This is a genomic window from Bacteroides muris (ex Fokt et al. 2023) (assembly GCF_024704895.1).
Taxonomy (GTDB): Bacteria; Bacteroidota; Bacteroidia; order Bacteroidales; family Bacteroidaceae; genus Bacteroides; species Bacteroides muris.
Genome location: NZ_JAMZEE010000007.1, coordinates 57672 through 115342 on the forward strand (window position 1 = coordinate 57672; position 57671 = coordinate 115342).

Annotated in this window: 46 protein-coding genes, 1 tRNA gene and 1 pseudogene (2 of these 48 cut by a window edge); 26 read left to right on the top strand and 22 right to left on the bottom strand. The window is 45.6% G+C overall.

Going from position 1 to position 57671, the window contains the following annotated elements; genetic code table 11:
- From M1B78_RS04485 to M1B78_RS04495, 3 genes are all read right to left on the bottom strand, one after another.
- A protein-coding gene (locus M1B78_RS04485) for a sensor histidine kinase (RefSeq protein WP_257940006.1) crosses the window boundary here: on the bottom strand, positions 1 to 136 show its beginning. 1178 nt of this gene lie to the left of the window's left edge; the window shows 136 of its 1314 coding nt (coding positions 1-136); its start codon is at positions 134 to 136; the stop codon falls past the left edge of the window.
- The gene (locus M1B78_RS04490) at positions 127 to 1488 is read right to left on the bottom strand and encodes a sigma-54-dependent transcriptional regulator (protein ID WP_136010452.1); all 1362 of its coding nucleotides are present in this window, start codon (positions 1486 to 1488) and stop codon (positions 127 to 129) included. Before M1B78_RS04490 ends, M1B78_RS04485 begins: the two co-directional genes overlap by 10 nt.
- 134 nt (positions 1489 to 1622) lie before the next feature.
- Positions 1623 to 3110, bottom strand: a complete 1488-nt coding sequence (locus M1B78_RS04495; protein ID WP_176469264.1) for a TolC family protein — start codon at positions 3108 to 3110, stop codon at positions 1623 to 1625.
- A gap of 288 nt (positions 3111 to 3398) precedes the next feature.
- Here M1B78_RS04495 and mce point away from each other — a divergent pair, with 288 nt between their 5' ends.
- The 7 genes from mce (at position 3399) to M1B78_RS04530 (ending at position 11493) form a co-directional block, all read left to right on the top strand.
- Positions 3399 to 3815 (top strand): methylmalonyl-CoA epimerase, encoded by a 417-nt coding sequence (gene mce / locus M1B78_RS04500; RefSeq protein ID WP_136010450.1) that lies wholly within the window; start codon positions 3399 to 3401, stop codon positions 3813 to 3815.
- Positions 3816 to 3870: 55 nt separating this feature from the next.
- A complete protein-coding gene (locus M1B78_RS04505) occupies positions 3871 to 5424 on the top strand; it encodes an acyl-CoA carboxylase subunit beta (RefSeq protein ID WP_136010449.1) in 1554 nt (517 codons plus the stop codon).
- Positions 5425 to 5462: 38 nt separating this feature from the next.
- Positions 5463 to 6392, top strand: a complete 930-nt coding sequence (locus M1B78_RS04510; RefSeq protein ID WP_176469263.1) for an OadG family transporter subunit — start codon at positions 5463 to 5465, stop codon at positions 6390 to 6392.
- Positions 6393 to 6415: 23 nt separating this feature from the next.
- Entirely contained in the window at positions 6416 to 6847 is a 432-nt protein-coding gene (locus M1B78_RS04515) for an acetyl-CoA carboxylase biotin carboxyl carrier protein (RefSeq protein WP_136010447.1), read from the top strand.
- A 1-nt stretch (position 6848) separates the two neighbouring features.
- Complete coding sequence (locus M1B78_RS04520) at positions 6849 to 8009, top strand: sodium ion-translocating decarboxylase subunit beta (protein WP_136010446.1); 1161 nt, start codon at positions 6849 to 6851, stop codon at positions 8007 to 8009.
- Positions 8010 to 8177: 168 nt separating this feature from the next.
- Positions 8178 to 9530, top strand: coding sequence for a tetratricopeptide repeat protein (locus M1B78_RS04525; protein WP_257940007.1), 1353 nt, complete (start codon positions 8178 to 8180; stop codon positions 9528 to 9530).
- A 112-nt stretch (positions 9531 to 9642) separates the two neighbouring features.
- Positions 9643 to 11493, top strand: a complete 1851-nt coding sequence (locus M1B78_RS04530) for a glycoside hydrolase family 13 protein (RefSeq protein ID WP_257940008.1) — start codon at positions 9643 to 9645, stop codon at positions 11491 to 11493.
- A gap of 340 nt (positions 11494 to 11833) precedes the next feature.
- Here M1B78_RS04530 and M1B78_RS04535 read toward each other — a convergent pair whose 3' ends face one another.
- Complete coding sequence (locus tag M1B78_RS04535) at positions 11834 to 12838, bottom strand: class II fructose-bisphosphate aldolase (protein WP_136010443.1); 1005 nt, start codon at positions 12836 to 12838, stop codon at positions 11834 to 11836.
- A gap of 280 nt (positions 12839 to 13118) precedes the next feature.
- The gene (locus M1B78_RS04540; protein WP_176469259.1) at positions 13119 to 14126 is read right to left on the bottom strand and encodes an endonuclease/exonuclease/phosphatase family protein; all 1008 of its coding nucleotides are present in this window, start codon (positions 14124 to 14126) and stop codon (positions 13119 to 13121) included.
- A gap of 190 nt (positions 14127 to 14316) precedes the next feature.
- Between M1B78_RS04540 and M1B78_RS04545 the strand changes: the two genes are divergently transcribed.
- Together M1B78_RS04545 and M1B78_RS04550 are read left to right on the top strand one after the other, a co-directional pair.
- A complete protein-coding gene (locus tag M1B78_RS04545; protein ID WP_136010441.1) occupies positions 14317 to 14568 on the top strand; it encodes a type B 50S ribosomal protein L31 in 252 nt (83 codons plus the stop codon).
- 141 nt (positions 14569 to 14709) lie between these two features.
- Positions 14710 to 14913 carry a hypothetical protein gene (locus M1B78_RS04550; protein WP_257940009.1) on the top strand — a complete coding sequence of 68 codons (204 nt, stop codon included), beginning with the start codon at positions 14710 to 14712 and terminating at the stop codon, positions 14911 to 14913.
- Positions 14914 to 15066: 153 nt separating this feature from the next.
- Here M1B78_RS04550 and gcvT read toward each other — a convergent pair whose 3' ends face one another.
- The 4 genes from gcvT to M1B78_RS04570 form a co-directional block, all read right to left on the bottom strand.
- Positions 15067 to 16155 (bottom strand): glycine cleavage system aminomethyltransferase GcvT, encoded by a 1089-nt coding sequence (gene gcvT / locus M1B78_RS04555; protein WP_136010440.1) that lies wholly within the window; start codon positions 16153 to 16155, stop codon positions 15067 to 15069.
- A gap of 31 nt (positions 16156 to 16186) precedes the next feature.
- A complete protein-coding gene (gene pepT, locus M1B78_RS04560) occupies positions 16187 to 17410 on the bottom strand; it encodes a peptidase T (protein WP_257940010.1) in 1224 nt (407 codons plus the stop codon).
- Between the two features lie 196 nt (positions 17411 to 17606).
- The gene (locus tag M1B78_RS04565) at positions 17607 to 19019 is read right to left on the bottom strand and encodes an amidophosphoribosyltransferase (RefSeq protein WP_257931801.1); all 1413 of its coding nucleotides are present in this window, start codon (positions 19017 to 19019) and stop codon (positions 17607 to 17609) included.
- A gap of 384 nt (positions 19020 to 19403) precedes the next feature.
- Positions 19404 to 21566: a glycoside hydrolase family 97 protein gene (locus tag M1B78_RS04570; RefSeq protein WP_257940011.1), complete on the bottom strand. Its 2163-nt coding sequence runs from the start codon at positions 21564 to 21566 to the stop codon at positions 19404 to 19406.
- Between the two features lie 663 nt (positions 21567 to 22229).
- On the opposite strand from M1B78_RS04570, the gene crcB reads away from it, so the two are divergent.
- The 3 genes from crcB (at position 22230) to eno (ending at position 24644) form a co-directional block, all read left to right on the top strand.
- On the top strand, positions 22230 to 22607 hold the full coding sequence (gene crcB / locus M1B78_RS04575; RefSeq protein ID WP_257940012.1) for a fluoride efflux transporter CrcB: 378 nt from the start codon (positions 22230 to 22232) through the stop codon (positions 22605 to 22607).
- A gap of 13 nt (positions 22608 to 22620) precedes the next feature.
- On the top strand, positions 22621 to 23289 hold the full coding sequence (locus M1B78_RS04580) for a pentapeptide repeat-containing protein (RefSeq protein ID WP_257940013.1): 669 nt from the start codon (positions 22621 to 22623) through the stop codon (positions 23287 to 23289).
- 65 nt (positions 23290 to 23354) lie between these two features.
- Entirely contained in the window at positions 23355 to 24644 is a 1290-nt protein-coding gene (gene eno, locus M1B78_RS04585; protein ID WP_257940014.1) for a phosphopyruvate hydratase, read from the top strand.
- Positions 24645 to 24772: 128 nt separating this feature from the next.
- On the opposite strand, the gene bglX is transcribed toward eno, so the two are convergent.
- The 7 genes from bglX to M1B78_RS04620 all read right to left on the bottom strand — a co-directional run bounded on the left by bglX (position 24773) and on the right by M1B78_RS04620 (position 39302).
- Positions 24773 to 27025 (bottom strand): beta-glucosidase BglX, encoded by a 2253-nt coding sequence (gene bglX / locus M1B78_RS04590; RefSeq protein ID WP_257940015.1) that lies wholly within the window; start codon positions 27023 to 27025, stop codon positions 24773 to 24775.
- A gap of 2 nt (positions 27026 to 27027) precedes the next feature.
- Complete coding sequence (locus M1B78_RS04595; RefSeq protein ID WP_257940016.1) at positions 27028 to 28317, bottom strand: glycoside hydrolase family 2 TIM barrel-domain containing protein; 1290 nt, start codon at positions 28315 to 28317, stop codon at positions 27028 to 27030.
- Between the two features lie 89 nt (positions 28318 to 28406).
- Positions 28407 to 29768: a family 16 glycosylhydrolase gene (locus M1B78_RS04600; protein WP_257940017.1), complete on the bottom strand. Its 1362-nt coding sequence runs from the start codon at positions 29766 to 29768 to the stop codon at positions 28407 to 28409.
- A gap of 134 nt (positions 29769 to 29902) precedes the next feature.
- Positions 29903 to 31276 (bottom strand): hypothetical protein, encoded by a 1374-nt coding sequence (locus tag M1B78_RS04605; RefSeq protein ID WP_257940018.1) that lies wholly within the window; start codon positions 31274 to 31276, stop codon positions 29903 to 29905.
- A 31-nt stretch (positions 31277 to 31307) separates the two neighbouring features.
- Positions 31308 to 32897 (bottom strand): RagB/SusD family nutrient uptake outer membrane protein, encoded by a 1590-nt coding sequence (locus M1B78_RS04610; RefSeq protein ID WP_257940019.1) that lies wholly within the window; start codon positions 32895 to 32897, stop codon positions 31308 to 31310.
- An 18-nt stretch (positions 32898 to 32915) separates the two neighbouring features.
- On the bottom strand, positions 32916 to 36119 hold the full coding sequence (locus M1B78_RS04615; protein ID WP_257940020.1) for a SusC/RagA family TonB-linked outer membrane protein: 3204 nt from the start codon (positions 36117 to 36119) through the stop codon (positions 32916 to 32918).
- Positions 36120 to 36410: 291 nt separating this feature from the next.
- Positions 36411 to 39302 carry a triple tyrosine motif-containing protein gene (locus M1B78_RS04620; RefSeq protein ID WP_257940021.1) on the bottom strand — a complete coding sequence of 964 codons (2892 nt, stop codon included), beginning with the start codon at positions 39300 to 39302 and terminating at the stop codon, positions 36411 to 36413.
- Between the two features lie 568 nt (positions 39303 to 39870).
- On the opposite strand from M1B78_RS04620, the gene M1B78_RS04625 reads away from it, so the two are divergent.
- The 7 genes and pseudogenes from M1B78_RS04625 (at position 39871) to M1B78_RS04655 (ending at position 44497) form a co-directional block, all read left to right on the top strand.
- Positions 39871 to 39944, top strand: a tRNA-Thr gene (locus tag M1B78_RS04625).
- A gap of 145 nt (positions 39945 to 40089) precedes the next feature.
- A pseudogene (locus M1B78_RS04630) lies at positions 40090 to 40634 on the top strand (DUF4199 domain-containing protein).
- Positions 40635 to 40688: 54 nt separating this feature from the next.
- Positions 40689 to 41642: a glycosyltransferase family 2 protein gene (locus M1B78_RS04635; protein WP_016273343.1), complete on the top strand. Its 954-nt coding sequence runs from the start codon at positions 40689 to 40691 to the stop codon at positions 41640 to 41642.
- A 2-nt stretch (positions 41643 to 41644) separates the two neighbouring features.
- On the top strand, positions 41645 to 42130 hold the full coding sequence (locus M1B78_RS04640; protein WP_136010426.1) for a DUF6452 family protein: 486 nt from the start codon (positions 41645 to 41647) through the stop codon (positions 42128 to 42130).
- Positions 42099 to 42866, top strand: coding sequence for a DUF6048 family protein (locus M1B78_RS04645; protein ID WP_136010425.1), 768 nt, complete (start codon positions 42099 to 42101; stop codon positions 42864 to 42866). Before M1B78_RS04640 ends, M1B78_RS04645 begins: the two co-directional genes overlap by 32 nt.
- A 6-nt stretch (positions 42867 to 42872) precedes the next feature.
- Positions 42873 to 43451 carry a manganese efflux pump MntP gene (locus M1B78_RS04650; RefSeq protein ID WP_176469239.1) on the top strand — a complete coding sequence of 193 codons (579 nt, stop codon included), beginning with the start codon at positions 42873 to 42875 and terminating at the stop codon, positions 43449 to 43451.
- Positions 43452 to 43480: 29 nt separating this feature from the next.
- Entirely contained in the window at positions 43481 to 44497 is a 1017-nt protein-coding gene (locus tag M1B78_RS04655) for an FAD:protein FMN transferase (RefSeq protein ID WP_257940022.1), read from the top strand.
- 21 nt (positions 44498 to 44518) lie between these two features.
- On the opposite strand, the gene M1B78_RS04660 is transcribed toward M1B78_RS04655, so the two are convergent.
- Together M1B78_RS04660 and M1B78_RS04665 are read right to left on the bottom strand one after the other, a co-directional pair.
- On the bottom strand, positions 44519 to 44887 hold the full coding sequence (locus M1B78_RS04660; protein WP_136010422.1) for a DMT family protein: 369 nt from the start codon (positions 44885 to 44887) through the stop codon (positions 44519 to 44521).
- A gap of 21 nt (positions 44888 to 44908) precedes the next feature.
- Positions 44909 to 45658 carry an ATP-binding protein gene (locus M1B78_RS04665; protein ID WP_176469238.1) on the bottom strand — a complete coding sequence of 250 codons (750 nt, stop codon included), beginning with the start codon at positions 45656 to 45658 and terminating at the stop codon, positions 44909 to 44911.
- A 159-nt stretch (positions 45659 to 45817) separates the two neighbouring features.
- Between M1B78_RS04665 and M1B78_RS04670 the strand changes: the two genes are divergently transcribed.
- The 4 genes from M1B78_RS04670 to M1B78_RS04685 all read left to right on the top strand — a co-directional run bounded on the left by M1B78_RS04670 (position 45818) and on the right by M1B78_RS04685 (position 49750).
- On the top strand, positions 45818 to 47248 hold the full coding sequence (locus M1B78_RS04670) for a tetratricopeptide repeat protein (protein WP_257931817.1): 1431 nt from the start codon (positions 45818 to 45820) through the stop codon (positions 47246 to 47248).
- 8 nt (positions 47249 to 47256) lie between these two features.
- Positions 47257 to 47727 (top strand): NfeD family protein, encoded by a 471-nt coding sequence (locus M1B78_RS04675; protein ID WP_257940023.1) that lies wholly within the window; start codon positions 47257 to 47259, stop codon positions 47725 to 47727.
- A 48-nt stretch (positions 47728 to 47775) separates the two neighbouring features.
- Positions 47776 to 48777 carry a flotillin-like protein FloA gene (gene floA, locus M1B78_RS04680; RefSeq protein WP_257931819.1) on the top strand — a complete coding sequence of 334 codons (1002 nt, stop codon included), beginning with the start codon at positions 47776 to 47778 and terminating at the stop codon, positions 48775 to 48777.
- Positions 48778 to 48871: 94 nt separating this feature from the next.
- Positions 48872 to 49750, top strand: coding sequence for a nucleoside phosphorylase (locus M1B78_RS04685; RefSeq protein ID WP_257940024.1), 879 nt, complete (start codon positions 48872 to 48874; stop codon positions 49748 to 49750).
- Between the two features lie 706 nt (positions 49751 to 50456).
- On the opposite strand, the gene M1B78_RS04690 is transcribed toward M1B78_RS04685, so the two are convergent.
- Both M1B78_RS04690 and M1B78_RS04695 read right to left on the bottom strand, forming a co-directional pair.
- Positions 50457 to 50693, bottom strand: a complete 237-nt coding sequence (locus M1B78_RS04690; protein ID WP_246866933.1) for a hypothetical protein — start codon at positions 50691 to 50693, stop codon at positions 50457 to 50459.
- Positions 50694 to 50968: 275 nt separating this feature from the next.
- The gene (locus M1B78_RS04695) at positions 50969 to 51202 is read right to left on the bottom strand and encodes a hypothetical protein (protein ID WP_257940025.1); all 234 of its coding nucleotides are present in this window, start codon (positions 51200 to 51202) and stop codon (positions 50969 to 50971) included.
- Positions 51203 to 51426: 224 nt separating this feature from the next.
- Between M1B78_RS04695 and mnmE the strand changes: the two genes are divergently transcribed.
- The 3 genes from mnmE to M1B78_RS04710 all read left to right on the top strand — a co-directional run bounded on the left by mnmE (position 51427) and on the right by M1B78_RS04710 (position 55062).
- Entirely contained in the window at positions 51427 to 52821 is a 1395-nt protein-coding gene (mnmE, locus tag M1B78_RS04700; protein WP_257940026.1) for a tRNA uridine-5-carboxymethylaminomethyl(34) synthesis GTPase MnmE, read from the top strand.
- A 111-nt stretch (positions 52822 to 52932) separates the two neighbouring features.
- Entirely contained in the window at positions 52933 to 53982 is a 1050-nt protein-coding gene (locus tag M1B78_RS04705; RefSeq protein ID WP_257940027.1) for a helix-turn-helix domain-containing protein, read from the top strand.
- Positions 53983 to 54051: 69 nt separating this feature from the next.
- The gene (locus tag M1B78_RS04710) at positions 54052 to 55062 is read left to right on the top strand and encodes a site-specific integrase (protein ID WP_257940028.1); all 1011 of its coding nucleotides are present in this window, start codon (positions 54052 to 54054) and stop codon (positions 55060 to 55062) included.
- A 145-nt stretch (positions 55063 to 55207) separates the two neighbouring features.
- Here M1B78_RS04710 and M1B78_RS04715 read toward each other — a convergent pair whose 3' ends face one another.
- Together M1B78_RS04715 and M1B78_RS04720 are read right to left on the bottom strand one after the other, a co-directional pair.
- Positions 55208 to 56530 carry a sigma-54-dependent transcriptional regulator gene (locus M1B78_RS04715; protein WP_257940029.1) on the bottom strand — a complete coding sequence of 441 codons (1323 nt, stop codon included), beginning with the start codon at positions 56528 to 56530 and terminating at the stop codon, positions 55208 to 55210.
- Positions 56523 to 57671, bottom strand: partial view of a hybrid sensor histidine kinase/response regulator gene (locus tag M1B78_RS04720; protein ID WP_257940030.1) — the final stretch only. Its footprint extends 1161 nt past the window's final position; 1149 of the gene's 2310 nt are visible here — the last part of the coding sequence; its start codon lies beyond the right edge, outside the window; it ends in the stop codon at positions 56523 to 56525. Before M1B78_RS04720 ends, M1B78_RS04715 begins: the two co-directional genes overlap by 8 nt.

A 57671-nucleotide genomic window follows, 5' to 3' on the forward strand; every position in this document is an offset into this window, starting at 1 on the left:
AAATAAGGATAAACCCGATGAGCCCCTCCAACACGTATAGGTACAAAGACGACCTTCCACTCAGCAGATATACCAGCATTCCGCCCAGACCAAGCAGAAAAAGGACGAGTATGAAAAAGAAAAATTTTATGCGCACGGCAACTGAATATTATATTTTTCCAGACGCCTATAAAGCGCAGCGCGGCTGATGCCCAACGACACTGCCACCTGGCTGAGATTCCCTTTATGCTGTTCCAAAGCCTGCAAAATAGTCTGCCGTTCTATTTCATCCAAGGTCATACCAGCAAAAGAAGTACCTTCGGCAGCTTTGGCCGACTCGTTGTAGCGCAGATATTGGGCATCGAAATCCATGGCATCCAGCACCGGCTTGCCGCTGACCAGAATGGTACGCTCCACCAGATTCTTCAACTCACGAATGTTGCCCGGATAAGGCAGACGGGAAAGGAAATTCAGAGCATCGGCCGAGAAATCCGTACGCGGCAAGCCGTTCACCTCTGCCTGGCGGTCGGCAAAGTGGCGTGCCAGCAAAGGAATATCTTCACGGCGCTCCCGCAGGGAAGGCAGTTTTACGGTAATCAAGTTGATACGGTAAAAAAGGTCTTCACGGAAAGTACGTTCGGACACCATCTTGCGGAGGTCTGCATTAGTGGCGGACACAACGCGTACATCGACTTTGCGGGGACGGCTGTCACCCAGTACTTCGAATGTCTGGTCTTGAAGCACGCGCAGCAATTTCACCTGGCAGGAAGGGTCGAGGTCACCAATCTCGTCGAGGAAGATGGTACCTTTATTTGCCATTTCAAAACGCCCTATACGGTCGGCGCTGGCATCGGTAAACGCTCCTTTCTTATGACCGAACATCTCGCTCTCGAACAAGCTCTGCGAGATACCGCCGAGGTTCACCTTGACAAAAGGCTGCTTCACACGTTGACTGTTGATATGAATGGCTTCGGCAATCAGTTCCTTGCCCGTTCCGCTTTCACCCGTAATCAACACCGAGGCATTGGTACGGGCTATGCGGGCTACTGTATTCAACACTTCCATCAGTCCTTTGGACTTGCCTATAATATGGTGGCGATTCAATGCGGTAGTCTGTTCTTCCGGCACCTCTTTCGGGGCGGCCGTAAGCTCAAGGGCGGTTTCGATGCGTTGCAAAAGCGCAGCATTGTTCCAAGGCTTGGTTATGAAATCGAATGCACCGGCCTGCATCCCCTGCACGGCAAGCTGGATACTTCCCCATGCCGTCATCAGAATAACGGGCACATCGGGACGAAACACCTTTACCTGCTTCAATAAGGTGAGTCCCTCTTCTCCGGTGGTGGAAAGAGTAAAGTTCATATCCATCAGAATTAATGCGGGAGCTTCGGTTCGAACCGTATCCATAGCTTCGCGAGGACCCGGAGCCGTCCTCACCTCATATCCGGCACGCTTCAGCATAAAGCTGAGGGAAGAGCGCACAGCACTATCATCGTCTATTATCAGTATCATAAAAAATTGCTGTTTGTTTCCTGCAAAAGTAAATAAAAAAGCAGAGTCATGAATAATCAGTTATAATTTATTTAATATGCCCTCTCATTTGTTTTTAATCCGTTGGCATAATTACAACTTCCCCGTCCGCCAACCTATCCTCTCACGACCTCTTCAAAATCAGCCTCCAGTTCCGTATCGCGTTCAAAATCCCAAAGGGTCAGGCTACGGAGCTGATAGAAGTAATACCAATAGTAGTACAGCTCTGAAATATGCTTTTGGCGAGCTTCGTCTTTAGAGTTCTGTGCATCGTTCAGGTCCAGTGTACTGATTTTACCTATCATAAAGGTCTCTACACTGGTCCTGTAACGCTTCTCAGCAATGACATCTGCCTCTTCGGCAATGTCCAGCTGTTGCGCCTGATTGTTGAAGTTAGCCACCAACAAAAAGATGTCCTGATTAAAGTCCATCTGTTCCTGACGGATTTTGGATAAAACCACTTCACGGTTGCTCTTTGCCACCCTAACCTTGCCACGACGTTTTCCCCAATCAAGGATAGGAATCTTGACACCCACCTGCACAATCTGGTTATCAAGCAAGTCTCGGTAGGCTGAAGAAAACTCATGGTTCTGCCCCGTATAACCCACACTGGCAAAAAGGTCGATGCTACGTAGGTTTCCACGTGCCGTTGCCACTTCATAATCAGCTTCCAGTTGGCGGCGGCGAATGTTCTGCGCAAAGGAGTTGCGTTCCAAAGCCTTGTTCAGCACACAGTCATATTCCATCTTTATATCGGGAACAGTGGCGGGCAACACCGGATTCAAGTTTTCCTGCTCGGACACGCCGAGGAAGGAACGAAGCTGGAACATCTTTGCATTCAGATTACTCTCAGCCTCAGTCACATCGGCTTTGCCTTGCAATGAGTTCAGTTTAAGCTGCAACAAATCATTTTCGGAAATCTGCCCCATCTTACGTTTGGCTATCGCCACCTCGTAAAGACGGTCGGCATTCGTCTTGTTCTGCATGGCGGTAGCAAGCGATTCTTTAGCCAACAGCAGCTGGAAGAAATAAGTGATGGTTTTCATTGTCACCTCTTCCGTGGCCGAAATGAACGCGGCTTTTGCTTCGGCATAACGTACAGGCTCTATACGGCGGCTCCACTTCAAAGTATTTACTCCAAAAACCGGCTGCGTCAACTCCAGGCTCACAGGAACCGACATAAACTGCTTCGCTCCTCCGGAGCCCAATTGTTTGAGATAATCCAACGAAGAAGTAAGCGACAACCTACCGCCCGTAAACCAAAGGTTCTGGTCTATCGAAAGCTGTCCGGACAAGCCCAGTGTATTATTGCGGACAAAACTATAGGAACCGTCAGAATCCTGATAGGTACTGTATGATTTGTTATAGTTGGGCAGCGTACCGGTGAAATTTACTTCCGGCAGCAAGTCCGCACGGAATGTACGGTATTCCCAATACGCGGTTTTCAATTCATTCAATGCCACGGCAGCATCCACAGACTGTGTACGAGCCAGCACAATGGCCTCCGACAGCGTAATATTGCGTTCATGTCCCAAAGTATCATTCTGTGCCACACTTGCCAACGGCATCAAAAAGCAAACTGCAAGTAAAATATCCTTTCTCATGTTCAATCTTTAAAATTGTCGCAAACAGAAAAGCAAAGAGTGTGCCAAGTGGCCGGGAAAGTTCCACAGAGGGACAAGTGTTCATTTTCGGACAGTGAGAATGTCCGTTAGCGGACGATATCAAAAAAAACAACCGGTCTCTGTCTAAAGTCTGAAAAAATCCTTCTAAAGTTCAATTAACCATTAATTAATTGATGAAAAATTTCTTTATTAGGGAAGAATTCTCTTTCTTTGTACTGTTTTATACCTTTATTAAAAGGATACAATACTAACATTAATTATATAGTTATGAAGATTTCACACATTGAGCATCTGGGCATTGCCGTTAAGAGCATTGAAGAAGCCCTTCCGTACTACGAAAACGTTTTAGGTTTGAAATGCTACAACATCGAAACCGTGGAAGATCAGAAAGTCAGAACCGCTTTCCTGAAAGTGGGCGATGTAAAGATCGAGTTGCTGGAACCGACTTCTCCCGAAAGTACGATTGCCAAGTTCATCGAGAAAAACAACGGTAACGGTGGTATGCATCATCTGGCATTTGCCGTTGAAGACGGAGTGGCCGGTGCTCTTGTAGAAATCGAAGAAAAAGGCATCCGCCTCATAGACAAAGCTCCCCGCAAAGGCGCAGAAGGTCTGAACATTGCATTCCTGCATCCGAAATCCACTCTTGGTGTCCTGACCGAGCTTTGCGAAAAACCGGAATAAGAACGACCGTAAATCGTCCAACCATAAATTGTATAAACATTAAAGAAATAAATTCATGAGTAATCAACTTGAAAAGATTAAAGAGCTTATAGACCGCCGTGCAGCAGCACGTCTCGGTGGTGGTGAAAAAGCAATTACAAAGCAACACGAGAAAGGTAAATACACAGCTCGCGAGCGCATAGCCATGCTTCTCGATGAAGGTAGTTTCGAAGAAATGGACATGTTCGTAGAACATAGATGTACAAACTTCGGCATGGAGAAAAAACACTACCCCGGCGACGGTGTGGTAACCGGTTGCGGTACAATAGATGGCCGTCTGGTTTATATCTTTGCACAAGACTTTACCGTTTCTGCCGGTTCACTGTCGGAAACCATGTCGCTGAAAATCTGTAAAATCATGGACCAAGCCATGAAAATGGGCGCTCCGTGTATCGGAATCAACGACTCGGGTGGCGCACGTATCCAAGAGGGTATCAATGCCTTGGCCGGTTACGCTGAAATTTTCCAACGCAACATACTTGCTTCGGGTGTCATTCCTCAGATTTCCGGTATCTTTGGTCCTTGTGCCGGTGGTGCCGTTTACTCTCCTGCCTTGACAGACTTTACATTGATGATGGAAGGTACGTCCTACATGTTCCTCACCGGTCCGAAAGTAGTAAAGACTGTAACCGGCGAAGACGTAAGCCAAGAGAACTTGGGTGGCGCGAGCGTTCACTCCACCAAATCAGGCGTTACTCATTTCACAGCACAGACTGAGGAGGAAGGTCTGGCGCTTATCCGTAAATTGTTGAGCTATATCCCCCAGAACAATCTGGAAGAAGCTCCCTATATAGATTGTACAGACCCTATCGACCGTCTGGAAGACTCCCTGAACGAGATTATTCCCGACAATCCGAACAAACCGTACGACATGTACGAGGTAATCGGTGCCATCGTGGATAATGGCGAATTCCTCGAAATCCAGAAAGACTATTCTAAGAATATCATTATCGGCTTCGCACGTTTCAACGGACAGTCCGTAGGTATCGTTGCCAACCAACCGAAATACCTGGCAGGTGTGCTCGACAGCAACGCATCCCGTAAAGGGGCACGTTTCGTTCGTTTCTGCGATGCCTTCAATATTCCTATCGTTTCCTTGGTAGATGTACCGGGATTCCTTCCGGGAACAGGCCAGGAATACAACGGTGTAATCCTGCATGGTGCCAAACTGCTGTATGCATACGGTGAAGCCACTATACCCAAGGTTACCATCACTTTGCGCAAGTCTTACGGTGGTTCTCACATCGTGATGAGTTGTAAGCAGCTCCGCGGTGACATGAACTATGCTTGGCCTACCGCCGAAATCGCCGTAATGGGCGGCGCAGGTGCCGTAGAGGTATTGTATGCCCGCGAAGCCAAAGAGCAGGAAAATCCGGCTCAATTCCTGGCAGAAAAAGAAGCCGAATACTCCAAGCTGTTTGCCAATCCTTACAATGCCGCCAAGTATGGTTACATTGACGATGTCATCGAACCGCGCAACACGCGTTTCCGCATCATCCGTGCCCTGCAACAGTTGCAAACCAAGAAATTGACCAACCCGGCCAAGAAGCATGGCAATATTCCACTCTAAATTGAGAATTGAAAATTGAAAAATAAAACTCATAACTTATGAAGAAAATACATATCGGAATATTTCTTTCATTGGCGCTGATGTTGGTTCTCTCTTCTTGCGGAGAGCAGAAATCGAACAGCAAGCTGTTGCTGAATGAAGTGCTGGTCATCAACGAAAGCAACTATCAGGATGACTACGGCATACACAGCGCATGGATTGAGATATTCAACAAATCATACGGCAGTGCCGACCTTGCAGGTTGCTACCTGAAATGCAGCAGCCAGCCGGGCGACACAGCCAGTTATTTCATTCCCAAAGGTGATATCCTGACGGTGGTTAAGCCACGTCAGCATGCGCTTTTCTGGGCAGATGGAGAACCCAGACGCGGTACATTCCATACAAACTTCAAGCTGGATGCCAAGAATGCCAACTGGATTGGACTGTATGACTCGGGCAAGAAACTGCTCGACCAAGTAACAGTGCCTGCCGGTACCTTGCAAGCCAACCAGTCATACGCCCGCGTCAGTGATGCATCGGAAGAGTGGGAAGTGAAAGGAGAAAGCAACGACAAATACGTGACTCCAAGTACCAACAACAAGACTATCGACAGCAATGCCAAGATGGAAAAGTTCGAAGAGCATGACAGCGTAGGCATAGGTATGGCTATCTCCGCCATGAGCGTTGTGTTCAGCGGCTTATTGCTTCTTTTCATCGCTTTCTATGTCGTAGGCAAACTTTCCGTGAGCCTGAGCAAGCGCAACGCCATGAAAGCTAAAGGCATCACAGACAAACAAGAAGCCAAAGAAAAGCAACTGGGACAAGCTCCGGGAGAAGTGTTCGCCGCCATCGCCATGGCTATGCACGAATTCCAAAGCGATGTACACGATGTGGAAGACACCGTGCTTACCATCACACGCGTGAAACGCAGCTATTCCCCTTGGAGCTCAAAGATTTATACATTGCGTGAAACCCCTCACAAAAAGTAAAGTCACCTTAAAAAAACAGAATAATGAAAGAATATAAATATAAGATTAACGGCAATGTATACAAGGTTGCCATTGGAGATATCGAAGACAACATCGCTCACGTAGAAGTGAACGGTACTTCTTATAAAGTAGAAATGGAAAAAGCACCGAAAGAAGCAGTGAAACCGGTAGTACGTCCGGTAGCAAAACCGACGGCAGCTCCGGCGGCTCCGGTAGCAAGACCGGCAACAGCATCTACAGGCAAGTCCGGCGTGAAGTCTCCGCTTCCCGGTGTTATCCTCGACATCAAAGTGAACGTAGGCGACAGCGTGAAGAAGGGACAGTTGGTTGTCATCTTGGAAGCTATGAAAATGGAGAATAGCATCAATGCAGACAGAGACGGTAAGATTACTGCCATCAACGTAAGCAAAGGAGACTCTGTTCTCGAAGGTACTGACCTTGTAATTATTGAATAATATGGGAGAATTTATCACATTTCTAGGAAACAACCTTGCCGATTTCTGGACATACACAGGTTTTGCCAATGCAACGGCAGGACATGTGGCCATGCTCCTGATAGGGTTGTTCTTCATATACTTGGCCGTCGCCAAGGAATTCGAGCCGATGCTGTTGATTCCTATCGGTTTCGGTATACTAATCGGTAACATACCTTTCAATATGGAGGCCGGATTGAAAGTCGGTATCTATGAAGAAGGTTCCGTACTCAATATCTTGTATCAAGGAGTAACCTCGGGATGGTATCCGCCGCTCATCTTCTTGGGTATCGGTGCCATGACGGACTTCTCTGCTTTGATTTCCAACCCCAAACTGATGCTAGTAGGTGCAGCTGCCCAGTTCGGTATATTCGGTGCTTATATGATTGCCTTGGCTTTGGGCTTCGATCCTATGCAGGCCGGTGCAATCGGCATCATTGGCGGTGCAGACGGTCCTACGGCCATCTTCCTTTCTTCCAAACTGGCTCCTAACCTGATGGGAGCCATTGCGGTGTCGGCTTATTCATATATGGCATTGGTACCGGTGATACAACCCCCCATCATGCGTTTACTGACCAACAAGCACGAACGTCTTATCCGCATGAAACCTCCCCGGGTGGTTTCTCACACGGAGAAAGTAATGTTCCCGATTATCGGTCTGTTGCTGACTACGTTCCTTGTACCGTCGGGATTGCCTTTGCTGGGCATGCTGTTCTTCGGTAACTTATTGAAGGAAAGCGGTGTGACACGCCGTTTGGCCAATACAGCCAGTGGGCCGCTGATTGACACCATCACCATCCTGCTTGGTTTGACAGTAGGTGCTTCTACACAAGCATCCGAATTCTTGACGTTGGATTCCATCCTGATTTTCTTCTTGGGTGCTTTATCGTTCGTCATTGCCACAGCATCCGGTGTCATCTTCGTGAAGATTTTCAACCTCTTCCTGAAGAAAGGCAACAAAATAAATCCGTTGATTGGCAATGCAGGGGTATCTGCCGTACCCGACTCTGCACGTATCTCTCAGGTAGTAGGTTTGGAATACGATCCTACCAATTATCTGTTGATGCATGCCATGGGTCCGAACGTTGCCGGTGTAATCGGCTCTGCCGTAGCAGCAGGTATCCTGCTGGGATTCTTATTGTAAACATCTATTCATTCCGTTATTAGGATTGAATACTAATCTTTTTAAAGCCCCTTCGTTCATCGGAGGGGCTTTCTCGTTAATCTATCTAAAATAAAATACGAATATTTCATAGACACATCATTTTTAGTAACTTGCGGTCGGTTTAACCTCCTATAAATAATATACTGTATGCGAAAGCTTTTTATCTCCTTATGCTTCAGTGCATGCTGTTCATTCCTGGCAGCACAGACCACAAATTCCATTCAGGAGGCGATGGTCAACTACGATTATGAAACAGCCCTGATGCTAATTAATCAAGAAACCCCAACCGTCCCCCTACTCTATCAAAAAGGAAAAGCGTTGAAAGGACTGGGCAATAATCTTGAGGCTCTAAGCGTATTTCAGGAAGTCGTAGTCCAGGATTCTCTCAATTGCCGGGCATACATTGAAGCTGCCGAATGCTGCAAATCACTAGCTAAATATGGTGAGGCACTGAATTACTACCAAAATGCGCTCCACATAAATCCGGACAATAAATACGTACGCATCCAGTATATCAGTCTACTGATGAACATGAAGAGATACCGTGAGTCTCTAAAGGAAAGTAACCTATTGGCAGAAAGGGACAGTTCTGCCTATGTACTACACCTGAGAGCGGAAAGCATGGGGCAAGTCTATGACAACACAAAAATCATGTATGTGACAGATGCCTATCTGGACATACAGAAAAGGTATCCCAATGATTATCTGTCTGCTGCCAAACTCGGCAACATCTATGTAGCAGGCCACCAATATGAAGACGCCATAAACATAACGGAGAAATACCGTTCCATAGACTCTACCAACGTCCTTGTGAACCGCATCAATGCCCAAGCCTATTGCCTGAACAAAGATTACCCCAAAGCAATAGAAAGATATGAACAACTATTGCAGGAAAAAGACAGTTCTTTCCAGACCTGCTTCTACGCCGGAATCAGCTACTATGCCCTCGAAGACTTCTATCCTGCACACGACTTGCTTGAAAAAGCTCTTAAAAATGACAATACGAACATCAACGTCCTCTATTACCTAGGCCGTGCCTGCTCCAAGACATCATGGAAAGAGGATGGAGTAACCTATCTAGAAACTGCCGTAAACCTTGCCATACCCAGTGACAGTGTCATGTCCCGCCTATATGTGGGGCTTGCGGATTGCTACAATATGGCATTTCAATACACCAATCAGGCAAATGCCCTTCTAACACAATATGAAAAATACGACCGGCAGAAACACAGACTGCTTTATGACGCAGCCTTTGTCTATTATTACTATCTGAAAGATGCGTCCAAAGCAGAGCGATACCTGATGGCATACCTGAAAACCCGCCCAAAAGACAGTAAGGACAAAGCCCAGGAAATGGATGCCGACGGAGTTCCCGTCATCGGAGAAAACAACCGGTACAATGCCGCCGAGAACTGGCTGAAGGACATCAGAGAAAAGCGCAAGAAAGAAGAGTTCTTCAAGGGAAAAGTCGATACTGCCAGCGTAGCCCCAATCAAATAGAAATCAGTGAAAACGTTTGCATAATATAATAAGATACAGTAACGGAGAAAGTTAATCTTTCTCCGTTATTTGTTTTAAATTAGCGCAAAAAATTAACCGTAAAGTTACTATCATGAAAAAAGTATTCTTAATCTTGGGAACACTCTTACTCTCCCTCAGTACGTATGCAGCTATGAATGTGAACAAAATCGACCCTCCGTTCTGGTACACCGGCATGCAGAACCCAGAACTTCAGCTGATGGTCTATGGAGAAGGCATCGGCAATGCATCAGTATCCGTCAATTATCCCGGCGTCTCATTGAGCAGCACCGTCAAACTGGAAAGCAATAACTACCTCCTGGTCTATCTGAAACTGGATAAAGACGTGAAGCCCGGAAAAATCAATCTTACCTTTACCGAAGGAAAAAAGAAACTCGTAAAGGAATATGAACTGAAAAAACGTAGCAAGAAAGGTTGCGAACATAAAGGTTTCGATGCCTCCGACGCACTGTACCTGCTGATGCCTGACCGCTTTGCCAATGGCAATCCGGACAACGACCAGATTGCAGGCATGGCCGAGTACAAGGTAGACCGCAATGACCCCAATGCCCGCCACGGCGGTGACCTTGCCGGCATCGAACAGCACCTCGACTATTTCTCCGACCTTGGCGTCACAGCCCTCTGGTTTACTCCGGTATTGGAGAACAACATGACTGGCGGTTCCTATCACGGCTATGCCACCACAGACTACTATAAAGTAGACCCGCGCTTCGGTACCAACGAAGAATACAAGCAACTGATTGAAAAAGCCCATGCACGCAGCATCAAAATCGTAATGGACATGATTTTCAACCACTGCGGTGTAGAGCATGTATGGATTAAGGACATGCCCTCCAAAGACTGGTTCAACAATCCCGACCACGAAAACAGCTTTGTACAGACTTCTTTCAAACTGACTCCGCATGTTGACCCTTATACTTCCCGCTACGACTTCGACCAGATGAACGACGGCTGGTTCGTGACCGCCATGCCCGACCTCAACCAGAAAAATCCTCACGTTTACCGCTATCTGGTACAGAACAGTTTCTGGTGGATTGAATTCGCCAATATCGATGGTATCCGTATGGACACTTACCCGTACGCCGACTACGATGCCATGAGCAACTGGATGAAGGAACTGAACGAAGAATATCCAAACTACAACACCGTAGGCGAAACCTGGGTTACCGAACCTGCCTATACCGCTTGGTGGCAGAAGGATTCCAAACTATCAGCTCCCAAGAACAGTAACCTCAAGACCGTCATGGACTTCAGCTTCTTCGACAAGATAAATATTGCCAAGAACGAACAGACTGAGACTTGGTTCAAAGGACTTGACCGCGTATATAATAACTTTGTATATGACTTCCTCTACCCCAACCCCGCTTCCGTACTGGCGTTCATCGAAAACCATGACACCGACCGCTTCCTGGGCGAAGGCGACAACCTGCCGATGCTGAAGCAAGCCTCTACCTTGTTGCTCACCACCCGCCGCATTCCACAACTCTACTACGGAACAGAAATCATGATGAATGGTGTGAAAAGCAAGAGCGACGGATATGTCCGCAAAGACTTCCCCGGCGGATGGGTAGATGACGCAGCAACTGCACTGACCACAACAGGACGCACCAAGATACAGAACGAATGCTACAACTTCTATAAAACCATTCTGAATTGGCGCAAAGGAAACGACGTGATTGCCAAAGGCAGCATGGTACAGTTCATGGTACAGAACGGAGTTTATGCTTACGCCCGTCTACACGAAGGCAAAACCGTATTCGTAATGCTGAACGGAACCGATGCCGAAACCACTGTTCCTTTGAAATTCTACAAAGAAATCCTGAAGGAATGCAAACAAGGAAAAGATATCCTTAGCGGAAAAACCATTGCTTTCGGTGAAGAACTGAAGATGGCTCCCAGAGAATCGTTAGTGATAGAATTATAATCAACTCTTGTGAATTCAGCAACACTACTGAATTCAGCATCTTTGCGATGTTATTTGACAACATAGCACCGCAAATCGCTGAAGATACCCCTTGGAGATGGCTTGCAGATACTTTATCTGCAAGTCATCTCCAAGTTTTCATAAAATAGGTATTATGACAAGTACCCTTTACATTCACCTGAAACGCTATAAATTAAGACTCATCTCTATTTAAACATCCATTTCTGAAATGACAAACAAACTTAACCATCTCATAGCACCAGCCTATATTAACAAATCAGCCCTTGCAACACGATGTGTCACAAGGGCTGACAATTATAATATTCAGATTATCTTTCTATTATTCAGCCAATTTATTGTCTGAACCAAGCACATTGATGATTTTGTGCTTATACAGTTTCTCCATATTGTCACGAGCCGGACCCAGATACTTACGCGGATCGAATTCAGCAGGTTTCTCAGCAAAAGTCTGACGGATAGCTGCAGTCATAGCGAGACGAGAGTCAGAGTCGATGTTAATCTTGCAAACAGCAGATTTAGCAGCTTCGCGCAACCACTCTTCGGGGATACCGATAGCAGCCTTCAAAGCGCCACCAAACTTGTTGATAGTCTCTACCTCTTCCTGAGGAACTGAAGAAGAACCGTGGAGCACGATAGGGAATCCCGGCAATTCTTTTTCTACAGCCTTCAATACGTCGAACGCCAAAGGAGGAGGAACCATACGGCCAGTAGCAGGATCAATAGTACATTGTTCCGGAGTGAACTTGTAAGCACCGTGAGAAGTACCGATAGAGATAGCCAATGAATCGCAACCAGTACGGGTAGCAAAGTCTACTACTTCTTCAGGGTTAGTATAAGTATGGTGGTCAGAAGAAACTTCGTCTTCAACGCCAGCCAATACACCCAGCTCACCTTCTACAGTTACATCGAACTGATGAGCATATTCAACCACCTTCTTAGTCAAAGCCACGTTTTCTTCGTAAGGAAGGTGTGAACCGTCAATCATCACTGAAGAGAAACCAGAGTCTATACAGCTCTTGCAAGTTTCAAATGTATCACCATGGTCAAGGTGAAGAACGATTTCAGGCTTCTCGCAACCCAATTCCTTGGCATATTCCACAGCACCCTGAGCCATGTAGCGCAGCAATGTAGCATTAGCATACTGACGGGCACCCTTAGATACTTGCAGGATAACCGGAGACTTTGTTTCTACAGCAGCCTTAATGATAGCCTGCATCTGTTCCATGTTATTGAAGTTGAATGCAGGGATTGCATATCCACCTTTGATAGCCTTTGCAAACATTTCTTTTGTGTTTACAAGACCTAAATCTTTGTAATTAACCATTTTGTTTAAATTTTATTGTTAGTGAATTAAAATTCTTCGCAAAAGTAATCATTATCCTTTAAAGTAAAGAACTTGACGGGAATAAAATATCCGGCTCATCCCATCAAATCCATTCAATTTCAAAGCTATTGGCTTCATTTAACAGATTATTGTAATCTCTATATTACAAACTCCTTGCATCAGGCGAAACCAATCATACTTTTGCCATTCATACTTCTATCAACAAAAAGCCGGAGAACATGTTTGCCCTCCAGCTTCCGTTTACACATTATTATTACAGCTATTTCTTCAGATAGATGATAGTCGGCAAATGGTCACTGTAACCGTTCAGCCAAGCCCCGCCCCCATGCGTACGCAAAGGAGCACCTTTGTATTTGCCATCCTGCTGAATCAGATAATCACGGATGAAAACTTCATTGTGGGTATAGCGTAATCCTTTCTTCGCCTTCAGCAATGGTTTTGAAATGACAATCTGGTCAAACAAGTTCCATTTGCCCCGATAAAGCAATGTCCCTACTCCCTTGTCTTCCAAAGTCACCCACCAAGGATTATAGAATTCGCCTTTCTTCACTTGCTTCGGATATTTGCGCGCTCCCAGCACCTCCATACTTTCGTCCATCGGGTCATCATTCATATCCCCCATCACGATGAGCTTCAGTTTCTTGTCGCTACGCATCAGAGAGTCCTTCAAAGCCTTTACTTGTCTGGCTGCATGCACACGCACCGGCGACTTTGCTCCACGGGAGGGCCAGTGGTTCACTATCACACAGACGCGCTCTCCCGCCAGTTGCCCGTCCACAATCAGGAAGCCGCGCGTCAAGTGCACCGTATCTCCCTCAAAAGGAGTGGAAAGCACCAACTTCGAGTGGGTAACGCTGAACTGCTTCGGGTCGTACAACAAGGCACAGTCAATGCCCCGTCTATCCGGTCCTTCATAATGCACAAACTCATAATTGGAAATGGCAGGCTGCTTTACAAGATCCTCCAGCACCCGGCTGTTCTCCACTTCCGCCACTCCGATGAATGCCGGACCCTCCGGTACCAAATCACGCGAAAGAGAGCCCAGTACTTTGGAAAGGTTCTGTAGTTTGGATTCATACTTCTTCACCGTCCACCGATAGCTGCCATCGGGCAAGAATTCATTGTCGTTCTTACCGGCATCATGAACCGTATCGAATAAGTTTTCAAGATTATAGAACGCAACGCTATACAGTTTCCGTTCCGCATTTTGTGCTCCCAGCGTTGCCACGCACAGCCAGAAAGAGCATAAGACAAGTATTTTCCTCATAAATTCACAAATTATTAAGTACTGCAAAAGTCAGAAATAAAATGCGATAAACCTACTAAATAAAAATAAATCTGATTTTATTTTGCAGAATCTCCAACTTGCACTATCTTTGCGCTCTGAAAAGAAGACCATTACACTATTTATTACCAAAATAGTAACAGAATATAAATTTTTAAAAGAAAATATCAAAATGAAAAAAGGTATTCATCCCGAAAATTACCGTCCGGTAGTATTTAAAGATATGTCAAATGGTGATGTATTCTTGTCTCGTTCCACTTGCAATACGAAAGAGACTATCGAATTCGAAGGTGAAACTTATCCGCTGGTAAAGCTGGAAATCTCCAGCACTTCTCACCCGTTCTACACTGGTAAGTCCAAGCTGGTTGACACCGCCGGTCGTGTTGATAAGTTCATAAGCCGCTACGGTAACCGTAAGAAATAATCAGTTTCAAGCAGACTGAAAAAAGGGAGTCTTTCACTGAAAGGCTCCCTTTTTTGTTTCCACCTCCCACTGCAGGACCGATAAATAGGGAATCCCCTGTCACAGAATAGAGAAAAAAACGAGATTTCCTTCAATGCAGCCATGAATTATGTCAACAAGCGCTATAAGGAAACCGCCCAGCTGATGCGTATAAACAAGCAAGCCCAAGCCGCCGGTATACTGAAGAAATACATCATCTTGCTTTCGGATTACGAAGGTCAAGGTATAGAAGGAGCAGAAAAGGAATGGACTGATAAAGAGACAGGTTGGGCAAACCGGATACTGGACAGGATAAGCAGAATATAATAGAGAATGAAACAGGCTTTATTTTTTCAGACGGAAGAGCAAAAGAAGATATTTACTTTTGTCTTTTTGTTCTTCCGTCTGAAAAATAAAGCCTATATCAGTATCTAAGAAACAGTCATAAGGTGATTTTGGGATACACCATCATCCTTCTTATTATTGTTTGCGGAACGGCGGCTTCACAACCACAGCTTTCAGCTTGCGTCCCCGCATGTCAATGCAGATTTCCGTACCAACTTTACTGTATTCGGGTCTGATATACCCCATTCCGATACCAATCTTACGCGTAGGCGACATAGTTCCGGAGGTTACCACACCGATGGCAGCACCATCCGTACCATACAGTTCGTAACCATGACGGGGGATACCACGGTCTATCATTTCAAACCCCACCAACTTACGGGTAGTGCCTTCTGCCTTCTGCTTTTCAAGCATCGGACGATTGGTGAAGTTCTTTCCCTCCACAAACTTGGTAATCCATCCTAACCCGGCTTCAATGGGCGAAGTAGTGTCGTCCAAATCGTTGCCATACAAACAGAATCCCATTTCCAAACGAAGCGTATCACGCGCCCCTAAACCAATCGGCTTAATGCCGAACTCTGCACCTGCCTCAAACACCGCATCCCAAACCTTCATGGCAGCCTCCGGATAGAAATAAAGCTCAAAACCACCCGCACCGGTATATCCGGTATTGGAGATAATGACATCTTTTTCTCCGGCAAACTCACCGTGGGTAAAAGTATAGTAAGGAAGGTCGGAAAGATTTATGGAAGTCAGCTTCTGCAAAGCCAGAATGGCCTTCGGTCCTTGCACCGCAAGCTGTGCCATGCGGTCGGAAGCATTTTCCAATTCAGCGCCTTCCGTATTATGAGACACACACCAATTCCAGTCTTTCTCAATGTTCGAAGCATTCACGACAAGCAGGTATTTTTCCGGCTCATAATGATAGACCAATAGGTCGTCTACAATGCCTCCGTTTTCGTTGGGGAAGCAAGTATACTGTACTTTTCCCGGTGTAAGGGCAGCCACATTATTGGAAGTCACTTTCTGCAGAAAGTCCAAAGCATGAGGACCTTTCACCCAGAATTCTCCCATGTGTGAGACGTCGAATACACCGACACCCTGACATACTGTAAGGTGCTCGTCAATGATGCCTGAATACTCGATAGGCATATTATATCCCGCAAACTCGTGCATCTTGGCACCCAGCGAGATGTGTTTTTCGGTAAACGGAGTGGTTTTCATGAAACTATTAGAGTTATAAGTTATGAATTATTTATTTGCTGGCGACAAGTTCGGCAATCTTGACGATGACGTTCATTGCTTTCTCCATATTCTGGATAGGCACGAACTCATAACGACCGTGGAAGTTCAATCCACCGGCAAAGATATTGGGACAAGGCAGGCCCTTGAAAGAGAGCTGGGCGCCGTCCGTACCTCCGCGAATGGCTTTTACACGAGGCTCTACACCTACTGCCTTCATAGCGGCAAAAGCAGTGTCAATGATATGCATCACCGGTTCAATCTGTTCACGCATATTGTAGTATTGGTCGCGAAGTTCCAGAGTGGCGGTATTCGGACTGTATTCTTCATTGATTTTTGCCACAAGACGTTCCATCTCCTTCTTGCGCTCTTCAAAGCGGGCGCGGTCGTGGTCACGGATTATGTAAGAGAGTGTTGTCTGCTCCACTTCACCGGTAATGCCTATCAGATGATAAAAACCTTCGTAACCTTCAGTATGCTCCGGAGCCTCATCAGCCGGAAGCATGGACATGAAACGGTTGGCAATGCGGATAGAGTTAATCATTTTATTCTTGGCATAACCCGGATGCACATTACGTCCCTTGAAGCTTATCTTGGCAGAGGCTGCATTGAAGTTCTCGAATTCAAGTTCACCCACTTCTCCACCGTCCATGGTATAGGCCCATTCGCAGCCGAACTGCTCTACATTGAACTTATGAGCCCCCAGACCGATTTCCTCATCCGGATTAAATCCGATACGGATTTTACCGTGCTTGATTTCGGGATGTTCCTTCAGATATACCACTGCCGATACAATCTCGGCAATGCCTGCTTTATCGTCGGCACCAAGCAAAGTCTTGCCGTCGGTCACAATCAAATCCTCCCCTTGGTGGCCGAGTAGTTCGGGGAACTGGGTGGGAGAAAGAACCACATTCTCTTCGGCGCAAAGAACAATGTCCTTACCGTCATAATTCTGCACGATACGCGGAGAAACATTCTTTCCGCTCATATCAGGACTTGTATCCATGTGGGCAATAAAGCCGATGACAGGCAACGGCTTGTCCGTATTGGCAGGAAGAGTGGCGAACAGATAACCATTTTCGTCCAACGAGATTTCTTCCAAACCCAAAGATTCCAATTCTTCTTTCAGATACCGGGCAAACACCATTTGTCCCGGAGTACTCGGAGTAACCCCAGTCTCTTCACTGGACTGAGTATCGAAGCTTACGTACTTTAAAAAACGTTCTACTAAAGTCATGATGAATAATGATTAGTGATTAATGGTCAGTGATTAATGGTCAGTGATTAGTAATTGGCGAAAAGCATTATCCGAATGGCATTAATCATTAATCACTAATCATTAATTACTATTTTGTGCTGTAAAGATAAAAAAAGGAGCGAGAACTGCCAAGCAATTCACGCCCCTTTTTTATGCCTTAAGGACAAATTGTCAATCAAAAATGGCTGCTACCGTCAAAACAGTGCGTACAAATCTTACACTTAGGCAGTCCGATAGCTTCAACCAAGGTTTCCAACGTATTGAACTTCAATGATGAAAGTCCGAAACGTTCGCGAATAACGTCCACCATCTTTTCGTATTCGGGCGAACCGGTAGTGGCATATTTATCGAGATTCTTATTCTCATCGCCCTCCAGCTCCTTGATGACACGACGGGTAATCAGCTCCATATCGCTTTTGGAAGCCGTGAATCCCACAAACGGACAGCTATATATCAATGGAGGACAAGCAATCCGAATATGCACCTCCTTGGCACCATACTCATACAACACCTTCACATTGTCGTGCAACTGGGTACCCCGGACAATAGAGTCATCACAAAACAGCAGGCGCTTTCCCTCAAGCATGGCACGATTGGGAATCAGCTTCATCTTTGCCACCAGCGAACGCAACTCCTGCTTGCTGGGAGTAAAGCTACGAGGCCAGGTCGGAGTATATTTGGAAATGGCACGATGATAAGGAACTCCTTTACCTTCAGCATACCCAAGTGCCATACCTACACCCGAATCGGGAATGCCGCAGGCACAATCTACCTCTGACTTATCTGTCTGCGCCATCTTGAAACCGGAGGCAAAACGCACTTCCTCTACATTCTTACCTTCGTAGCAGGAAGTGGGGAAACCGTAATAGACCCATAGGAAGGAGCAAATCTGCATTCCTTCATCAGGCTTGCGCATCTGTTCCACACCATCAGCACGCATCCGTACAATCTCCCCAGGACCCAAATAGCGGTCTATCTCGTAACCAAGATTCGGAAAGCTGCTCGACTCACTTGTGGCAGCATACGCACCATCTTTCTTGCCAATCACAATCGGGGTACGTCCCCAGCGGTCGCGGGCAGCAATAATGCCGTCTTCCGTCAATAACAGCATGGAACAGGAACCTTTAATATGCTTATATACATTTTCAATTCCTTCGACAAATGTCTTTCCTTGTATAATAAGAAGGGCGATAAGTTCCGTCTGATTGGTTTTGCCCGAACTGAGTTCGGCAAAGTGCATGTTCTGAGCCAACAGTTCGGTTTCCAGTTCTTGCAGGTTCACGATTTTGGCTACCGTTACAATGGCAAAGCGACCAAGATGGGAATTGAGGACAAGGGGTTGAGGGTCTGTGTCGCTAATGATTCCTATTCCGGAATTTCCCTTGAACTGGTCTAGTTCATCCTCAAACTTCGTGCGGAAATAGGTACTTTCCAGATTGTGGATGGAACGGGTAAACTGCGCCGTTTCCGCATCGTATGTAGCCAACCCACCACGTTTTGTCCCTAAATGTGAATTATAATCTGTGCCGTAAAACAAATCTGCCACACAGCTTGTTGCCTTGGCGACTGTTCCGAAAAAACCTCCCATAAATTCTGTTTTGTTATTGGTTTCTAAAATTAACGGGTGCAAAGGTATGAAGAATTTGCGAAATTCGGGCAGATTTAAAATGAATAAAAAAGGCAATATATCTCTTGTCCCATACAGAAATTACTATCGGAAACATAATAACTTTTGTGATTGGAACCAAAAGACTGCATATTTCCATATAAAGGGATTCTTAATGATTATGCAATCTGTTATCCGAGTGCAAACATAAAGGTTTCCCCAAAGAACGGACTTACCAAAAATTCGGGTCTTGATGCTATTTTTACGGTATAAGAATGAGCTTACCCTAACACAAAAAAAGCCCCGCAAAGATTGGACTTCTGCGGGGCCTCACTAATACCTAATACAAACTCTTTCTATCCTAAATTATCTCCACTTCTTCACAGTCTTCTTGTCAGCCGGAGTCGCTTCAATCAAACTCAATGCAAAACCACCGCTACGCGCTTCCTTCACGGACATTTTGGTCTTACCGGTTACGATACCTTTCTTTATCTGATAAGAAGTAGGGTTCTCCTTGTAATCGGCATCTTTACTGTCTGCATAGAGAGTGGCTACGTATTGCTTGCCCGGTTCAAGGAAATCGAGCGTGAAGTTGGCCGTACGTGCATTCTCGTCTGTAATACCGCCAACAAACCAGTTGCCGGTTCCTTTTGCTTTACGGGCCACGGTAATGTAATCACCCGGTTCTGCTTCAATGTACTTGCTGTCATCCCAGTCTACTGCCACATCCTTGATGAATTGGAAAGCATCCATGTGCTTTTCGTAGTTCTCAACCAAGTCGGCAGCCATCTGCAACGGGCTGTATAAAGTTACATACAGAGCGAGCTGCTTGGCAAGTGTAGTCTGCACTTGTCCGTGAGGCAAATCACCCATAAAGTCGAGCTTTGTATCGAAAATACCCGGTGTATAGTCCATCGGACCGCCAATCAAGCGGTTGAATGGAAGCAATGTGGTATGGAACGGCTTGCTGCCGCCGAATGCCTCATATTCGGTACCGCGTGCAGATTCGTTGCCAATCAAGTTAGGATAAGTACGGCACAAACCGGTAGGGCGTACAGCTTCGTGTGCATTCACGCAAATTTTGTAGTCGGCTGCTTTCTTCACGGCATAGAGGTAGTGGTTGTTCAGCCATTGTCCATAGTGATGTTCGCCGCGGGGAATCATATCACCTACATATCCGCTCTTCACGGCATTGTAGCCATTATCCGCCATAAACTGATAAGCCTTGTCCATATGGCGTTCGTAGTTGCGCACCGAACCGGATGTCTCATGATGCATCATCAGCTTCACTCCTTTACTCCTTGCATATTCATTCAGCATCTTCACGTCGAAATCAGGATAAGGGGTCACAAAATCGAATACATAATCCTTGGATTTGCCAAACCAGTCTTCCCAGCCTTCATTCCAGCCTTCTACCAATACTTGGTCCAGACCGTGCTCGGCTGCGAAGTCGATGTACTTTTTTACATTTTCGTTAGTGGCACCGTGACGGCCATTGGGCTTCATTTTGGAGTAGTCCACTTCACCCAGTTTGATGGAGGGAAGGTCGTCTGTATATGCCCAGGTGCTCTTACCGGCAATCATCTCCCACCATACACCTACGTACTTCACAGGTTTAATCCAGGAAACATCCTCATATGCGCAAGGTTCATTCAGGTTCAGAGTGATTTTGGAAGCAAGAATATCACGGGCATCATCACTGACAATCACCGTACGCCACGGTGACGCGCAGGGAGCTTGCAGATAACCTTTATCGCCTACTGCATCGGGAGTAAGCCAAGATTCAAAAACGAAATTCTTATCATCCAGGTTCAAGTGCATGCAAGAGTAATCCACCAAAGCAGCTTCATGCAAGTTGATGTATAAGCCATCGGCAGTCTTCATCTGCAAAGAAGTCTGAACACCGGTGGGCGAAAACGGGGTTTGCGAAGAGTTAGGCGTAATGGCCCCTTTCATCAGCCCGCGGATTTCAGAAAGTTTGGATTCTGTGTAGTCATATTCCTGCGTATCGTAGTCGCCCGGAATCCAGAAGGCTGTGTGGTCGCCAGTCATGGCAAACTGAGTACGCTCCTCCTTAATCACGAAATAGTTCAAGTTCTTCTGCAAAGGGAATTCATAGCGGAAGCCCATACCATCGTCGAACAAACGGAAGCGGATAATGATGTTCCTATCCTGCGCCTTTTGGTTGAGCGTCACAGCCAGCTCATTGTAGTGGTTACGGATTTGCTTCACTTCACCCCATACCGGTTCCCAAGTCTCGTCGAAAGTGGAAGTCTTTGCATCCGCCAGCATGAAGCCATTCATCAGACCGGGGTCGTTTTTCAGTTCAAGTCCTAGTTTGGAAGGGTTAATCACCGGCTTTCCTTTGTAAGAAAGTTCGTAGACGGGTTCGCCTTGTGCATTTACCGAAAAATTCAATTGAAGTTGTCCGTTGGGAGAGGTAATCTCCTCTGCCATTGCTACACCACTCACCAACAAAACGAGCAGGAAGCAGGCCAATTTTGTACAGATTGCTTTCATGTTTCTCATGCTATTGTTAAAAAATAATGTTCGTGATGCAAATATAGACAGGAAAGCAATAAGTTCTGAGCCTTATACATATAAAAGACAAAGGATTTACCGGCAAACGTTTGCATGAGCCCCATCTCCGTAAGCAGAATGGAGGACGAAGTATATCAACCAAACAAAGAATGCGTTTTCGGACAATATTATTTGCCGAAATGTAGAGCGATACTATCGGCCTCTGATTTCATTTAACTCCTGATAACTTCCTCAAATGAAAGAGCCGTAGGTACATGCAATAAAAAAGTGAAATCAAGCTTGCGGATATGTATCCCAAAGTTGGGAACGGGCATCCCAAGGTTGGGGATGTCTATCCCAAGCCTTGGGATAGAACTTGCAGCCTGTATTTGTCATTTCTGCTACGAATACTTCAGGAATTTATTATCTGTGTTTTGCAACTTTATTGCAAGTGTTTGCCAGGCGGGAAACCTATATTCTGTGGCAAGATTGCCACTCTTTGGCAGAAGAAACAAGAAAGAGGGAGCGATTGCCTGAATATCCCCCCCTCTGACTCCCTTCAACTCCCTTTAATGAAAAAGCCATAGCAGGAACACTTGAAATAAAGGCAGATTCCCAATATCAAACCGGAATTTCACTACCTTTGCAACCCAAACCAAACCCGGATAACCTATGACCAGATTACTGATAGCCATTTTCCTTGGTGGGGGCACCGGTAGCGTACTGCGCTACTGCATGCAGATGATGCTCCATGAACGCATAGTCCCCTACTCTTTCCCGTGGACCACGTTCACTGTCAACATCCTCGGAAGTTTCCTCATCGGGCTATTTTATACCTTATCCACCCGTTTCAACCTTTCTACCGAGGTACGGCTGTTGCTAACTACCGGCCTGTGCGGAGGATTCACCACCTTCTCCACTTTCAGCAATGACGGGCTGATTCTGATAAAACAAGGGTTCTACGGAATATTTGCCTTATATACCTTATTAAGTATCACATTAGGAGTCCTGACAGCCTTCGCCGGCGGCGCCTTCGGACGCTGTATATAACCCAAACACCCCTATGAAACCCAGCAAGCCTTTTGTCATGCCTCCCGTACGCATCATCCCTCCTACCTTAGAGAGACAAAGTGAAAGTTCCAAATCATTGGAAGAATGGCTGAATACGGAAGAAACTGTCAGAGACCTTCACTTCGGTAAACGGACAGAGGAACACATGGAGTATTCCTACAAAAGCATCACCAACTGTACTTTCAGTCATATCCAATTCAGCGCCTGCAAACTGAAATCCTGCCATTTCACTGACGTACGTTTTGAACATTGCGACCTTTCCAACATCTCATTTGCCGAAAGTTCTCTGTTCAGAGTGGAATTCATATCCTGCAAACTGGTGGGAACCAATCTGCCGGAAACAATATTGAACCATCTGACAATGAAGGACTGCAATGCCAGATACCTCAATCTTTCCATGAGTAAAATCAATCAAGCCCGCTTCACCTCTTGTGACTTGCGCAACAGCGACGTCAACGACTGCAAACTTGCCTCCATCGCCTTTGAAAACTGTGAGCTGGTAGAATCCGAGTTTTCACACACCCCTCTAAGAGGAATCGACTTGAGCGACTCGCACATAGGAGGTATACGCCTCAACCTGCCCGACATACGGGGAGCCATCGTCAATACTTCCCAAGCCATGGAGTTGACTGCTCTTTTAGGCATTACAATAAAGGATTAAAAACGAAAAACAATTCCCTATTTTCATTTGTTAGTAAGGTAGTTCATAATAAAAACTGACTAAATATGAAAATAAAAAAGATTATCGGACGTGAAATCCTCGATTCAAGAGGAAACCCCACCATAGAAGTAGATGTGACCTTGGAATCGGGCTTTATGGGCCGTGCTTCCGTCCCGTCGGGTGCCTCCACCGGAGAGCACGAAGCACTGGAGCTGCGCGATGGCGACAATAAACGCTATGGAGGAAAAGGTGTGCTGAAAGCCATAAACAATATCAACAACATCATTGCTCCCAAGCTAGTCGGCATGTCCGCACTCGAGCAGATGGAAATAGACCATACCATGTTGGCACTGGACGGTACGAAAACAAAATCCAATCTGGGTGCAAATGCCATTCTTGGCGTATCTCTTGCAGTAGCCAAAGCTGCTGCCGCCTATCTCGATATTCCACTCTACCGCTATATCGGTGGTACAAATACCTATGTGATGCCTGTACCGATGATGAACATTATCAATGGCGGTTCGCACAGTGACGCTCCCATTGCCTTCCAGGAATTCATGATACGCCCCGTAGGTGCCCACTCCTTCCGTGAAGGTCTGCGCATGGGTGCCGAAGTATTCCATGCGCTGAAGAAAGTTCTGAAAGGCCGTGGCCTCAGCACAGCCGTAGGCGATGAAGGAGGTTTCGCTCCTAACCTGGAAGGCACAGAAGACGCACTGAACGCCATCATTTCCGCCATCAAGGCTGCCGGATATGAACCGGGCAAAGATGTAATGATTGCCATGGACTGCGCTTCTTCCGAGTTCTACCATGACGGCATCTACGATTACACCAAATTCGAAGGTGAAAAAGGCAAGAAACGTACTGCCGACGAACAGATTGACTATCTGGAAGAGTTAATCAACAAGTATCCCATCGACTCTATCGAAGACGGCATGAGCGAGAACGACTGGGACGGCTGGAAAAAACTGACCGACCGTATCGGTAACCGTTGCCAGTTGGTAGGAGACGATTTGTTCGTCACCAATGTGGACTTCCTTGCAATGGGCATCGGAAAAGGCTGTGCCAACTCCATACTGATTAAAGTAAACCAGATAGGTTCGCTGACCGAAACACTGAACGCCATCGAAATGGCACACCGCCACGGATATACCACCGTAACTTCCCATCGTTCCGGCGAAACGGAAGATGCGACTATCGCAGACATAGCCGTAGCTACCAACAGTGGACAAATCAAGACCGGTTCGCTGAGCCGCTCAGACCGCATGGCAAAGTACAACCAACTGCTTCGCATCGAAGAAGAACTGGGAAGCAATGCGGTGTATGGATATAAGAAAGTGACGAGTGATGAGTGATGAGTTATTTGCCGGTGTTTTCCTTTGCTGGGAGGCGGGGCTTATGATGAACAAAGCATTCATATAAATACAAGAAGGGGCGAACCGTCACGGTCCGTCCCTTCTCTTTTTTAACCTTCAATCAACAATCAATCTACTACCTTAAAGAAAACTTCTTCTCCACTTTGGCTATCCGGTGCCACCCAAAGAGCAAAGTCTCCGGCTTCCACCGTCTTCACCATATCTATATTCCAGAAAGCAAGTTCACTTATCGGAAGTTCAAACGATACATTTTTCTTCTCACCCGGCTTCAATGTGATGCGGGCAAAGCGTTTCAGCTCTTTCACCGGACGGGTCACCGAAGCAAACTTGTCCTGCACGTAAAGCTGGGCTACCTCGGTACCTTCATACTTTCCGGTATTCTCAAGGTCGAAAGTCACAGTCAGCACATCTTCCTTCTTCAGATTGGCAGACGAGAGTTTCACATTATCATATTTGAACGTCGTATACGACAGACCGTAACCAAAAGGATACAGCGGATCGAAACCTGCATCCATATAGAAAGAAGTACATCCCAACGAAGTCTGCCCCGCTTCCAACGGAATGTCATTCAGCAAAACCTCATTCCGCGTAGCCGGACGTCCGGAACTGTTATGAGCATAATAAACCGGTATCTGTCCTACCATCTTCGGGAAAGTCACCGGAGTCTTGCCACTTGGCACAGCCTTACCCCACAGCAAGTCGGCCAATGCCGGTCCTCCCATGGTTCCGGGATGGAACGAATAAAGTACAGCTGACGAGAGTTCGACTTCCTTTCCTATGGTCAACGGACGCCCTGCCATTACGACAGTAACCACCGGTTTTCCCGTTTTCGCCAAAGCGGCAATCAGTTCGCTTTGCGCACCTTGCAGGTTCAGGTCGGCCAGGCAATGCGCCTCTCCTGAAAGAATAGCCTCTTCGCCTACAAATGCCAAAATAACATCGGCACGTGCGGCGGCAGCAGCGGCTTTGGCAACACCTGCCATATTCTTGTCACGGCTATAAGTCAGCCCCGGCTCGTATATCACCTGCACTTTGTCCCCCACCAGTTCCTTGATGGCCTTCAACGGTGTCACAGTTTTCGTCTTGTCACCATCAAATATCCAGGTACCCAATTGGTCATAAGGTGCATTTGCCATCGGACCTACCACAGCAACTGTCTTTACTGAAGATTGCAAAGGCAATGTCTCCTTTTCGTTCTTCAACAAGATGGCCGATTCCACAGCAGCTTGCTTGGCAGCCTCCAGATGAGAAGGAGCATAAAGTTCCTCTATCCGTTTCTCATCCACATAAGGATTATCAAACAGTCCCAACCGGAATTTGATACGCAGAATATTCCGCACGGCATCGTCTATGGCAGACTTCTTGACCTTACCTTCTTTTATCAATCCCGGCAATTCCTTGACAAACGTATAGCTGACCATCTCCATATCCACACCAGCATTTACCGCCTTCATTGCTGCCTCTTTAGAATCGGCAGCAAAGCCATGTGCTATCATTTCGGCTACTGAAGCCCAGTCTGAAACTACTATTCCATCAAATCCCCATTCACCACGAAGCACATCTTTCAAAATAAAAGTGTTTCCGGTAGACGGCGCTCCGTCATTGTCATTGAACGAAGTCATGAAAGTAGCCGCCCCAGCCTTGGCAGCAGCCTCGAATGGAGGAAGATAGACATTACGCAGGCGACGCTCCGGAATAAAAGTAGAGTTATAGTCACGTCCCCCTTCCGCAGCTCCATATCCTACAAAATGTTTGGGACATGCCGCAATAGAGGTAGGATGATTCAAAGAATCCCCCTGAAAGCCTTTTACCATGGCAGCCCCCATCACCGAAGTGAGGTATGTATCTTCTCCACATCCCTCGGCCATACGCCCCCAACGGGGATCGCGAGCCACATCTATCATCGGTGCAAATGTCCAGCGGATACCCACGGCAGAAGCCTCCACAGCCGCTACCCGTGCACCATCCTTAGCCACCTGCGGGTTGAAAGATGCCGCCTGTCCCAAAGGGATAGGGAATATAGTTTTGAAACCATGGATAACATCGCGTGCCATCAGTAAAGGGATGCCCAAACGGGATTCCTCCATTGCCACACGCTGCAAGGCATTGACACGCACCGGATCTACTTCATTCAGGATAGACCCGACTTCACCTTTCTTTATCAATCCGCTCATATCCTCTATGTTGCCATAAGAAGAAATCTGGTTCATCTGCCCAATCTTTTCTTCCAATGTCATACGGGACAACAGCGTTTCTATTTTCTGCTCGATGACTGCATCATTTTCTGTATCCTGCACTTGAGTACAAGATATAAAAGGAAGCAGCAACAAACAAGCAGAGAGCATTTTCATTGTTTTCATCTTTAATCTATTACTTGAAATGGAACATTTACTGTAGAAACAAACCCCGTATTATCAAGCACATATACGTACAAACGATATTCTCCGGGAACTGTAATCACAGTCTCATACACATCCTTATCTGACACAGCCACATCACCCATTCTTTCCGGACGCGGCTCATAAGAGCCTCCAAAGCCTAGGACTGTGGCTTCTTTCAGCACTTCCCACACATAAGTCAAAGAATCGTTCTCCTTATCTGTAGCAGAAACCTCCGCTTTAAATAAAGTACCAGCTTTGATGCGGACATTATCAATCGCACTTTTACCATTGACAGTCATGCCCCGAACTATCGGAGCCGTTTCATCCAATTCTTTGCCGGTCCACACTCTTTGCATGGCCTCCACCATGGGAGTTTTCTCTCCTTTCAATGGCAGTGAATCCACCTTATCCTCTACAAACATACTAAACCAGGTAGGAGTACGTTCTTCCTTTTGTCCCCACAAGAATACAAAAGAACCCAAGCAACGGGGGTTGGCAGAAATATATTGCGTATAACGCTCTTCGTACACCTGCCGTTTTTCTTCACTGGTCTGTTCTATGGGTGCTTTCCATTCCGTAGAGGCAGTTTCCCACCAACCGGTCGGCCCCCACTCAGTAATCATAAATGCACCTTTGTAGTCCGACCGGTCAACAACAGCCTGCACCTCTCCCATCGGACCATATACATTGATGCCCACATAATCGAGAGACGGAGCATACTTTGCCACAGAGTCCAATGCCGACGGATTGTAGGAAATCACTGTCGAAACCAGATGACGCTTGTCTATCGACTTAATCAGCTGTGCCAGTTCTTCCACAAAATTCCATGCGGCAGCTATATTGGCATTTCCCAACTCAATTTCATTGCCAATACCCCAAGCCAGCAAACTCGTATCATTCTTGAACGTTTCTGCCAACAAGCGGACTTCTTCGCGCATCTTGTTCTTATATTCATCATCGTAATAGCGTATAGAGTCTTTGGTCATACCTATTCCCTGCATTACGTACATGTTGTGCTCTGAAGCCAATGCCAGGTTTTTCTTTATCTCCTCCACATTACCTCCCCAGGTTCTGAAGGCATTGGCACCACTCTGGGCGGCAATGTCCAGACGATATGTGCCGCCTACGCCTTTAATATAGGTTTCTCTTCCGTCAATGGAAAGTTTATAACCGTCTGTCGCCTTCTCTATCACAATACCATCTAGAGCAGAAGGAGAACAAGCAGACAGCAAAACCAAACAGATAAAAATAAATATTTTTTCTTTTTTCATTATCAATTGTCCTAAAGCATAAGTATCTATATTATAGATAAAACTAACATTTAGTCTGCACATTCAAATTCCATTTAAATAAAACAGCTCTACTTTTTCTGAAACACGCGTACATAGTCCACCTTCATCGTCACTGGAAGAGCAGACTCGTCCACACCGTTCATTCCACCCCAATCACCGCCCCAAGCCAGATTCAGAATGGGATAGAAAGCATAATGGAAAGGCCATTGATTATGCCCAGCTCCCAATTGTTGCTTGGTAACAGCCAACTGTACCTTACCATCCACGTATGTAGTGATGGCATCTTCCGTCCACTCTAAAGCATAGAGATGAAATTCTCCCTCTGCCTGTTCTATAGTCATGGCATGCGTTTTCTGCGTACCTTTAGTATGATTATAGTCTTGCGTATGGATAGACGAAGAGACTTCGTTGGGTACGACTCCCACTTCCTCCATAATGTCTATTTCACCACACATGGGCCATGGGTTAGTATTCCAGTCATTACCAACCGGCATCATCCAAAAAGCCGGCCAAGTCCCCTTGCCTTCAGGCAACATGATGCGTGCTTCAAAGTAACCGTATTTCCAACCAGTATTCACTTTAGCATACACACGACCAGAGTAAATTTTACCGTCGGAGCCTTTGAAACAATTAATGTTCAACTTACCGTCCACAAGTTCTGTCACACGCTTTCCGTCAGCAGAACCATTGACGTAATTTTGAAGTTCATTATTTACCCACCCTGCTCCTTGAACCTCGTGTGTCCAATCATTGCCAAGAGATGTGCCCTCATTAAATTCATCATGCCAAACCAACCGATATCCCTCAGGGGTATTGATATCCCGATCTTCAGCCGATTCTTGAATAACTGTTACCGTTACTTTCTCTGCACCAGCCACAACCTCAACTGTACCCGTACGGGAAATCTTTGCATCATTAGCTAAAGTGGTCACAACAATTTCCCCACTATTTTTTTCTGCGCTAATCCAACTATCATTGGATTTCACATTCCATTCGCCAGAAGCAATAACAGATAAGACAAAAGATTCTCCTATAGAATTAGAATACAACTCAGTCTGTGACACTGATAAAGGAGCCGCCTGCGTAAGAGGAATAGATACACGAGTAGCACCGGATTTAACTACCACCGTACCAGTACGAGAAGTAGTACCCGTATGAGCACTGACTATAACTGTCGCTGTGCCTTGGCTAGAAGAAGAACCCATTACATTTACTTTGACCCATGAACTGCAATCATCAGAGGCAAAAGCTGTCCACTCTTTACCAGAACAAACCACATTCACCACATATTGGCTAGCTTGTGCAACAGCCTCTATCTTTTCAGGAGAACATTTAATGGTAACATCCTCGGATTGCGGTTCCTTGTCATCGCTACTGCCACAAGCAATCAACGAAAACAAAAGAATAGATAATAGACAATAGTATTTCATATATATATTTTACAACATAAGTAGAGAAAAAGGGAAAGGATGAAAGTCCAGCAATTGCCAAGATACCACACATCCTTCCCCCTTTTTATTATTCACTGCTTTTAGCAGACCAATATTCTATCCAATACCAGTCATCAATCTCTATGAGTCTGGAAAATAATATCTTTAATAGTCACTTTTGTGTCAGCAGGATTTCCACCAAAATCCAAGACTAAAGATATAGCATGCATATCTTTAGGCGCCTTTTTATTTGCAACCCAAAATTTATTATCTTCATTACCCAACAAGTCCGTCTGTTCTGCAAAGAAGAAGTTATCATCATGTTTGACATCAGGTTCATCAGTCTGAACCAGTTTTACTGTTACCCCCTTCAAATCAGTACTAGGATTTAGAGTGACACAGAAATCATAGGCAGTTTCTGTATCGGCTGACAAATCTGTAACAAACGAGAACTGGTTCTGCCATTGTGCTTCAGTAGCATCAGGGAAAGTGAGTGTATAAGCATTTCCATCCACCACTAAATCTGGATTAGGTCTAGCACTCCAATCCGGGTTTGCATAGAAGAAAGTATTGGTAAAGGTTGCCCCGTTCCAAAGATTGTCTTCACTATCCACCTTCACCCAAGAAGGTTCAGGCTCTTGTACTTCAGGAATTTCCGTACCGTCATCATTAGCATGGTCTTTCAAGACAAAGCTTTCCAAAGTAATATCCGTATTAGCTTCATTACCACCAAAATCGAGTGCAAACTTCAAATCGGTAATATCCACACCAGGAACATTGCTGAACCATATACACTTAGGCTCATTAGCATCCAAAGCCACACGCTGCATATTGATAAACGTATTGTCATCACCTTTCTGCTGTACTTTAACCGTCACGCCCGGATGTTTGGTAGTAGAAGTGATTATCACCGAAAAATCATAGGTTTTATCCACTGACAAAGCAACTACCTTATCCAATTCCACATGCATCTGAGCTTGCCACTGATCGGTAGTAGCTTCCGGTAAGGAAACAACAAATGCACCATTCTGATAAGTATATTTTGGATCTGCAATCTGCCCCCATCCTGGAGCATAGTAGAAAGATGCCACATTGAAAGTTACTCCCTTAAACATGTTAAATTCACTATCTTCCACAAAACCACCAAAACCGTTCATAATAGTCTTCTCTATTTCAAAGGTTTTGGTTATCGAACCATCACTAATGCCATTTGCGTTCTTTACTTTACATTCTACTGTATATGAACCTTTTTTACGATAATATTTGGAAAAGCCATATGAGGCTTGATAAGCGCCGTCAATTATCCAAATTGGAGACACTCCAGGAGCAGAAGTAAATTCAAAGTTTGCATAATTGGTTGTCTGATCTACAGTAACTTTAAAGTTATCAGTATAATCCGATGCTTGTGGGATATTGCCATTGGCTCCCGTAAAATCTTCAGGCGAACATGAAGTCATTGCAAAACCAGCAACCAACACGCCTGCCATATATTTAAATATATTTTTCATATCAATTATTTGTTAATGGAGTTATGGTAAACTATTTATAAGCATTTTGAACCAAAGCCGGATCGGAATCCAACTCTCCCTGTGCAATAGGAATATATTTCTTCTTTGCAGTCCAAGAATTAGTACGGTAACCATATTGATCGGGGATCAGTGCAGTAGTAGCCTTATTGCTGGCTGATGCTCCACTGATTCCTTCAGCACGTACCAAATCAAAATAACGCTTGCCTTCACCTACAAATTCCAAACGACGTTCTGTAAGGACATCGTCAACTGTGACACTCGCAAGTTCAGCTAAACCGGCACGGGTACGAACTTCGTTCAACCATGTCTTAGCCTCCCCAGTACTACTTCCACCTGTACGAAGAGAAAGTTCTGCAGCATTGAGCAATGTTTCAGCATAACGATAATAACGATAGTTGTTATTATAGTTCAAATTCTGGTCACCGGAAGACTGCTTGAAGTTCTTATCATACGGACGATATTTTTGCAACCAAATATGAGTATCTTGATAACGTTTCGTATATTCTACATCTTCGGCAATCACCCAGCAAGTTGCATCACGACGTTTGTCTTGTTCACTAAACATTTGATAAGTTTCAAGACGCATGGGCATAAATCCCCAACCATCATTACCCTTTGACCAACCATCATCACCAGGGAAAGAGTTAGGAGAAATCAAAGTAGGAAGCACTGTGCCACCAACAGCTAACGGACTTCCCCAGCCACGTTCGTTATTAGTTTGCTCATAATTAATTTCCCAGATAGATTCGTCACACCATTCACCTTCCGTTTCCCAGATGTTGGCAAAACTAGGATTCAATCTAAAGCTAGGACTATCAATAAGCTCCTTCATATAACCTAAAGCTTTTGAAAAACGACTTTCATCATTCTGATACATTACCATTTCAGCATATATCATATAAGCCATAGCTTGAGTGACACGTCCCAACTGACCTTCGTCATCAACTTCTTTACCATCTTTGATTGTTTTATAATATTTCAAAGGTAGCACCTTAGAGTCAATTACAGCTTCAAGTTCCACAATCAACTCAGCATAAACCTGATCGGCAGTATATTGCGGAGCCGTATAAGGAGGTTCGGAAAGATTCTCCAAATAGAAAGGTACATTACCAAAATAATGCCACAACATATTATAATAGAAAACACGCAGTAAACGGGCTTGCATCTCATAGAGTTTACGATTGGCCTCAGTAACATCAGTACCCCAATCAAGATATTTCAGTAAGTCATTACAACGTTTGATGCCAGAATAATCCACAGTCCAAAGAGAGCCAAGTGTATTATTTTCATTAGCTTCATAATTAAATAACATATGCCAATTCTGCATATCGGTCTTGGTTGCACCACCTACCCAAAAATTATCGCCCATGATTTCACCGTCAATATTCAAGGCATTGTACTGTCCCAATCCCCAATCTGGCCAATGGAGAGGGTCATAGGCGGCAATCAGAGCTTCCTGAATATGCTCATCCGTAGTATAATAATCTTCCAATGGTTCACCTGTCGGATTTTCCACCTCAAGAAAACTGTCACTGCAACCGGTAGTCAACACTGTAGCGGCAGCAAGTAAGCCTATTGCTAATATTTTATTTGTTTTCATATAGTTCTTATTTTTAGATTAGAAAGAAACATTTACACCTACTGTATATGTGCGAGCCTGCGGATAAATACCACGGTCAACACCAAGAGAAGTTGCACCTGAAGAAATTTCAGGATCAAATCCCCAATATTTGGTCCAAGTCACAAGATTTTCAGCTTGCACATACACACGCAGACGTTCAATAGTAAGTTTGCGAGTAAGAGTCTTAGGCAATGTATATCCCAAAGTAATATTCTTAAGACGAAGATATGAACCATCACAAACATAAAGATCAGATACCATCCAGTTCGTTGCATTACCGACAGCCAGACGAGGATACTTATTAGAAGTACCTTCACCAGTCCAACGTCCCAACATCCAAGAAGGATAGTTACCAGAAGCAACATCTGTACGATAAGTGCCATCAAACACATCAGCACCAGCTACACCTTGGAAGAAAATATTAAAATCAAAGCCTTTCCAATCAGCATTAAGATTCAAACCATAAGTCCAATCCGGAGTACCATTACCAATGTTAGTACGGTCATCTGCCGAGATGCTACCATCACCATTTACATCCACAAAACGTGTATCACCAGGAACCGCATCCGGCATAATCATTTTACCATCTTTATTGACATAAGCACGAACTTCATCCATATTCTGGAAAACACCGTCAGTCTTGTAACCATAGAAATAGGGGAAAGGTTGTCCGTTAGAACCGCGTGTACCACCACCAGAGAATCCTTGAATACCATCTAAATCCATATAGCCAGTATCATTTCCCAAGTTCTTCAATTCATTTTTAAGATAAGTAGCATTTCCCTTTACTGCAAATTTAGCATCAGCAATATTCCATTTATAGCCAAGTTCAAACTCAAAACCACTATTTTCCATATCACCTACGTTACCAAGAGGTTTAGTTTCACCTACATAACTCGGGATAGGCATCGTAATAATCATGCCATTGGTTTTCTTTATGTAATAGTCAGCACTGAATGTTAAAGCATTATTAAAGAATCCCAAATCAATACCTAAGTCAGTTTGCTCACTCTCTTCCCATTTCAAATCAGGATTTGCCAAACGTTGTGCTTTAGAACCGTTCCATTTGATGGCATCTTTACCCAAAAGGACATTGTTACCCATGGCCGTCAATGAAGTATAACCAAATTCGGCTATGTTATCATTACCATTCTTACCCCAACTGGCACGAACCTTTAAGTTAGACAACCATTCTCGCGTATCAGCCATAAACTCTTCATTTGTCACATTCCATCCCACAGATACTGAAGGGAACGTACCATATTTATTATTAATACCAAAACGACTTGAACCATCACGACGGATTGTAGCCTGAATCATATAGCGTTCATTATAGTTATAACTCAAACGAGCAAACATAGACGACATTCTATGTTCTGTATAAGGACTTCCATAAACGCCATACTGAACTGTAGCACCAGTAATATTACCATCTGCATCCTTTGTATATTCAACATTCCCTGTAGCATAATCAATAGAAGGTTTATTAGGATTCACCAGATTCCAACGGTTACCACCAAGTTGATCTCCCTTATATTTAAGAGCAGACTGTCCTAATACAACACCAAATGTATGTTTGCCGATAGTTTTGTCATAAGTTAATGTGTTTTCAATCTGCCATGTCACATTCTGTGCCTTGAATGAAGATGCATTAGTATGTGTTGCCTTATTATTAGCTGAGAGATAATACTTGCTCTTAGTAGCCCCTTCATTACCCCAAAATCCCATATCAGCACTATAATTGAAGTGATACTTCAAATTATCCCACAATTGAAGATCAATAGAAAACTTTGGAACAAACTTATGCGACCAATTCTTTGTAGGAGTCAATGTCATCATAGCCAGCGGATTATTCATTTCCTGATAAGCTCCTCCATAGCCAGGTACTGTATAAGGATCACCATTTGCATCACGAGGCAAATCAAAATCTTTATAAGTTTCAATCATCTTTTCAGCTGCATCACCAGTCAATGTAGGGGTCAAAATAGGAGACAGATAAAGAGCCGATCCCAAAATTGAACCGAATTCAGAGTTAGTACCAACACCTGTTGAATGCGTACGCATATAAGCCAAATTTACACCTAAATCCAATTTATTAAGGAAACCGCGTTCTTTAGATGCATCAATTAGATTATATTGAGTATTGGAACGAATAGTCAAACGGTCATAATTAGAATGTCCGTGATTACCACCAACAATACCATCTTGTGAATAATACCCCAAAGACAAATAATAATTTACTTTTTCCGATGCACCACTAACTGTCACATCATGATTCACTACCGGAGCATTGTCATAGAAAACAAGATCTTGCCAATCAGTGCCAAATCCTTTGATAGAATTTCCATTAGCATCAATCAAATTATAAGGATCTGCATAAATTGGAGCCTGACCACCATTCACATTGGCTTCATTCTGAAGGATAGCATAGTCTGTCGCACTAGTCACATCACGTCTCTTCCATGCACTCTGCCAGCCATAAGAAAAATTGTAATTAATTTGTGCCTTACCCATCTTACCTTTTTTGGTAGTTACTAGAATAACGCCATTAGCAGCACGCGCACCATAGATAGCACCAGAAGCAGCATCTTTCAACACTTCGATAGACTCGATATCATTAGGATTTACAAAATCAAGACCACCCCCAATAGGCATACCGTCTACAATGTAGAGCGGATCACTATTGTTGATAGTACCAATACCACGTACACGTACACGAGGAGAATCACCCGGCTGACCAGAAGCTGAAGTTACATCCACACCTGCAGCCAAACCTTTCAATGCATTATCCATACGCACCGGAGATTTGTTTTCCAAATCCTCACTACTAACTTTGGCAATAGATGCTGTTACCACACTTTTTTTCTGAACACCATACCCCACCACTACTACTTCGTCCAGCGTTTCTGAATCTTCCTGAAGAACTATTTTCAAGGAATTTTTTCCATTTACCGCTACTTCTTGTGACTTAAAACCAATATAGGTAATAGAAAGTGTTGCGTCGGCAGGAACCGACAATGTAAAATTACCGTCCAAATCAGTAATTCCACCATTGGTAGTTCCTTTAACTACCACATTTACTCCAGGCAACGGTTCATTATCCGAACCGCTTACCACTGTACCTTTTACCTGTATATTTTGGGCATATACAGAAGCCAAGGTAAAGCTTAACAGAAATAAAACTGATAATAACTTTTTCATAAGTTTTACTAAATTAAGATTAACGTTTCTCGGTTTTGTTCTCAATCGAACAGTGCAAACATAGAGTAAAATGCAATAAAACAAATAAGAAACAATCATTCTTAAATACGTCAAATCTGAAATTCAAATACGTTATCAATACGTCATCAGCAAATAACTTACTAATAATCAATAATTAATATATACTTTTAAGTATTACGTCACAACATGTTATAGAACACAAAAGGGAGGAATATTAAATTCCTCCCTTCCATGCACTTCCTTCTTTTAAAGGAAGTTAATATCTAAAGACTACAGTTTATTGCTTAAATAATCCGTCAAACTATCCTCTCTCTCTAAAGCGAACTTCTTACGAAGACGATAACGGATTGTTTCAACTCCACGAACCGAAATGTTCAATAGAGGCGCTATTTCTTTCGTGGAAAGATTCATCTTTAGATAAGCGCACATCATGCGTTCGTTGTGGGAAAGTTCAGGATGCTTGGCATGAAGACGTTTCATAAAATTGTTATGTATCAAATCGAACTGGTCTTCAATACGCTTCAAAACCTCATCACTCTGTATATTACCGTCTATTTTATTATTAATAAGTATGAGTTGCTGTTTTCCTTCCCGGGCCCCCTCACCCTTCAGCAAGGCGGATACTTTAAGTATCTCTGACTTGATTTCAGTCAGCATTTCATTCTTACGGACAAAGTTTATCATCAGATTGGCCATTTCCTGGCTCTTATGTTGCAAATCGTATTCCAATTTTTCTTTCTCCAGCTGCATAATCTGCTTTTCCTGACGGGCTTTCTCCTCTTCGTACTCCCTTTCCATATCGTGCAACTCCTTGTCCTTCTCAACCACCGCCTGCTGTTTCTTCCGCTTCACACGGACATCATCCCAGCGGTAGACATACCATAAGGCAAGCAAAGCCAAGATGATATAACAAGCGTATGCAGCAGCACTGCGATACCACGGTGGAAGTATACGGAAGGCGATTGTATCCGATGATGTCGTACCGTCAGGAAAGACCGCTTTAACTTCAAACGTATATTCACCTTCCGACAGATTACTATACTCCTTGGTGCGTACCGTTGTAAAATCGGACCAGCTCCCCTTATTCAGACGATATTGAAAACGGACATCATCTCCTACCGCAAAGAAAGAAAGGGCATAGTCAAAACGAACGGAATTCATGGAATAAGCTATCACCGGAACCGGCTTCTCTCCTAAAAAGTTTGCGGTATATACCAATGAATCCTTGGGATAAGACAGATACATGTTCCTTATATATAAGGAGTAGCTACGGTCCTGACGCCCCCTTACGGCCGGGATACTGAATAAAGCGAAACCTTCTTCATTAGGAACCACCATCAGCGAATCTGAAAGAGGAATAATCGTTTCAAAACCGGGTACCAGTTCAATCAGCGATTGCCGGATGGGATTAATGCTTGTATTCGCCCCCCGCTTATAGGTACCCAGATTGGCAATACAGATTTCGTGAGGGCTCAAACTAATCAACTTATCGTGATACTCCAAGATACGCGAATAGGCTGCGGTGCCATTCAAAAGGTTGTTCATATCCGGACAAGGCTCCATGACATCTTTATGAGGATTATGCTTATAGATTCCCCGGGGAGTGGCAAAATACACCCGGTCTTCCATCTTCGCTATATACATATCACGTCCTACCGGAAAACCATCCTTCGCGCTATATTCCTTTATACGGACAGCTTTTGTCAAATCATTATCCAAATCCACACGGGTAACGTGATCCGTATTGTACACCCAAATCACCTTATCGCTTTCCTGCTCAAAAAGACGGCAAGAATCGTTCACACCCTCAATCTTGCCAACCACCTGCCATTCTCCATTCTTTTTCCCAACCAAATAAATGCCGCTATACACCCCGACATACATAAGGTCCGTACGTCCTGCCACAAGTTGGCAACACCAGGCGCCGGCAATATCCGTCACGCGTTTTACGGAAGCACCATTGATAAGGAAAATACCACGGTCGTGCAGACAGAAGAGTTCATCACCTATACGGCAAAGGTTCCAGACCTGTCCGCTGGATTGGGGCATCGGACGGATATCCGGCAAATCGCCGTTCATCTGTACCGGATAAGAGGTGTAATACAAACCCCGATTGGTACCTAAATAAAGATAGCCGCCTTCTACGGCCGCCGTATATCCCGTGCCGTAGGAATAGGGATAGGAATAGAGATTCGTAAAAGGAGAACTCAGACAGACGTAGTCAATGCCGCTATCCAGACCGGCCCAGAGGTTTCCGGTTGTATCGAAGGAGACAGAAAGCACCGTATTGTTACGCAAGCCGTTGTTCTCATTGAAATATTTCAGTTGCATGGTGCTGCAATCCACCAGTACCAATCCTTTATGAATGGTTCCCAAGGCAATCTTATCATCCTTTTTGGCCACGCAAAAGACTTCATTCTCACGCATAAACTCTTCGGCACCGGTGATAAACGGTTCCATCGTACGCCCGTCACAATAGTAAAGTCCGTTGTATGCAGTCACTACCAGAACACCTTTCTTATAAGGTATAATGCCACGAATACGCTTGGAAGCCAACCCATCTGCACCCTGAAGAGGAAAAAAAGTGTTTCCAACCAAAAGCCATACACCTCTGTCCGTACCGATATAAAGAATACCATTGACCATATTGGAACAGTCTATTTTGGCATCCATTTCAATGGCGGTATATTTGCCGTTCAGGTACTTCACCACGCACCCGTCCCCTTGGAAATACAAGATATTGTCAGTCTCATGAATGCCCCACACGTTTCCAAGAAAACGAACGGAACTCTCCAAAGTATCGGACATGCAATGATAGGCCAAAGAACCGTCCGCATCCGGTTCATAATAGCCGAACTCATTGATGCCCCCCACATAAATTCTTTTTTGGGTAGCAGAAGCCAGAACGGAACGCACATCGGAAGCATTGTTCAATGGAAACACATTCCAGACATTGCCATCAAATTGCACCATACCGTTCTTGTTGGCGAAATATACCCACTTGTCATCATAGGGTGCTATCTGCCAAGTCTGGATCCCCTTGCCATAAACACTTTTATCAAAATTGACGATAAAGCTATTCCAGCCGGCAGTTGCTTCGACAAAAGAAGGAAAAAGAAAAAGACAGAAAAAAAAGCAGAATGACAATATGTGTTTGTTCATGCGCATAATGGCTATATAGTTAGTTGCACAAAAATAATGCTTATTTTCAAGGTAGCGTACAATAGCATATCAGTTTTTTTTCGTCCCCGATTATTTTTTTCTTCTCAAATGGCAATCTTTTGCATCAGTATACTCTAAATTCCGGTATACTAAGAAGTATTCGTCCGACAGCTGTCGGACGATAATTCAACAGTTGTCGGACGATAATTCAACAACTGTCGGACGATAAGGTTACAGCTGTCGGACGAATACTTCTTAGTAATTGGACAAATACTTCTTAGTAAAAGGAATATCTGTCCATCGTAATGCCGGAAAGAATCCGTACCTCCCCCCCCCTCAAAAGAGTCTATGTAGGGAGGCCATGAAAAGGAATAGAATGAGGAATCAAAAAAAATAAATAAAAAAACACCGGAAGCTATTGCAGATTTCAAAATAATGTCTACCTTTGCAACCGCAAAACAGAAAAACGGGTAAGTCCTATACGGCCAGCTCCCTTCGAATCCTCCAGGGCTTGATCGCAGCAAAGGTAGTTGGTTGTAGCGGCGCGATATAGCAAGCTTGCCCACCCGCCTCTTTAGCTCAGTTGGCCAGAGCACGTGATTTGTAATCTCGGGGTCGTTGGTTCGAATCCGACAAGAGGCTCAAAAGAAAAGCAGGTGACACTTTCGTGTCATCTGCTTTTTTCTTTTTGCCCCACAAAGAATCCTCTAATTTATTTAAAATCTATACATCGGCTTGCCCTTGAATCCAACTATATTTGTACCTTTGCACATTATTTCTAAGAAAGATGGCAGAAAATAAAGGTTACATGCAACGATACGCAATGCTGTTCGGCACCTATATGGGAGTTTTTTGGATATCGAAGTTCATACTCTTTCCGGTAGGACTGTCGGTTCCTTTTTTACTTTTCCTTTTCATGGGACTCACGCTATGCGTACCTTTTATGGGATATTATTTGCACGGATGTATCGTAATCACGTATGCGGAGGCGGCATTAGCTTCCTGCATGCGTGGATATTCACCGTTTTCATGTACATATTTGCCGCGCTGCTTGCCGCCGTGGCACACTACATCTACTTCAGGTTCATAGACCACGGATATGTGCTCAACACTTGCGAAACGATGGTAGACACACTTGCCCAAAGCAACATGCCGGGCATGGATTCTTACATCGCCACCTATCAAGAAGCTCTGGAGACAGCCCGGCTGCTCAGTCCTATCGACATTACGCTGCAGATGATATCGTCCAATGTGTTTTGGGGTTCGATACTGGCTTTCCCCACCGCCTTGTTCGTAATGAGACGCAAAAAAGACGACGCTCCGGCAGAGTGACGGAACAGTAAAAAGGAATGTAATTTTAATTGTAAACAGAAAAATCATACATTAATGGATATTTCAGTTGTCGTACCACTATATAATGAAGAAGAATCACTCCCCGAATTGTTCGCATGGATTGAGCGAGTGATGAATGCCAACGGCTTTTCATACGAAGTAATCTTCGTCAACGACGGAAGTACCGACCGTTCCTGGCAGGTAATCGAACAATTGCAGGCACAAGCTCCGGACAAGGTACGGGGCATTAAGTTCCGCCGCAACTACGGGAAGTCGCCGGCATTGTTCTGTGGTTTCGAACAAGCGCAAGGAGACGTCGTGATAACCATGGACGCTGACCTGCAGGACAGTCCCGACGAAATACCCGAGCTCTACCGCATGATTACCCAAGAGGGGTACGACCTCGTATCGGGCTGGAAGCAGAAACGTTACGACCCGCTGTCAAAAACTCTCCCCACAAAATTGTTCAATGCCACCGCCCGCAAAGTATCGGGCATCAAAAACCTGCACGACTTTAATTGCGGACTGAAAGCGTATCGCAAAGAGGTGGTCAAGAACATAGAAGTATATGGTGAAATGCACCGTTACATCCCTTATCTGGCCAAGAATGCCGGCTTCAAGAAAATCGGTGAGAAAGTGGTGCACCACCAGGCACGCAAATACGGAAAGACCAAGTTCGGGCTGAACCGTTTTGTAAACGGGTATCTGGACCTTCTTTCCCTTTGGTTCCTTTCCCGGTTCGGCATCAAGCCCATGCATTTTTTCGGATTGCTGGGTTCGCTGATGTTCATCTTCGGCTTTATAGCCGTGGTCATAGTGGGTGTCAGCAAGTTGTACTACATGCACCATGGCATGCCCTACCGCCTTGTGACCGACTCTCCCTACTTCTACCTCTCGCTGACCTCCATGATTATCGGCACGCAACTATTCGTGGCAGGATTCCTCGGAGAACTGATTTCACGCAATGCCCCGGAACGAAACAAATATCAAATAGAGAAAACCATTTAACGATGAAAAAATTAGTCAGACTTGTCATACTCGGAGCTATCCTTTGTCCGATAGCAGGCATAGCCATCTCCTGCTCGGAAGAGGCCGACTGCTCCATGACGGCACGCCCCATGGTGAATTGCATTCTTTATAGAGTAGACCCCGAAACCCAATACGTGGAGAACGACACGCTCGACTCGCTCACCGTGACGGCATATGGCACCGACTCCATCATCATCAACAACCAGAAGAAGGTACACGACATCTCCCTGCCATTGCGCTATACGGAAGATTCCACCAAGCTGATATTCAAGTACAGCCGGACTAAGAGTGACACGATGGTGATACGCCACACCAACACCCCCTATTTCCTATCGATGGATTGCGGCTATCAGATGAAGCAGGCCATCACGAACATAACGTTCACCCGCATCTCTCTGGACTCGATATACATCAAAGACAATGAAGCAGGCATCTATGGAAAGGAAAATCTTAAGTTATTCTATTAGTCTGGTACTCTGCCTGCTGATGTTCCTCCCTCTACAGGCGCAGAACGGGAATCCTACCGCTCCCCCCCAGGGAACACCTCCCAAGAAGGAGAAGAAGGACGCGAAAGAAGAGGTGCACTATCCGTTATACAACGGCATGTCCGTGGGCCTGGACTTGTGGGGAATCGGAAGTTCCGTATTTGGAGGAGATTTCCTGAGTTCCGAAGTGGCCGTGGACGTAAACCTCAAAAACCGCTTCTTCCCTATTGCCGAACTGGGATATGGCTCCACGGACACCTGGAGCGACAAAGGCATACACTACAAAAGCAATGCCCCCTACTTCCGCATAGGAATGGACTATAACACGCTATACAAGAAGCAGCACGGACACATGCTACTCGTAGGCTTGCGCTACGGTGTAAGTAGCATTAAGTACGATGTAGACGCTTTGGGAGTGGACGACCCGATATACGGTGGCATCGTAGGTAATCCGAATCTGGACGACGAGATATGGGGAGGCAGCCTGCCCTATAGCCATAAAGGAATGAAAGGCTCCATGCAATGGGCGGAATTTTGTGTCGGTATCCGGGCGCACGTCTGGAAGGCATTGTACATGGGCTGGTCGCTACGCTTCAAGTTCAAATTGTCCGCCTCCGCCGATAAATACGGCGACCTATGGTATGTACCTGGTTTTGGGAAATATGGCTCCAACACGATGGGAGTAACCTATACGATAACTTATAAACTACCTCTATAAGCGCTTATGACAGGGTTAGAGATTTGGCTACTGGCCGTAGGACTTGCGATGGATTGTTTCGCAGTTTCTATAGCCAGCGGAATTATATTGAAACGCGTCCGGCTGCGCCCTATGCTGGTGATGAGCATCAGTTTCGGCTTTTTCCAGGCTTTGATGCCTCTGCTGGGATGGATAGGCGCAAGTTTTTTCAGCCATCTGATAGAAAGTATCGACCATTGGATAGCATTCAGTATCCTTGCCTTTCTGGGTGGACGTATGATAATGGAATCCTTCAAGGACGAAGGTTGCAAGCACGAGTATGACCCCACTAGTCTGAAGGTGGTGCTCGCTCTGGCCGTGGCAACCAGCATCGATGCATTGGCGGTAGGTGTTTCGTTTGCACTCCTCGGCATCAAGCAATTCTCAGCCATTCTTTCCCCCATCGGGATTATCGGTTTTGTATCATTCGCCTTGTCGATGGTCGGCCTGATGTTCGGCATCCGTTTTGGATGTGGCATAGCCCGCAAACTGCGCGCCGAACTTTGGGGAGGAATCATCCTCGTCATCATCGGTACCAAGATATTGATAGAGCATCTCTTCTTTTAATTAATAAAAAGTAAAAACTCAGATAGGATATGAAGAAGAAAGTACAACGAAATTTTTTATGGATTGCCCTACTGGTGCTGGGCACCATCTGGATACTTGCCCGCCACAACCAAGCCACTCCTTATCAGACAGACAATGGACTGATATTCGGTACGATATATAAAGTGACTTATCAATGCGACCAGAATCTGAAGGCTGAAATAGAAGCGGAACTCAAACGTTTTGACGGTTCCTTGTCCCCTTTCAATGATACGGCGACTATTACGCGCATCAACCGCAACGAGGACATTGTGCCCGACACATTCTTTACCAACGTCTTCCACCGAAGTATGGAAATCTCCCAAGAGACCGATGGTTCCTTCGATATCACCGTTGCCCCTTTGGCCAATGCCTGGGGATTTGGTTTCAAGAAGGGCAACTTCCCCGACTCTGCCATGATAGACAGCCTGCTGGAGATGACAGGATACGAAAAAGTAAAATTGTCCGATGAGGGGAAAGTGGTGAAAACAGACCCACGTATAATGCTCTCGTGCAGCGCTGTGGCAAAAGGATATGCAGTAGATGTCATAGCCCAACTCCTGAAGAAGAAGGGTATCTGCAACTTCATGGTCGATATAGGCGGAGAAGTGGTGGTTCATGGACAAAACCCTCAGAATAGACTTTGGCGCATCGGTTTGAATAAGCCGGTAGATGACTCATTGGCGGTGAACCAAGAATTGCAAGCAGTGCTGCAAGTCACGGATTTAGGCATGGCTACATCGGGCAATTATCGCAACTACTACTACAAAGACGGAAAGAAATATGCGCATACCATCGACCCGCGTACCGGCTATCCGGTGCAACACAGCATCTTGTCTGCTACCGTCATCGCCAAAGATTGCATGAGCGCAGACGCCTATGCCACAGCATTCATGGTGATGGGGCTGGAAGAAGCAGAACGCGTAGCGGATGAGCATCCGGATATCGACGCCTGCTTCATTTATGCGGATGAAGAAGGAAAGCTTCAAACGTTTTTAACAAAAGGAATGGAGAAGTATATGAAATAATGTGCAAATACGATTAGCCCATCATTTATAAAATACAAAATATACCGCCAGAACCAGACATACAAAAGCTGCAAAATGGTTCCAATGCAGGGTTTCTCCCTTGAAAAGGACTGTTGTAAACACCGTAAAGATTATCAATGTAATAACTTCTTGAATTACTTTAAGTTGCATCAATGAAAATGGGCCTCCATTACCTAGAAAGCCTATCCGATTGGCCGGGACTTGGCAAGAATACTCAGCCAGAGCTATTACCCAGGAAAACAACACCACGGCATACAACGGCCAATTGGAAATGATTTTTGTCTCTTGTAACTTCAGATGCCCATACCAAGCAAATGTCATAAAAATATTAGATACAATCAATAGTAAAATAGTATAAAATGCCTTCATATATGTTTTTATAATTAATGGTTAATGTTTTATGATTGCAGGCAACAATTCCTCCTGCACATTCGTCATACTCCCCCATAGGCTATAGCGTGCCTCAGGATTCATTTCCTCTAATTGTTTCAGGATACCTTTCATTGTACTACGGCTGGATTGTGATTCATACGGACAATTCTTCACCTGCTTACGATACCCCCTCACTTGTGCCAACTCCATCAAATCCGCCTCATGAACCAGACACATCGGACGGATAATCGTCATATCAAACTTCTTCATCACCAGTCGGGGAGGCATGGAGCTGAATGCTCCCTGATAGGTGATATTCATCAGCAAGGTCTCCAGAATATCATCCATGTGATGGCCTAACGCGATTTTATTGCATCCCTGCTCCTTGGCTACGGTAAACAATGCCTTCCGCCTATTCCAAGAGCAAAGAAAACAAGGAGACTTGCGAGTATCTGTCGTGGCATCAAACTCCGTTTCAAAGAGAACAAAAGGCACTCCCCACGACTCTACGTACTCCCTCAGATAGTCTACATCGCTCTGATAAGGTATATTCTTCATCACTACATGTACGGCGACAACGGAAAAACGAGGTTTATAGACACGGGCACGGCGTGCCAACAACTCCACCAGCGCCAAAGAGTCCTTGCCGCCCGAAAGCCCGATAAGAATCTTATCGCCGTCCTCTATCAGCCCATATTCCACCACACCTTTGCTAAACCGCCTGTCTATGCGGCGCAACATCTTTTCTTCTTCAGTAAATTGTGCCATTGATACGAGTTATGAGTTATAAGTTATAGCTCTTCCGGCTGCAAAAGTAAGGCAAAAGAACGATTTAAAGAAGAATTAACAAAATAGAATTACGGAAACCGGCTTTATTCACGATAAATTTGTATTTTTGACCTTCTGAACAAATCAGCATGTATCAATATGAATAAAAAATATATCCTTTCCATTCTATTCGGGCTTTTGAGCATAACGACTTCCGCACAAAGCCTGGCAGAAGCCAAAGCCTTGTACGAGAAGGGAGAATACGAAGAGGCCAAGCCCACCTTCAAGAAACTTGTCAAGGCACAACCTGGCAATGGAAATTACAACCTATGGTATGGTGTATGTTGCCTGGAAACCGGCGAACCCGCAGAAGCCTTGAAACATCTGGAGAGCGCTGTCAAGAGACGTGTCCCCAGCGGGCAATTCTATTTGGCCCAGGCATACAACGATTTATATCGATTCGAAGATGCCATCGATACTTACGAGGCCTACATTTCTGACTTGAGAAAGAGAAAACGCTCCACCGAAGAGGCCGAACAATTATTGGAAAAAAGCAAATCCAACTTGCGCATGCTGAAAGGTGTGGAAGAGGTTTGCTTCATTGACAGCTTTGTAGTAGACAAGAAAAATTTCCTGGATGCATACAAAATCAGCCCCGAATCGGGCAAGCTGTTCATGTATGACACCTACTTCAAAAATTCTGGTAAGGAAGGCGGAACAGTATACGAAACGGAGCTGGGCAATAAGCTATATTATAGCGAAATGCAACCGGACAGTACCCTCAGTATCCTTTCGCGCAACAGGTTGCTGGACAAATGGAGTGATGGCAGCTTGTTACCCGGAAACATCAACGAGGCCATGAATGCAGACTACCCCTATGTACTTACGGACGGTATCACTATCTACTATGCCTCGGATGGCCCTGATTCGATGGGAGGATATGACATTTTCGTCACCCGTTACAATACGAATACCAACTCTTATCTGATGCCGGAAAATGTGGGCATGCCGTTCAACTCGCCCTACAACGACTATATGTACGTCATCGACGAATTCAACGGCTTGGGATGGTTTGCCTCCGACCGCTACCAGCCCGAAGGCAAAGTATGCATCTACGTATTCATTCCCAACTCATCCAAGCAAGTGTACAACTACGAAGGGATGGACTCGGACAAGATGATATCATTGGCACAACTTCACTCTATCAAGGATACATGGACGGATACCGATGCGGTAGAGGCCGCCCAAGAAAGGCTCCGGACTGCTGCCAACGCAAAGCCGCAGACCACCAAGAAGCACGATTTCCAATTCATCATTGACGACCACTCCACCTACTACCGGCTGGACGATTTCCGTTCCCCACAGGCCAAAGCCTTGTATGGCAAATACAACCAACTGGAGCAGAGCTACAAGCAACTGCAGGAGAAACTGAAAGATATGCGTTCGGAATACTCCCGAGCCAACAAGCAGGAAAAGGACAAGATGTCTGTCGCCATCCTCGACTTAGAGCAACGCGTACGACAATTGTCTGCCGAAATGGAGCAGACCGCCATTCAGGCGCGCAATCTGGAAAAACAAGCCACCAAATAAAGAAAACTATGGATATACTCATTATCGCCGCATTGATTACAGGAGCAGTAATATTGTTCTTAGTGGAATTATTCGTAACTCCGGGCATCAGCGTTGCCGGTTTTCTGGCAGGAGGGTGCATCATCTTTGCCAACTACTATGCCTTTGTCCATATGGGCACCACGGCAGGTGCCATTACGCTTATCATATCTGCCTTGGCCTGTACCGGTTCGTTGATATGGTTCATGCGGTCCAAGACACTTGACAAAATTGCATTGAAAAAAAACATCACTTCCAAAGTAGACCGTAGTGCTGAGGAAAAAGTCAAAGTAGGCGACGTAGGCGTCACCACTACCCGCCTGGCTCTCATCGGCTATGCCGAAATCAACGGGGACATCGTGGAAGTAAAGTCATCAGACGGCTTCATGAACGAGAAGACTCCGATTATCGTAGACCGTATTGCCAACGGAGTTCTCTTAGTGGAACGGCTCAAGCAGTGAAGTTTCAGAAATCAACCTATTTATAACTAACAATTAATATTTAATCTCATGGATCCAAGCACAACTTATTTAACTGCCTTCCTCATTATAGGTGGCATTATCTTCCTGGTACTTTTCTTCCATTATGTACCGTTCTTCTTATGGCTGTCCGCCAAAGTATCGGGAGTAAACATCTCGCTGGTACAACTTTTCCTGATGCGCATTCGTAATGTCCCTCCTTATATCATTGTGCCCGGCATGATTGAAGCCCATAAAGCAGGATTGCAAAACATCACGCGCGACGAACTGGAAGCGCACTACCTTGCCGGAGGCCACGTAGAGCGGGTGGTGCACGCACTGGTATCCGCCTCTAAAGCCAATATCGAACTTCCGTTCCAGATGGCAACCGCCATCGACCTTGCCGGTCGTGACGTGTTCGAAGCCGTACAGATGTCCGTTAACCCCAAAGTAATCGATACCCCTCCCGTAACAGCTGTTGCCAAAGACGGTATCCAGCTGATTGCCAAGGCACGTGTAACAGTGCGTGCCAATATACGCCAATTAGTGGGAGGTGCCGGAGAAGACACGATTCTGGCCCGTGTAGGCGAGGGTATTGTGTCTTCCATCGGTTCGTCAGAGAATCATAAGTCCGTATTGGAGAATCCGGATTCTATCTCCAAACTGGTATTACGCAAGGGGCTGGATGCCGGAACGGCATTCGAAATTCTGTCCATTGACATCGCCGACATCGACATAGGCAAGAACATCGGTGCCGCCCTGCAGATAGACCAAGCCAATGCCGACAAGAACATCGCTCAAGCCAAGGCAGAAGAACGCCGCGCCATGGCCGTAGCCACAGAGCAGGAAATGAAAGCCAAGGCACAGGAAGCCCGTGCCAAAGTTATCGAGGCAGAAGCGGAAGTACCCAAGGCCATGGCCGAAGCATTCCGCAACGGCAATCTGGGTATCATGGACTATTACCGGATGAAGAATATAGAAGCTGACACTTCCATGCGCGAAAACATTGCCAAACCGACGACGGGCAATACCAGCCAGCCGTTGAGTAAATAACTAGAAAAGTAACTGACAGAAACGCCGGAATCGGTGAACAAGAATCGGTTCCTGGCGTTTCTATTTATAAACAAAAGATTAAAACCTCAAGTATATGAAGAAATATTTCGCCTCTTCCGAACTGATTATCAATGAAGACGGTTCTGTATTTCATCTTCACGTAAAGCCCGAATGGCTGGCAGACAAGATTATCTTGGTAGGCGACCCCGGACGGGTGGCACTGGTTGCCTCCCATTTCGAAAACAAGGAATGTGAAGTGGAAAGCCGCGAGTTCAAGACCATCACCGGTACTTACCAAGGAAAACGCATCACAGTGGTTTCCACCGGTATCGGATGTGACAACATCGATATCGTGATGAACGAGTTGGATGCCCTGGCAAACATCGACTTCGAAACGCGCCAAGAAAAGCCTTGCCTACGTAGCCTTGAGTTGGTGCGTATCGGCACCTGCGGCGGCCTACAACCCTACACCCCGGTAGGAACATTCGTATGTTCCGAAAAGTCTATCGGTTTCGATGGTCTGCTCAACTTCTATGCCGGGCGCAACTCCGTGTGCGACCTGCCCATGGAACGTGCCTTCCTCAACCACATGGGATGGTCCGGTAACACGTGTGCCCCCGCCCCCTACGTTATTGATGCAAATGCTGAACTGATAGACCGCATCGCACAAGACGACATGGTACGTGGCGTAACGATTGCCGCCGGAGGCTTCTTCGGGCCTCAAGGCCGCGAGCTACGCGTGCCGCTTGCCGACCCGCACCAGAATGAGAAGATTGAAAAATTTGAATACAACGGCTACCGCATCACCAACTTCGAGATGGAAAGTTCCGCTCTGGCAGGCCTAAGCCACCTGATGGGGCACAAGGCCATGACGGTATGCATGGTCATCGCCAACCGCCTGATAAAAGAAGCAAACACGGGATACAAGAATACAATAGACACTCTTATCAAAACTGTACTCGAGCGCATCTAAGTATCCATCAAGAAACCCTACTCCCTCTCCTTCAGACAGTCTAGGGAGTAGGATTTAGCAATGACTTCATCATATCCTGCTTGACGTGCCCGTTGCTGGTCTGTATAAACTCCAAATACTCTCTCTCCTTCTCCTCATTCTCTACAAAAGAAACCATCTTGGAAAACCTACGATGGCATTCAAGGGAATACGGATTTCATGACTCATATTGACCAAAGAAAGTGTCTGCATTCGGTCGGATTCCTCTACCCTCCACTTGGCTTCGATAAGCTCCTTGGAACGACGCACACGGTCATTAATATCATGAGTTACTTTCCTCTACAGGCTCTACGGTACTATGTCGGTGTCCAATCCCCGCCGGAAGCATCAACATATTTGCGAACCGCACTCATCTGTCAGACACAAGGATAATTACTTTGCAGACAGAGGAATATCGAATAGTCTTATATGACCATTGTCGATTCAAGCTATCCTATCTACCCCTGGATGAGACGCTGTTGTTCAAAGCGTTTGAAATATATATCAATGAAGTCTTTTTCATTGGTGAACATATGTTATGCAGTGACAAAAATTTTACGGGTGACTGCCACCTGTATTTTATCTTTTGTTTCTTCTTGACGGTTACCTGCACATAGTTGAGTTGGAGAAGAAGTAGTTACGGGTTCTTGAAGCGACTCACGCAATTTCTATAAGTATCTGTCTGAAGTCACGCAATTATTACTGTGGCTGCGCGTTCTTTAACTCCGGGGATGGTTTGCAGGCGTCTGTACTGTTCAGGGAAATACCCCTCATACAAGGCGGTGTGTTCTTTCTGACACTCGGATATCTGAGCATTTATCAAGTCTGTCATCGCCAAATACTGCTTGATTACGGTGATGTCGACTGACGAAAAGTTGCCGGTCACCGCTCCAATGATGTTGTCCCGCCCATGCTTGTTTATCATTCTTCCATGAACCAGTGAGAGAAGTTTTTCGGCATCGGTCTCGCCCTGCGATATTGCCTATACGATGCTCTGACAACTCCTGCCATCGGTATTGGAAACGTAGTTGCTAAAGCAGAAGCCGCAACGCTACATGGCCGCGTCAAGCTTATTCTTGTTGCAAGTCATATCCTTGCTCAGATTGAAAATGAGGCGATTGAGCTTGCGCATGTCCTAAGCTACTGGGTTTGTACAAAACTCTCCCTAACAAGCTGTTTCAGCTGGCACTCGGCTATCCATTAGGCGTCCTTTGTATCGCTCTTGCAACCCGGCAGCTGCTTAATGAAATAAGGGTTGGCAAGACGAAAAGCCATGTGTTCGCACAACTTATCCCATACCGATCCCCATACGCAGCATGGTCTCCATTCACATTCCGTGACTCCATGGAGAAGCATGTAATCGCGCATCTGTCTCAGTTGGGTGGTTAACGTTCCATAAGTTTGCTTGAAAATAATGGCCTCGTCATGACGCATAATACACAAAAAACATCTTTATGTACGTCAAGGCCTGTTACGATTCTGTTTCTGTCCATGGCAAGAGATATTTTTTTGTTTTACACCCCTAATTCACGAATAACTGTGAACAAAGCACGGCATCAGTAACAGATAATTTGTGGCAGGCTTGACCTTTTTATTCTGTCGGTGTAGAAATCTAGCAATTTATATGTAAATTTGCATAAAAAAACAAGCCGAATAAAATGAACCAAGATACCATTTGTGCCATAGCCACCGCTCAAGGGGGAGCCATAGGATGTATCCGCGTCTCCGGACCAGATGCCATAGAGATAACATCCCGCATATTTACCCCTGCCCGGGAGGGGAAGAAGTTGAAGGATACCAAGCCATACACTCTTACCTTTGGCTATATCCATGAAGAAGAAAACATCATAGACGAAGTGCTTGTCAGTTTATTCCGCGCCCCCCACTCGTACACGGGCGAGGATAGCACAGAAATCATGTGCCACGGTTCAAGCTATATTCTTCAGAAGGTGTTGCAACTGCTCATCGGTAACGGTTGCCGCCTAGCCGCTCCCGGTGAATACACGCAACGATCCTTCTTAAGCGGTAAAATGGACCTAAGCCAGGCCGAAGCCGTAGCCGACCTCGTCGCCTCTACCTCTGCTGCCACTCACCGCCTCGCCATAAGCCAGATGCGCGGCGGGTTCAGTAAAGAGCTAGCCTCATTACGCGACCAATTGTTGCACTTCACATCACTCATTGAACTAGAGCTGGACTTCAGCGACCACGAAGAACTAGAATTTGCAGACCGCTCCGAGCTATGTCTCCTAGCAGATGACATAGAACAGGTAATTTCCCGTCTAGTGCAATCCTTCAGTGTAGGCAATGCCATCAAAAACGGTGTCCCCGTAGCCATCATCGGTGAAACGAACGCAGGTAAATCCACTCTGCTGAATGCACTACTAAACGAGGAACGAGCCATTGTTAGCGACATACACGGGACAACCCGCGATGTAATAGAAGACACAGTCAATCTTGGCGGGATAACCTTCAGGTTTATTGATACGGCAGGTATACGCGAAACAAATGACACCATTGAGAACTTAGGAATTGAACGAACCTTCCAGAAACTGGAGCAGGCGGAAATCGTACTCTGGATAGTCGATGCCACAAATGCCGTCTCGCGGATACCACAACTATCTAACCAGATACTTCCCCGTTGTGCAGGAAAACAGCTCATTCTCGTATTCAACAAATCTGATTTAGTTCAGGATGCCTCAACCATCCCCAACTCAGGTTTTACCGTGACCACTACTAATGTGCAATGCATCGCCATCTCTGCCAAAGGGCGTACCAACCTCGACAAACTCCAGCAAATGCTAATCTCTGCCGCTAACCTGCCCACAGTTACCCAAAATGATGTCATTGTCACGAATATCCGCCATTACGAGGCTTTGACCCATGCCCTGAAAGCCATCCACCGAGTCCAACAAGGGTTAACAGAAAATCTATCCGGAGATTTTGTTTCACAAGATATCCGTGAATGTGTTTTCCATCTAAGCGATATTGCAGGGGAAGTCACGAACGATATGGTACTTGGAAATATTTTCGAACATTTTTGCATCGGCAAGTAATTAATTGATTATCAATACGTTATATTGACAGCAATTGACTGTTACTGAACGATAAAACTTAAATCTTACAAGAACGCCTAATGCTGATAACTGTCAGTGTTAGGCGTTTTTATGCACTATTTTGTACGGATTTTGTACGACAGCGACTCATTTCACCCCAAGCGTCAGCAAGGTGGTGGAGAAAGTGGTACGTCACGGTACGTCGTGATACGCCATGATACGATTATTGACGAAATTAACACGTATGACATGAGTAGCAACATCAAAGTCGAGAGAATCTGTGAATGGTGCGGAAAGAAATTCATCGCCCAGACTACAGTGACACGCTTCTGCTCGAAGCGGTGTGCCGAGCACTCTTACAAGGAGAGACTACGGCAAAAGAAAATGGCAGTATCAAATCTTGAAACTGCATCAGTGCCCAATAGCAATAAATGGAGAGATAAGGATTATCTGACCCCTACCCAAGCAGCCGACTTACTCGGAATTGGAAGGATGTCAATATATCGCTATATCCGTAATGGGAAAATTAAGGTTGTTCGGTTTCAGCGAAAGACTCTCATCAGCAAAGCCGATATTCAGGCGATGTTTGATTTTCTTACTCCGAAAGAAACCGAAGTGTCAGAATCCACTGAAAGAAAATCAAAGTCAATCTCTGATTTCTATACCCGAGCTGAAATTCGGGAGAAGTATGGCGTAAAGGATTCATGGATATACAAGGTCGTTGCCGAGAACAATGTGCCCAAAACGATCCTTAGAGGCAAGGCATATTTCAGCAAGAGTCATATCGACCGGCTTTTCTCTGCGAGAAAGGAGAATCCGGAAATTACGGAGTGGTATTCGGTCGAGGATATTCAGTCAAAGTATGGTATGACTCTCTCGGCGATTTATTCGCTGGTGTCGAAAATCGGGATACCGAAGCGCAAGGAGGGGCCGAAGGTCTATTACTCCAGATATCACTTTGATGTAGCTAAAGGTGCCAAGTCGGCAGAGGATGTAGAGTTTATTTCAGTGGCAGATGCCATGGAAAAATACTCGCTGACACGTGACCAACTGTATCACTACGTCAAAACATATAAGATAACCAAGCTCCGCTGCGGCAAGTATGTTAAACTGAACGCCAAAGAGTTAGCCAAGTTATTCAATCCCAAGATTCAGTTATAATCCGGTGATTTTTCTCTCCGGGCAACCACCTCTTTCCCTTACACATTATAAATCTAAAAATCAAGAAATATGGAATCTGCAACAATCACCAAAGTTACCCTCCGAAAAGAAAAACTCCGTAGCGGCAAACTGTCGCTCTATCTCGACTACTACCCTCCCATCTGGAATCCGCACATCAAAAAGATGTCGCGCCGGGAGTTCCTCGGCCTTTATCTCATCGGTAATCCTAAGGATAAGTTCGAGCTTGACTACAACGAGGAAATCATGCTCAAAGCTCGTGGCATCCGTGCCACCCGTGAACTGGCAATCATCAATGAGGAGTTTGGATTCCTCGACCGTACCAAGAAACAGGCGGACTTTCTTGAATATTTCGAGAGCAAGACAAAGGAGAAATATCAGAAATGGGAAATCGTGTATAAGCACTTCAAGGACTTCTGCAACGGCAGATGTCTGATGAAAGACGTGACCATCGGTCTGTGTAACGACTTCCGTACATACATTCTTAAAATTCGGGTAAAGCAGACCGGCAATATTATCTCGCGCAACTCAGCAGCCGGATACTGGTCCACCTTCCGAGCATTGTTAAAACTGGCTTACAAGGAAGGCTGGCTCCGTGAGAATGTCAATGACTACCTTGACCGCATCGACTGGGAAGAACCGAAAATCAACTATCTCGAAATCGAGGAGGTGAAGAAGTTAGCAACTACACCTTGTAAAGTTGATGTTCTGAAACGAGCATCACTTTTCGCCTGCATGACAGGACTTCGTATCAGCGACATACTCCAACTTCGTTGGGAGAATATCGAGTTGTCGCCCGATGGCGGCTACTGTATGCGCATCCGCACCCAGAAAACCAAGACTCAGGCGACATTGCCATTGAGTGATGAAGCCTTGTCGTACTGTGGCGAACAAGGCCGGGGCATGGTCTTCAAAGGGCTGAGCCGTGCCCACACCCGCGAACCGTTCAAGAAATGGCTCAAAGATGCCGGTATCAAGAAGAAAATCACATTTCACATCGCAAGACATTACGAATTGTCTTTATCGCTGAATTTGAATAGTTTGCAAAGATTTATTTCTTGATGGGTAACGATTTAGAAACAAGCGAAGTTCTGTATTTTACCTCGTTTTGCATTAAATCAAAAGAACACTTTTTCTAAATGCAAATATAATACTATTTTTTGAAAAAACATACTTTTGTGGGTAACTAAATTCAGCGAATTATGGACTATGATTGCTGAAATTTATACTTTAATCCATATTCTTCCAGTTTGTTGTACAGCGTCGTACGTCCTATCCCGAGCAGTTCTGCGGCAACCTTGCGGTTACCGTTCGCCTGCTTCAACGCGCGTAAGACACGCTCCTTGTCTTCCGCATCGCTGCGCAGGGCGAAGCTGACAGGTGAGGTCGCCCTCGTCACGGCAAGTTCCAGATGCTCTTTCGTGACAAGACCCGTCTGTGCCTGCAACACCGCGCCCATGATTTTCTGACGAAGCTCACGGACATTGCCCGGCCACGCATGGGTCAGCAATGTCTTGCGGGCTTCTCCATCAAAGCCGATGACATCGCATTCCAGTTCCTGATTCGCAATTTCACGGAAGAACTCAGCCAGCGGCATGACGTCCTCCTGACAGTCGCGCAACGGCGGAACGGTTATCTCGAAATCGTGCAGACGGTACAACAAGTCCTGCCGGAAACGCTTTTCATTGACCGCTTTTTCCAAATCCTCGTTGGTGGCGGCGATGATGCGGACATTGAAACTTCTATCCGTCTTATCACCAATGGGACGGTATCTCCGTTCCTGTATGGCGCGGAGTAGCATCTGTTGTGTTTCCGGTGCGAGGTTGCCCACCTCGTCCAAGAACAACGTGCCGCCTTCCGCCTCATGGAAATAACCTTTCTTGGCACTGTCCGCACCCGTGAATGCGCCTCTGACGTGTCCGAAGAATGCCGACGGCGCAAGTTCTTTGGTGAGCGAACCGCAGTCCACAGCCACAAACGGCTTTCCTGCCCGCTTGCCCTTATCGTGCAGCAGGTGGGCGATATGCTCCTTACCAGTGCCGTTCTCCCCGAAAATCAGTACACTCATGTCAGTAGGAGCCACCAGCCTTATCCGCTTCATGATGTCTTTGAACGCAGAGCCGTCACGGGAGAACACCGGCATACGGTTTCGTCCGATATTCCGTTCTTTTAATATGGTACGGAGCAGAGGGACGAGTTTGTCCTCCACAAGCTGCTTGGGGATATAGTCCAGCGAACCGAGTTTCATGCTTTCCACTGCCGTATGTACTTCGGCATAGTCGGTCATGATGATGAACGGTTGCATCATGCCCTCCTTGCGCATCCAGCGCAACAAGTCGATGCCATCGCCTTCAGGCAAACGTAAGTCTGAAACTATGATGTCGTTTTCTGTCGCTTGTAGCAGAAGCTTCTTTGCTGTCGAGAGGTGGAATGCCTGCACGGTGCGGAATCCCTCGCGTGCCAGCAGGTTGCAGACAAACTCGCAATACACGATGTTGTCCTCCACCACGATGATTTTTGTCTTATCCATTGTTATATTTCTTCCTTTCTTCTTTTGCCAACCGGATTATCTCCGAACCCTTATCCAGCACAGCTTTTATAGCATTACCAATTGTTTTATCGTCAGGCGTGCCATCGCTATGAAGCAATTTGTATAGTTCCCTTAACGGCTGGTCGGCACGGAGTATCTCCCACGAGCTGCGCAGGTGGTGTGTAAGTGCGTTCAGCTCCTGAAGGTCTTTGCGTTGTTTCGCCTCCCGTACCGCCTGCATTTCTTTCTCGGTTTCCGTAATTAGTTTCTCCAGCATGACGGATTCATTGCCGTAGGATAGCAGGGAGGTGAAATCCGGCTTTTCATTCCGGTTGCATTTCATGGCGCATTTGTCTGAAACCTCCATCAGTTCCGATATGGAGAACGGTTTGAGCAGACATCCTGCAAATCCACGTTCTATAAGTTCCTCCTTGCTACAACTGCCCGAAGCGGTGGTCACGACTACCGGGATAGTCTTTGAATTTCCCACATTGGAAGTGCGCAACAGTTCCAACAGCTCGAAGCCGTTTATCTCCGGCATGTTCAGATCCGTCAGAAGCAGGCTGTATTCTTTCCGGCGTATCATTTCCATCAGTTCCGCAGCATCGGTGCAGGTGTCGCAGTGTACGCCTTCCTGTGCATACATTTCTTTCAACATCAATAGTAACACCTCGTCATTGTCGATGGCGATGACATCGTGGAATGTACGGTCATGATGAATCCGTGTCTGATTTATCCTTTCCGGTAGTTCCCCGGCTGTCTGCATAGGTATTTCCACTGTGAAGCGGCTTCCTTTGCCTTTCTCGCTCTCCAGCCGGATTGTGCCGCCGAGCATTGACATGATACGCTGAACGATGGAAAGTCCCAGTCCGAAGCCGTCTTTTGCGGCGGCGTTTGCCAGACGCTCGAACGCAACGAACACCCGTTGCTGTTCTTCCTCGGTCATTCCCGTGCCCGTATCTTCGACGATAAGTTTCAGGACGCCGTTATTGTAGTCCGTTGTCAGAGAAACGCCACCGTTCTCCGTGAACTTGATGGCGTTTGACAGCAGGTTGTTGCCGATTTGCAGGATACGTTCCTTATCGGTCAGGACAATAGTATCCGTTTGATTGGTTATGGCCAGAGCCAGCCCCTTGTTCAT

Bases quoted from the DNA above. Each gene is read 5' to 3' on its own strand.
- M1B78_RS04580 (WP_257940013.1), top strand. From the start codon at position 22,621: ATGAAACCCAGCAAGCCTTTTGTCATGCCTCCCGTACGCATCATCCCT.
- floA (WP_257931819.1), top strand. From the start codon at position 47,776: ATGGATCCAAGCACAACTTATTTAACTGCCTTCCTCATTATAGGTGGC.
- pepT (WP_257940010.1), bottom strand. From the start codon at position 17,410: ATGACTTTAGTAGAACGTTTTTTAAAGTACGTAAGCTTCGATACTCAG.
- M1B78_RS04670 (WP_257931817.1), top strand. From the start codon at position 45,818: ATGAATAAAAAATATATCCTTTCCATTCTATTCGGGCTTTTGAGCATA.
- M1B78_RS04495 (WP_176469264.1), bottom strand. From the start codon at position 3,110: ATGAGAAAGGATATTTTACTTGCAGTTTGCTTTTTGATGCCGTTGGCA.
- M1B78_RS04640 (WP_136010426.1), top strand. From the start codon at position 41,645: ATGAAAAAATTAGTCAGACTTGTCATACTCGGAGCTATCCTTTGTCCG.
- M1B78_RS04530 (WP_257940008.1), top strand. From the start codon at position 9,643: ATGAAAAAAGTATTCTTAATCTTGGGAACACTCTTACTCTCCCTCAGT.
- M1B78_RS04535 (WP_136010443.1), bottom strand. From the start codon at position 12,838: ATGGTTAATTACAAAGATTTAGGTCTTGTAAACACAAAAGAAATGTTT.
- eno (WP_257940014.1), top strand. From the start codon at position 23,355: ATGAAAATAAAAAAGATTATCGGACGTGAAATCCTCGATTCAAGAGGA.
- M1B78_RS04525 (WP_257940007.1), top strand. From the start codon at position 8,178: ATGCGAAAGCTTTTTATCTCCTTATGCTTCAGTGCATGCTGTTCATTC.
- M1B78_RS04515 (WP_136010447.1), top strand. From the start codon at position 6,416: ATGAAAGAATATAAATATAAGATTAACGGCAATGTATACAAGGTTGCC.
- M1B78_RS04610 (WP_257940019.1), bottom strand. From the start codon at position 32,897: ATGAAAACAAATAAAATATTAGCAATAGGCTTACTTGCTGCCGCTACA.
- crcB (WP_257940012.1), top strand. From the start codon at position 22,230: ATGACCAGATTACTGATAGCCATTTTCCTTGGTGGGGGCACCGGTAGC.
- M1B78_RS04710 (WP_257940028.1), top strand. From the start codon at position 54,052: ATGGAATCTGCAACAATCACCAAAGTTACCCTCCGAAAAGAAAAACTC.
- M1B78_RS04675 (WP_257940023.1), top strand. From the start codon at position 47,257: ATGGATATACTCATTATCGCCGCATTGATTACAGGAGCAGTAATATTG.
- M1B78_RS04505 (WP_136010449.1), top strand. From the start codon at position 3,871: ATGAGTAATCAACTTGAAAAGATTAAAGAGCTTATAGACCGCCGTGCA.
- M1B78_RS04545 (WP_136010441.1), top strand. From the start codon at position 14,317: ATGAAAAAAGGTATTCATCCCGAAAATTACCGTCCGGTAGTATTTAAA.
- M1B78_RS04690 (WP_246866933.1), bottom strand. From the start codon at position 50,693: ATGATAAACAAGCATGGGCGGGACAACATCATTGGAGCGGTGACCGGC.
- M1B78_RS04715 (WP_257940029.1), bottom strand. From the start codon at position 56,530: ATGGATAAGACAAAAATCATCGTGGTGGAGGACAACATCGTGTATTGC.
- M1B78_RS04705 (WP_257940027.1), top strand. From the start codon at position 52,933: ATGCACTATTTTGTACGGATTTTGTACGACAGCGACTCATTTCACCCC.
- M1B78_RS04490 (WP_136010452.1), bottom strand. From the start codon at position 1,488: ATGATACTGATAATAGACGATGATAGTGCTGTGCGCTCTTCCCTCAGC.
- M1B78_RS04520 (WP_136010446.1), top strand. From the start codon at position 6,849: ATGGGAGAATTTATCACATTTCTAGGAAACAACCTTGCCGATTTCTGG.
- mnmE (WP_257940026.1), top strand. From the start codon at position 51,427: ATGAACCAAGATACCATTTGTGCCATAGCCACCGCTCAAGGGGGAGCC.
- M1B78_RS04565 (WP_257931801.1), bottom strand. From the start codon at position 19,019: ATGGGAGGTTTTTTCGGAACAGTCGCCAAGGCAACAAGCTGTGTGGCA.
- M1B78_RS04665 (WP_176469238.1), bottom strand. From the start codon at position 45,658: ATGGCACAATTTACTGAAGAAGAAAAGATGTTGCGCCGCATAGACAGG.
- M1B78_RS04540 (WP_176469259.1), bottom strand. From the start codon at position 14,126: ATGAGGAAAATACTTGTCTTATGCTCTTTCTGGCTGTGCGTGGCAACG.
- M1B78_RS04605 (WP_257940018.1), bottom strand. From the start codon at position 31,276: ATGAAAAATATATTTAAATATATGGCAGGCGTGTTGGTTGCTGGTTTT.
- M1B78_RS04600 (WP_257940017.1), bottom strand. From the start codon at position 29,768: ATGAAATACTATTGTCTATTATCTATTCTTTTGTTTTCGTTGATTGCT.
- bglX (WP_257940015.1), bottom strand. From the start codon at position 27,025: ATGAAAACAATGAAAATGCTCTCTGCTTGTTTGTTGCTGCTTCCTTTT.
- M1B78_RS04570 (WP_257940011.1), bottom strand. From the start codon at position 21,566: ATGAGAAACATGAAAGCAATCTGTACAAAATTGGCCTGCTTCCTGCTC.
- gcvT (WP_136010440.1), bottom strand. From the start codon at position 16,155: ATGAAAACCACTCCGTTTACCGAAAAACACATCTCGCTGGGTGCCAAG.
- M1B78_RS04550 (WP_257940009.1), top strand. From the start codon at position 14,710: ATGAATTATGTCAACAAGCGCTATAAGGAAACCGCCCAGCTGATGCGT.
- M1B78_RS04615 (WP_257940020.1), bottom strand. From the start codon at position 36,119: ATGAAAAAGTTATTATCAGTTTTATTTCTGTTAAGCTTTACCTTGGCT.
- M1B78_RS04655 (WP_257940022.1), top strand. From the start codon at position 43,481: ATGAAGAAGAAAGTACAACGAAATTTTTTATGGATTGCCCTACTGGTG.
- M1B78_RS04620 (WP_257940021.1), bottom strand. From the start codon at position 39,302: ATGAACAAACACATATTGTCATTCTGCTTTTTTTTCTGTCTTTTTCTT.
- M1B78_RS04645 (WP_136010425.1), top strand. From the start codon at position 42,099: ATGGAAAGGAAAATCTTAAGTTATTCTATTAGTCTGGTACTCTGCCTG.
- M1B78_RS04510 (WP_176469263.1), top strand. From the start codon at position 5,463: ATGAAGAAAATACATATCGGAATATTTCTTTCATTGGCGCTGATGTTG.
- mce (WP_136010450.1), top strand. From the start codon at position 3,399: ATGAAGATTTCACACATTGAGCATCTGGGCATTGCCGTTAAGAGCATT.
- M1B78_RS04635 (WP_016273343.1), top strand. From the start codon at position 40,689: ATGGATATTTCAGTTGTCGTACCACTATATAATGAAGAAGAATCACTC.
- M1B78_RS04595 (WP_257940016.1), bottom strand. From the start codon at position 28,317: ATGAAAAAAGAAAAAATATTTATTTTTATCTGTTTGGTTTTGCTGTCT.
- M1B78_RS04650 (WP_176469239.1), top strand. From the start codon at position 42,873: ATGACAGGGTTAGAGATTTGGCTACTGGCCGTAGGACTTGCGATGGAT.
- M1B78_RS04695 (WP_257940025.1), bottom strand. From the start codon at position 51,202: ATGCGTCATGACGAGGCCATTATTTTCAAGCAAACTTATGGAACGTTA.
- M1B78_RS04660 (WP_136010422.1), bottom strand. From the start codon at position 44,887: ATGAAGGCATTTTATACTATTTTACTATTGATTGTATCTAATATTTTT.
- M1B78_RS04685 (WP_257940024.1), top strand. From the start codon at position 48,872: ATGAAGAAATATTTCGCCTCTTCCGAACTGATTATCAATGAAGACGGT.